Source organism: Glycomyces tarimensis (assembly GCF_054776215.1).
This window is the reverse complement of record NZ_BAAHCB010000005.1, coordinates 294,848-351,989: the sequence shown is the minus strand read 5'-3', so window position 1 is coordinate 351,989 and position 57,142 is coordinate 294,848. Positions and strand designations below refer to the sequence as shown.

Below are 57,142 nucleotides of genomic sequence, written 5' to 3'. Positions count from 1 at the left end.
GATCGAACTGGTCACCGACTACACCGGACTGACACCCGCCTTCCCCGCTCCGATCGACGTCGTCGACCGCGTCCGGTGGAGCCACATCAACATCTCGGGCCTGCGGCGCCTGCTCACCGAGCTCGGCGCCGCCGAGCCCGAGGACCCCGAACGGCAGGCGGGCCCGGCCGCCAAGGTCACCGGTGTCCAAGCCGGAGCCGTCCTCGCCTTCCTGTCGTCGCGCGTGCTCGGCCAGTTCGAGACGTTCTCCACCGACTCCGGGCGCCTGCTGTTCATCGCCCCGAACATCGTCGACGTCGAACGGCGGCTGCGCCTGCCCTCGCGCGAATTCCGGCTGTGGATCGCCGTCCACGAGGCCGCGCACCTCGTCCAGTTCACCGCCGTCCCATGGATGCGGGACTACTTCCGCGGGCTCCTGAGCACCTTCTTCGACGCCGCCGAGCCCGACGACTCCACCGCCTCTCAGTTCGGCCGGGCCGTGCGCCGCGCACTGGGCGCCGCCCGCGACGACGCCTCGGGCGAGCCGCCCGTCAGCGACCTCTCGAACGCCGACGTCGTCGCGGCCATGACCAGCCCCGAGCAGCGCGAGGTCATCACGCAGATCCAAGCGCTCATGACCCTGCTCGAAGGCCACGCCGAGTCCGTCATGGACGGCGTCGGCGCCACGCACATCGACCACGTCGAACTGCTGCGCCGCCGCTTCGACCGGCGTCGGGCACACCCCGGCGCGCTGCAACGGTTCCTGCGGCAGCTGCTCGGCCTCGACGCCAAGATGCGGCAGTACGCGGCCGGCCGGCGCTTCGTCGACCAGGTCGTCGCCGCCGAGGGCATCACCGCCTTCAACCGGGTCTGGGAAGCCCCGCGGAACCTCCCGACCGAGGCCGAGATCGAGCGGCCGGAGGCCTGGATCGCGCGAGTCCTGTCAAGCCCTGGCGCGAAAGTCGGACATGGCTAGGCTGCCGGAGGCGCTCGCGCGCATGCGCGTCGCCGTCCGCGACGCCCTCGACGACCTGCCCCGCGGCTCGCTCGTGCTCGCCGCGTGCTCCGGCGGGCCCGACTCGCTCGCGCTGGCCGACACACTCGCGTTCGTCGCACCCCGCGCGGGCCTGCGCGCCGGACTGGTGACCGTCGACCACGGACTCCAGGACGGCTCGGCCGAACGCGCCGCCGACGTCGCCGAATGGGGCCGCGAGATCGGACTCGACCCGTCCGAGGCGGCGACGGTGCAGGTCCTCGGCTCGGGCGGCCCCGAGGCCGCGGCCAGGCAGGCCCGGTACGCGGCCCTCGACTGGGCCGCCGAACGCCACGGCGCTCGGGCCATCCTGCTCGGGCACACCAGGGACGACCAGGCCGAGACCGTGCTGCTCGCGCTCACCCGCGGGGCCGGACCTCGCGGGATCGCCGGTATGCGCGCGGTGCGCGGACGCTACCGGCGCCCGCTCCTCGACATCGGCAGGGACGACACGCACGCGGTCTGCGAGGAGCGCGGCCTCAAGCCGTGGACCGACCCGCACAACTCCGACCCCAGGTTCAAGCGCTCGGCACTGCGCGGGGCGATGGCGGTCCTGACCGACACGCTCGGGGACGACATCGTCGCGAACCTCGCGCGCACCGCCACACTCGTCGCGGCCGACACCGACCTCCTCGACGCCCAGGCCGACGAGGCGTACGCCGCGTGCCTCGACGGCGAGGGCTCGCCGAGCGTCGACCGGCTCGCCGCGCTCGCCTCGCCGATCCGCCGGCGGGTGCTGCGCACGTGGATTTTTCAGCTGGGAGTGAACGGCGCGGAACTGAACCACCGCCACCTCGACGCGCTCGACGCGCTCGTGTCGGCGTGGCACGGCCAAGGGCCGACGTTCCTGCCCGGCGGCGTGGAGGTGCGCCGCAGCGGCCGGACGCTCACGGCTCGAGCGGGCTTACGGCTCGCGGGCCGAGCCTTGCGCTAGGACTTCTGGTACACCGCGGGCTTGAGCACCCCGATGAACGGCAGCTCCCGGTAGCGCTCGGCGTAGTCCAGGCCGTAGCCGACGACGAACTCGTTCGGGATGTCGAAACCGAGGTAGGAGACCGGGATGTCGGCCCGCTGCATGCCCGGCTTGCGGAGCATCGCGACGACGCTCACCGAGGCCGGGTTCAGGCCCTTGAGGTACTTGAGCAGCCACGACAGCGTCAGTCCGGAGTCGATGATGTCCTCGACCACGACGATGTGCTTGCCGGTGACATCCGAGTCGATGTCCTTGAGGATCCGCACCGTCCCGGAGGAACTGGTCGAGTTCCCGTACGAGGACAGGGCCATGAACTCCATCTTCACCGGGACGCTCAAGGCCCGGGCGAAGTCGGCCATGAACATGATCGCACCCTTGAACACGCCCACGAGCAGCAGCTCGTCCGTGTCGGCGAAGTCCTTCGAGACCTGGTCGGCGAGTTCGGCGACCTTCGAATGGATCTCATCCTCGGTGATGATGGTGCGCTCGATCTCCTCGGCGTACCACGAATCCGGGTCGAACACCGCGGCCTCGGCGGCTTTCGACGGCACTGATGCTGGGCTGGCTAGCTCCGACGTCATGTAACAAGGGTGCCACCCCCTCGCGCACGCCGCTGGCTTGGGTGGGCGAGGTCAACCCGACCGTGGTAGGAATTACTGATCACAATGCGCGGCAGTCCAGCGCCTCTCGAAGGACGTTCCAGGCTCGTGCCGTGTACTTTCGAATGATCGGCACGAAGTGGTCGAGTCCGCGAATTCGCGACGAACGCAGGAGGAAACGAGTGGTCGACGCCGGGAAGCCAACACCTGAGCGGAAGCGGTTTTTCCGGAGGCCGTTGGTCTGGATCCTGCTCATAGCGGTGATCGCCGTGCTCATCGGCACCTTCTTCTCCGGCGGCTCCGACTACGAGGAGGCCACCACCTCCGAAGTCCTCGACGCGATCAACTCCGGCGAGGTCACCGACGCCACCATCCTCGACAAGGAGCAGTTGGTCCAGGTCGAACTGACCAACGGCGACCAGGTCGAGGCCTACGTGCCCTCCGGCATGACCGAGACCGTCGCCCAGAGCCTCGAAGAGGGCAACGTCAACTTCGACACCGAGGTCAACGAGACCTCCGTGTTCGTGTCGTTCCTGCTCAGCCTCCTGCCGATCGTCCTCATCGTCCTCCTGCTGCTGTTCTTCATGTCACAGATGCAGGGCGGCGGCTCGCGCGTCCTCAACTTCGGCAAGTCCAAGGCCAAGATGGTCTCCAAGGACACCCCGAAGACCACATTCGAAGACGTCGCCGGCTCCGACGAGGCCGTCGAGGAACTCCGCGAGATCAAGGACTTCCTCGAGGACCCGAAGAAGTACCAGGAACTGGGGGCGAAGATCCCCAAGGGCGTGCTGCTGTTCGGCCCGCCCGGCACCGGCAAGACGCTCCTGGCCCGCGCCGTCGCCGGCGAGGCCGGCGTGCCGTTCTACTCCATCTCCGGCTCCGACTTCGTCGAGATGTTCGTCGGCGTCGGCGCCAGCCGCGTCCGCGACCTGTTCACCCAGGCCAAGGAGAACGCCCCCGCGATCGTGTTCGTCGACGAGATCGACGCCGTCGGCCGCCACAGGGGCGCCGGCATGGGCGGCGGCCACGACGAGCGCGAGCAGACCCTCAACCAGCTGCTGGTCGAGATGGACGGCTTCGACACCCGCGGCGGGGTCATCCTCATCGCCGCCACGAACCGCCCCGACATCCTCGACCCGGCGCTGCTGCGCCCGGGCCGCTTCGACCGCCAGATCCCCGTCGACGCCCCCGACAAGGAAGGGCGCCAAGCGATCCTGTCGGTGCACGCCAAGGGCAAGCCGTTCGTTCCCGACGTCGAGTTCGACACGATCGCGCGACGCACCCCCGGCTTCTCCGGCGCCGACCTCGAGAACGTCATCAACGAGGCCGCGCTCCTGACAGCCCGGCGCAACGAGCACGCCATCTCCAACTACGCGCTCGAAGAGGCCATCGACCGGGTCATCGCCGGCCCCGAGCGCAAGGGCCGGGTCATGGGCGAAGAAGAGAAGAAGATGACCGCCTACCACGAGGGCGGGCACGCCCTGGTGGCGTGGGCGCTGCCGCACGCGGCACCGGTCCACAAGCTCACGATCCTCCCGCGCGGGCGCAGCCTCGGCCACACCCTGGTGCTGCCGACCGAGGACAAGTACTCGCAGTCGCGCTCGGAGATGATCGACACGCTCGCGTACGCGCTGGGCGGGCGCGCCGCCGAGGAGCTGGTCTACCACGACCCGACCACGGGCGCGCAGAACGACATCGAGAAGGCCTCGAAGGTCGCCCGCGCGATGGTCACCGAGTACGGCATGTCCGCCAAGCTCGGCGCCGTCAAGTACGGCGCCTCCGACTCCGAGCCGTTCCTCGGCAAGGAGTACGGCCACCAGCGCGACTACTCCGACGAGATCGCCGCGACGATCGACTCCGAGGTCAGGGCCCTGATCGAGATCGCCCACGACGAGGCCTACGCGATCCTCAACGAGTACCGCGACGTGCTCGACCAGATGGTCGTCGAGCTGCTCGAGAAGGAGACGCTCACGCAGGAGGACCTGGCGAGGATCGCCGAGCGCGTCGAGAAGCGCCCGCCGATGTCGCCGTACAACGGCACCTCCAGCCGCAGGCCCTCGGGCAAGCCGCCGGTGTCGACCTCGAACGGCTCGAAGCCCACAACCGTGACCGAGCCTTCCGAGGAGATCGAGCAGTCGTCGTAGGCTTGTGCGATGGCTGAACTGGACAACCTGGCCGCACGCCTGCTCGACGGCCGGATCAACGGCAGCGCGGTCGAGCAGGCCGTGGACCTGCCCCGCATCGAGGCGGCTGTCCGCGAGATCCTCACCGCGGTCGGCGAGGACCCCGAGCGGGAGGGGCTCCGGGAGACCCCGAGGCGCGTCGCCCGCGCCTACGCCGAGCTGTTCGCTGGACTGAGGGTCGACCCGGACGAGGTCCTGAAGACCTCGTTCGACGAGGACCACAACGAGCTGATCCTCGTGCGCGACATCGAGGTGCAGTCGTTCTGCGAGCACCACCTGCTGCCGTTCACCGGCGTCGCGCACGTCGGCTACATCCCCGGCGCGGCCGGGCGGGTGGCCGGGCTCTCGAAGCTGGCGCGGCTGGTCGAGGTGTACTCGCGCCGCCCCCAGGTCCAAGAGCGCCTGACCAGCCAGATCGCCGACCAGTTGTACAAGTCCCTCGAGGCCGGCGGCGTCATCGTCGTCGTCGAGTGCGAGCACACGTGCATGTCGATGCGCGGCATCCGCAAGCCGGGCGCCACCACGATCACCTCCGCGGTGCGCGGCATCCTCCAGTCCGACGCCAGGACCCGCGCCGAGGCGATGTCGCTCCTGCGCGGCACCAGCTGAGCCGGGCGAACCGAAAGGCCGGATGCGGTTCGCATCCGGCCTTATCGCTCTTCGATGGTGCGACGAGTCCCTGGGGTTCTCGGTTCCCTTGCCACGAGGAGCCGGTGTTACAGCACCTCGCCGGTGGACGACTGGAAGTTGCCCTCGGTGCCGGAGGTGGCGCCCTCGGTGCCCGGGTTCGGGTTGTACGCCTCGGGGGTGGTCTCCACCTGGTCGAGGTAGCCGTCGCCGTCGGTGTCGGTCATGACGGTGTTGGCGTAGCCGTCGGCGTCCGAGTCGATGCTCACCTCGTCGACGAAGCCGTCGGCGTTGGAGTCGGTGATGACCGTGTCGGCGTAGCCGTCGCCGGTGGTGTCGGAGGCGACCGTGTCGATCCAGCCGTCGGCGTTGGTGTCCATGCTGACCTGGTCGACGACGCCGTCGCCAGAGGTGTCGGAAGCGATGGTGTCGATGTAGGTGTCGCCGTCGGTGTCCATGGCCTCGGACTCGAAGGTGCCGTTGGCGTCCATGTCGAGGTGCAGCTCGTCCGAGACGCCGTCGCCGTCCGTGTCGACGGCCACGCCGTCGGCCACACCGTCGTAGTCGGCGTCGACGTAGGTCTGGCCGTCAGCCGAGAAGGTGTCGTCCTCGACGCCGTCGCCGTTGATGTCGAAGACCTCGGTGGTGGTGGTGTCGTCCTCGACCGCGTACTCGTCGGTCGCGACGTCCTCTTCAACGCTGGTGTCGTCGTACTCGCTCATCGTTCCATCCTCTTTCGTCGAGTGTTCAGCAGCTGTGTTCCGTGCTTGTGGATAAGACTGTATGGCAGGCGACAGGGCCGTGAATCCCCAGAGTGTGCCAACCGCTTATCCTTGTTCCAGCCCGCTTCCGAGCGGAGTTATACGCGCGCTTGTCTGATTTGCCGGGAGTAATGGTGGGCCTAGCCGACAACGCCTTCGAAGTCCCCGATCCGCCGCCCGTGCTGATGCCGGTGCCGGCGGTGCGAGCCTTCGATATGCATTCGGCCAGGGTGGTCGCGGGATCGGCCGGCTGCGGCTGGCAGTTCGACCTGCGAGCCGATGATCCCGTGACGCGGGACGGGATGCTGCTGGTGCCTGTGATCACCGAGGCCGACTATTACAGGGCCGTAGACGGAGACGGGGACGCCTACGCGTCGCTGGTGCCGGCCGAGGACGTGTGGGTGCAGCGGCCGGATCCGAACCCCGAGACGTCGACACCGCCGCCGGGCTACCTCATAGACAGGCTGACCGATCCGGACGCGCCGCCGGTGCGCAAGCCGCTGCCGGCCTCGGATGTGCCCGGGCTGGTGGGGAGGCGGGTCTGGTATTGGAGGGCCGGGGAGTTCCGTGACGACTTCCGGTGCGTGTCAGAGCCGTTCGAGATCGACGGGGACTTCTGTGTGCGGGTGGTGGAGGAGGCCGCCTGGTATCGGTGGCGGCGCAGCGGGCAGCCGCCGAAGGCGCACGATGCGTTCATTCACCACCTGTGGACCCAGTGAGCGCGCTGGAGGGGCCCGGACTTCGGTTGGCTTCGGTTCGATTCGGTTCGATTCGGTTCGATTCGGTTCGCTTCGGTTCGGTTCGGTTGGATTTCAATTGGAGCGTGCGCGCAGGTAGGACTTCAGGCGCAGCGATGACGAGGTAGGAACCTGTGGGGGGTCTGACGCTAGGTGCGGGTCCGTTTGGGTGCGGCTTCAAGCGGGCGGCGACGAAGAGGTCCGTGCTTTATGGAGGTCGGGTCGGCGGGCGTGCCGGTGGGTGTAGGCGCGGGCCGCTTCGCGGGCGGGCCGTGTGGTGTCCGGTTTGTCTTGCGGGGCAAGGCTTCTCGTGGTTCCGGGCGGCGGAAACGTGAGTGTTTTCCCACCCTAATGGGTGATGGCAGAAGCCTTGTGACCTGGGAGAATAGAGGTATAGCACGAACCGGCGGAAACAGCAGGTTCGTACGAGACCTCAATGACCGAGGGGGTGTCAGATGGCCAAAGCGAGCATGAAGCCCAGCAGGACCGAGCGGACCGAGCGGGCAGCGGCCATCCACACCAACCTTGACGAAGCTGCGGCCATGATCAACCAGGCCCACGCCAAAGTGCTCGCCGATGTCATCGAGGCGAAAGCGTGGAACATCCACCGCAACTGCGGCGGATTCTCGGCGCTGCGGGAGTGGCTGGTGACGACCTTCGACTTCCACCTCCGCGTCGCCGCCGACCTCGCCGCCATCGCCCGCACGGCAGGGAAGTTCACCGTCCTGGCCGAGACCGCGACCTCTGCTGCGGCGCGGATTGACCGGGTCGCGGCAGCTGTGCGGCGCCTGGACGCCACCAAAGCCCTGCGCGTGTACGCCCGCACCCCCTACCGCGAGCCGGTCCCCTCCCCCTTCGACGCGGACACCCGCTGCCCGACGCCGGAGCATTTGATCGCGCAGTACTGCATCCACGCGACGGTGAAGGACGTGCACGCCCAGCTCGACGAGCTCCAAGCCGCCCTCGACTCGGGTGAGGAGCTGTTGGACGGGCTCGGGCAGCAGTCGTTGCAGCGGCTCGACCTGGTGGAGACCGAGAACGGCATGTTCGTGCTCTCGGGCCTGCTGTCGGCCGACACCGGGAAGCTGTTCGCGAAGCTGTTGACCACCGCCGTGCCGCCTCCGCGTCAGGACGAGGTCGACCAGGACGGGTGCCTGCCGCCTGCGGCGAACCGCCGGGCCGAGGCGTTCCACCAGGTGCTCGCGGCCCACGGGGCCGACCCGAACGCGGCGAAGCGGCACGGGCACACCGCCATCCTGCACCTGTCGGTCGACATCGAAACGTTGGCCGGGGAAGACACCGGCCGGGTCCCGACGCTGGAAGGCGACCCGATCAGCCTGGGCAAGGCCCGCCTGCTCGCCTGCGAGGGCCTGGTCATCCCCAACGTGTTCAACTACCGCACCGGCGAAGCGATCGAACTCGGCCGCGCGCTCCGCCTGCCCAACAGCGCCCTTCGGCGGAAGCTGGAACTCGAGCAGCCCGGCGGGTGCGCTTGGACCGGCTGTCTCGCACCGGTGCAGTGGACCGAGGCCCACCACATCCGCCACTGGGCGAATGGTGGACCGACAGTGGCCGAGAACCTGATCCTGCTGTGCCGGTTCCACCACGGCCGCGTCCACACCCCCGGCTGGACGATTCAGAAGACCGGACCGGGTAAGGCGTTGATCGTCCACCATGAGGGGCACGAGGACACCGACCCCGACCTCACATGCGGGTGCGCCGACTGGCGCACCGACACCGACCTGGATCTGGGCTTCGCCGACGACATCGCGAACGCCTTCCCCACCGGCCTATATCCCGAGGAATGGTCGGAGACCCTGAAACCCGACCTCGAAGCGGCTGCCGAACAGGCCGAGACCGAGCAGGTCATGGCCGCCGCGAAAGCCGCCCGCGCCAAACTGCGAGCACGCTTCACCACACCGACACCCCAACCCGAGACCGCACCCGAACCGGAGACCGGAACGGGAACCGAGAGCAGCACCAGGATCGGACCTGAGCCTTCCACACCACTAACGGAACCGAAGTGGACTCATAGCCTGGTAAGTGCCGCACCGGCACCCGACTACGGACCGCCCCCGTTTTTAGGGTGCCCGCTACGGGATGCCGTGGCGGGGAAGGCACCTCATAGGCCGCCAGCTCGAAACCGGCAACGGCTTCGAGCACATTCCCATGCCCAGGCCCCGAACCGGACCACCAGCCACCCCGTATCCGCTGCCAGGCCAGCCCCAGCCCGACCCTGCACGGCACCACCGACCACCTCCGCGCCGACCAACCAACACCAGCCCAACTGCCACAGCTTTTATTGCTGCCATAGCGCAGCCGGGCCATTCACGACACCGACCCCGCCAGCGGACCGGTGACCATTGCCGGTCTCAACAGGCACCCACGCAGAGCCACATCGGCGCCCCACCCCAGCCAGCGACCCCGACCGTCCCGCCACCTCACCATCGCTGCCTCAGCGCAGGGCGACCATCACTCACGCCCGTTCCCGCCAGCGCATCGGCGGCCAATGCCGGTCTCGACAGGTCACGGAGCCTCCCCATCACGGGGGCTCACGGGGGCTCACGGGGGCTCACGGGGGCTCACGGGGGCTCCGCTATCCCGACGAGTTCATGCCGATGGCCAACAGCGCTCAGGCCTGCCAGAGCTTCGTCATCATGGCCTCTACCGCGATGCGGGGCCGTACGTTCGCCTCGATGGCCCTACGGCAATCCAGGATCGCGTCGATGCGGCGCAACAGCGACTCGGCGCTGAACTTGCCCGCGGCGGCGCGGGTCGTGTCGGCCATGTCGGGGTGGATGGGCGGGACCCGCGCACCGAACCCGGCGGCGAGCGCGTCGCGGTAGAAGGCGGCCAGGTCGACCAGCGCCCGGTCGAGCGAGTCGCGCTGGGCGCGCGTGTCCCGAGTCTTCTGGCGCTTCTCGAGCTCCTTCAAGGCGGCGGCCGATCCGCGGGCGGCCTTCGAGGCGCCCTTACCGGTGCCGCCCTTGCCGAGCGCGGTCTCCAGTGCCTCGCGTTCGGCCGTGGACCGCTCGGTGTAGGTGCCGGCCGCTTCGGCCTCGGCGGCCTCGATGAGCTCGATGGCGGCGGTGAAGCACGCGCCCAGACCGGTCAGGCGCCTGGGGATCTGGAGGACGTCATGGCGTTTGGCGCGCGCGTCGGGGTCGGAGGCGAGACGCCTGGCGCGGCCGACGTGCCCTTGGGCAGCCGCGGCGTACAGCTCGGCCTCGTGCCGGTCGAGGCCGTCGCGGGCGACCAGGAGGTCGGCGATGGCCCCGGCGGGCGGCTGCCGCAGCACCAGGACGCGGCAGCGCGAGCGGATCGTCACCGATATCTCGGCGGGGTTGGTCGAGGGCGCGCACAGCAGGAACGCCGTCCGCGAGGGCGGCTCTTCGACGGCCTTGAGCAGGGCGTTCGCGGCGGCCTCGGTGAGTCGGTCGGCGTCCTCGATGATGAGGACCTGCCAGCGCCCCGACGTGGGCGTGCGTCCGGCATCGAGGATGAGCGTGCGGACCTGATCGACGCCGAGGGAGAGGCCTTCGGGGATGACGCGGGTGACGTCGGGGTGGGTGCCGCCCATGACGGTGCGGCAGGCGTGGCATTCGCCGCAGCCGCCGCTCTCGCATTGGAGGGCGGCGGCGAAGGCCACGGCGGCGGTGGAGCGGCCCGACCCCGGCGGGCCGGTGAACAGCCAGGCGTGGGTCATGCCGAGGCCGCGCGCGGCCTCGGCGAGGATGCGCTGGGCCTCGTCCTGGCCGACGAGTTCGTCGAAGACGCTGCCTGCCGCTGTCGTCATGGCCTTCCGGCCTCCTCGGCGACGCTGCCCCAGGCGTTGTCGGTCTTGTCGTGGTCGAGGCCCGGCCAGCGGGTCTCGGTGCGGGTGGCGTCGGCGCGGATGTCCAGGCGCGAGGCGACGGCGTCGCGGACGGTGGCGGCGATCTCGTCTGGGCTGCCGCCCTCGCTGATGACGAGGTACCGCTTGGGGTCCTTGTCGGCGAGTTCGAGGAAGGTCTGGCGGACACGCTCGTGGAAGTCGACGTCTTCTCGTTCGAGGCGGTCGCCGTCGCCGCCGGCCTTGGCGCGGCGCAGGCCGTCTTCGGGTTCGACGTCGAGCACGACGGTCAGGTCGGGCTTGAGCCCGCCGGTGGCCCAGGAGGAGAGCCAGGCGATCTCCTTCTTGCCGAGGCTGCGCCCGGAGCCCTGGTAGGCGATGGAGGAGTCGATGTAGCGGTCGGAGACGACGACGGCGCCGCGTTCGAGGGCGGGCCGGATGACCTTGTCGACGTGCTGGGCGCGGTCGGCGGCGTAGAGGAGGGCCTCGGCGCGGGGGGCGGGCGAGGATTCGCCGCCGGAGTCGAGCAGGAGCGTGCGGATGCGCATGCCGATGTCGGTCGCGCCGGGCTCGCGGGTGAGGACGGCCTCGTAGCCGCGGAGCTTAAGCCACGCGGAGAGTTTGACGGCCTGAGTGGACTTGCCGGCGCCTTCGCCGCCTTCGAAGACGACGAAGAAGCCCTTGCTGTCGGTTGGGACGGCGAGGCTGATGGGCCGTCCGCGCAGGGAGGACCACAGGTCGGCGAGGACCGGGACGCCGGGCTTGTCGTCCATGCGGCGGAACGCGGCGACGCCGAGCCAGATGACGAGGACGGCCGCGGCGAAGAGCAACACTCGGGCCATGGAGATCTGGACGGTGGTGAAGCCGAGGTCGAGCTGGCGGGCGGCGTGCCAGCCGGCGAGGGGCGCGGCGGCGGTCATGGAGACCATGAGGATGACGCGGGCACTGACGGCGATGAAGGCGAACATGCGGCCGCGGATCACGTCTTCGACCTCGCGTTGGAGGAGCGTGATGCCGGCGAGGAACGCCATGCCGGCGCCGAGCCCGATGGTGACCGAGCCGATCAGGGAGACCCACAGCCAGGGGGCGAGGGCGTCGATGGCGAGTCCGGTGCCGGCGAGGACGATGCTCATGCCGAACCAGCGCAGGCGCGAGAGCTCCCGGATCATCTTCGGCCCGAGCGCGATGCCGAGACCGAGGCCGAGGAACAGGAAGACGGCGAGGATGTAGAAGGCGGCGTCGCCGGCGCCGATGTTGGCGGCGTAGAAGGTGCCGACGCCGATGAGGACGCCGGCGCCGCTGAAGGCGCCGAGCATGCCGAGGATGAGTCCGCGGACGCTGTCGCGGTCGCGCAGGTAGGTCCAGCTTTCGACGAAGTCGGCCCACATGGTGGTGCCGGATTTGATCTTGGAAGTGCCGTCGCGTCCGGAGATCTGCGGGATGAAGAAGTAGACGGTGATGGCGAGGATGCCGAACATGGCCGCGTCGATGTAGAGGGCCAGGACCATCGGTTGGGCCCAGGAGCCGAGGTTGGACCAGACGTTCGCGCCGCGTTCGAGGATGGCCAGGACGCCGAAGGCCAGCGGCGGAGCGAGGCCGTAGGTGGTGACGAGGCTGAGCTGATTGGCGGCCTCGTACTGCTGGGTCGGCAGCAGGTTCGGGACGGCGGCTTCCTTGGCGGGCGACCAGATGAGGACGGCGCCTTCGATGAGGAGCTGGCTGATCGCGAGCCAGGTGACGGTGATGGCGGTCGAGTTGGTGACGAGGTAGACGGTGGGGACCGAGGCGATGAGGACGAAGCGGGCGGTGTCGCAGGCGGCCATGGTCTTGCGGCGGTCGAAGCGGTCGGCGAAGACGCCGGCGACCGGTCCGAGGACGAGCGAAGGGAGGAGGCGCAGGACGATGGTGCCGGAGAAGGCCGCGCCCTTGGCGGCGGGGTTGTCGAACAGGGACTGGGCGAAGCCGGCGGTGGCGAACAGGGCGAGCCAGTCGCCGAAGGAGGCGAGGCCGAGCACGGTCCACAGGCGTCTGAACGGCCGGATCTTGAGCACCGTCTTCAGATCGGCTGTCGTGTTCGCCATGCCACTCCTCAAGTTCCGAAAGGCCGCGGGGTCGACTCTACGAGTCGCCCGGATGCGCTGGGGCCGCGCTGGGCCGACTCTTCAAGAAGGCCAGACGCCCCAAGGCCGCGCCGGGCCGACTCCTACAGAAGACCAGACGCCCTAAGACCGCGCTGGGCCGACTCTTCAAGAAGAGTAGTCGGCCCGGCGCGGTCTTGGGTTTCGGCGCATGCGTTCGAGAGTTCTACGACAGGCGGCGCGCCACGTAGTCGCAGACCACCCGCGTCGCCTCGGTGATGGCCGAGGGATCGCCTTCCGGGTCGCGCCGGAACGCCAGGCGGACCAGTGCCTGGCCGGTCTCGACGGCGACGGTGACGGTCTCGGACAGCAGTTGGTCGCCGCCGAGCCCGAAGCGCTTTTCCAGTCCGGTGAGCATTTGGCGGGCGATGTGGTCCCCGCCGGTGGTGACGGCGTCGGCGCGGCCCGGGTCGATGGCGTCGGCCAGGTGCAGGACCCGGAAACCGGGCGCGGTGCGGTACATGTGGACGTATTCGGCGACGGCGGCCTCGACGCCGACTCGCCAGTTTGCGGGCGGCTCGGCGTCGAACCGGGCCGAGAGGCGCTCGAAGTACAGGTCGATGTAGCGCTGGCTGAGCGCCTCGGCAAGTGAACGCTTGTCGCCGAAGAACTGATAGACCGATCCGATGGCGACGTCGGCGCGCTGGGCGATGGCCGTGGTCGACAGGCGGTCGTAGCCGACTTCCTCGATCAGGTCTGCGGCGGCGTCGAGCATCCTGCGGACGCGAGCGGCGCTGCGCTCCTGAACCGGCAGGCGCCTCAACGAGTGCGCGGCGCCGAATTTCGGCGTCGGCGACATCGTGGGCTGCCTTGCGGCTGGCACGGTAGCCGTGCTCATAGTGTTGTCTCCCCCCTCGTGATGACAAGTATCCCCATCATGGACGACTTGCCCGGATTTGAGGCACATTCCAGCCCGTGTCGCGAACAAATTTCTGGCTTGTCGTCACTTGCTGTGACCGTTCCAGCCGCCCTGGTGTCACTGACGGCTTGGTCACTAACGGGGGGATGGCGGTTGCCGCTCGGGTACCACCGACGGAAGGATTACGAGGGTTTTGCGCGTTGTGCGAGAGAGCGACCCGCAGAGAGGACGAGCCATTGAAGAACAGGCGAACCCCGGCATTCCGGGCCCGGTGCCGAAAGCCTCGCGTCACACGCGTCGCCATGGTCTCGGTCCACACCTCCCCGCTCGCCCAGCCGGGGACCGGCGACGCCGGAGGGATGAACGTCTACGTCCTCAACACCGCGCGCGAACTCGCCCGCGCCGGGATCGAGGTCGAGATCTTCACGCGCGCCACCAGCTCCGAGGAGCCGCCCACCGCCGAGGCGGCGCCCGGAGTGCTCGTCCACCACCTCCCGGCCGGCCCGTTCGAGGGCCTGTCGAAGAACGACCTGCCGACGCAGCTGTGCGCCTTCACGAACGGACTGCTCCGAGCGGAGGCACGCAACCCGGCCGGCCACTACGACCTCATCCACGCCCACTACTGGCTCTCCGGCCAGGCCGCGTGGGTCGCCTCCGAGCGGTGGGGCGTGCCGCTGGTGCAGACGTTCCACACGCTCGCGAAAGTGAAGAACGCGCAACTCGCCGACGGCGACAAGCCCGAGCCGCACACCCGCGTCATCGGCGAGGAGCAGGTCGCCTCCGAGGCCGACCTCATGATCGCCAACACCATGGCCGAGGCCACCGAGCTGCGCGACTACTACCAGGCCGACACGCGCCGCGTCGACGTCGTGCATCCGGGCGTGGACCTGGACGTCTTCTCCCCCGGCGACACCGACGCCGCGCGGCAGGCGCTGAACCTGCCGCGGAACGCCCTCGTGGTGGCGTTCGTCGGCCGCATCCAGCCGGCCAAAGCCCCCGACGTGCTGCTGCGAGGCATCGCGCGGCTGCGCCGGACCGACCCCGAGCTGGCCGATCGGATCGTCCCGGTGTTCGTCGGCGGCCCGTCGAACACCGACCTCTACTGGCTGCCGAAACTCGCCTGGGAGCTGGGCCTGGGCGAGCAGGTGCAGTGGCGGACTCCGCGCTCGGGCGAGGCCCTCGCGCAGGTCTACCGGGCCGCCGACGTGGTGGCCGTGCCGAGCTACAACGAGTCGTTCGGGCTGGTGGCCCTCGAGGCGCAGGCGAGCGGCACGCCGGTCCTGGCCGCACGCGTCGGCGGGCTGCCGACCGCGGTGGCCGAAGGGAAGTCGGGCCTGCTCGTCGGCAGCCACTCGCCCGACGACTGGGCCGGGGTGCTCAAGAAGATCCTGGGCGATGACGGCCTGCGCGCGAGCCTCGCCGCCGGCACGCGTCCGCACGCGGCCGCGTTCTCATGGGGCAACACGGCGGCCGGCATCCGCGCGGCCTACTTCCGGGCCGCCGAGATGCGCATGCGCTCGCGCCTGCGCGCCGCCAACTAGATGTATTGCCCCTAGGCTGAGACCGTGATGGAGCAACTGAAGGCCGCCCTGGACGAGACCGGCCTGGAGTATCGGGTCGAGGGCCCGCGCTCGGTGGCGCTGGCGCTGCCGGGCCAGCGCAAACTCGCGATCCCGTGCTCGCTGGTCGTGGAGGACCACGCTCTGCGTGTGGAGGCGTTCATCGCACGCAGGCCCGAAGAGAACCACGAGGGGGTCTGGGCCGAGCTGCTGCGCCGCAACGGCAGGCTGTACGCCGTCGCGTTCGCGATCGACGAGGTGGGCGATATTCACCTGGTCGGGCGGCTGCCACTCGCCTCGATCGACGCCGAGGAGCTCGACCGGGTCCTCGGCGCGGTCCTCGAGGCCGCCGACGAATCATTCAACGCCATCCTCGAACTCGGCTTCGCCGACTCCATCAGAAAGGAATGGCGCTGGCGCCTCGCCCGCGGTGAGTCCACCAAGAACCTTGAGGCCTTCCAACACCTGAAGCCGCGCGAGTGAACGCGCGGCTCTCGATGCTCGTCGGCGGGTCTAGTCGACGGTGCGGCGGCCCAGCGCGTGGATGAACCCGCCCAGGAGCAGGTAGGCCAGCGCGGCGAGGCCGTAGTTGATCAGCGCCTGGATCTTGGGGTTCTCCACGGTGAACATGTCGTGGAACAACCATGCGAACCAGTCGGCGACCGCTCCGATGAAGTCCACCAGCGGGTTGGCCGGGTTGGCCTCGAGCAGGATCAGGACCAGATAGAACAGGATGATCACCGCGATGGCGGCGAGGATCCCGGTGATGATCCGGACGGCGAGCGGGTAATAGCGGGTTCGGTGCAAGACCATTGTCGTCTCCTCAGGCCATGCGTGCGGGGGAAGCGACCGACCGGGTGCCGATCGTCCATAATCGTCTTTTGAGAGTTTTACCCGTTTCCTCTCGCGCTAACCCTTCACCTGCGATTCGTCGCTCAGAGCGACGCCGGACACATCGCGTGGGCGAGGGGGCGGCGCCGCCTGCGGCGGCGCGGCAGGATAGGGGCATGACCGCTACTCTCGTGCTGCTTCGCCACGGCGAAAGCGAATGGAACGCCAAGAACCTGTTCACCGGCTGGGTCGACGTCAAGCTGACCGCGGTCGGCGAGGACGAGGCCCGCCGCGGCGGGCGGCTGCTGGCCGAGGCCGACCTGCTCCCCGACGTCGTCCACACCTCGGTGCTGCGCCGCGCCATCAACTCCGCCGAGCTGGCGCTCAACGAGGCCGCCCGCTCCTGGATTCCCGTCAAGCGCCACTGGCGGCTCAACGAGCGCCACTACGGCGCCCTCCAGGGCAAGAACAAGGCCGAGGTCCGCGCCGAGTTCGGCGAGGAGCAGTTCATGACCTGGCGCCGCTCCTACGACACCCCGCCGCCGCCGATCGATGCCGACTCGGAGTTCTCGCAGTTCGGCGACCCGCGTTACGCGGACCTGGCCCCGGAGATCCTGCCGCAGACCGAGTGCCTCAAGGACGTGCTCGAGCGCATGCTCCCGTACTGGTACGACGGGATCGTGCCGGATCTCAGGGCCGGAAAGACCGTGCTCGTCGCCGCCCACGGCAACTCGCTGCGCGCGCTGGTCAAGCACCTCGACGGGGTCTCGGACGAGGACATCGTCGGCCTGAACATCCCCACCGGCATGCCGCTGCGCTACGAGCTCGACGACGAGACGCTCAAGCCGCTCGTCGCCGGCGGCGAGTACCTCGACCCGGAGGCGGCCGCCGCGGCCGCCGCGGCCGTCGCCGCCCAGGGGAAGAAGCAGTAACCCGCCGTTTCCCTTCGAGGAGGGTGAACGGAAGGTGACATGCACGACCGGCCCGGCGCCCAGCGTCGGGCCGGCGTCGTCAACGGACCGGAACGGCCCTGCGAGTGGATAAGCTGGAAACGTGCCGCACCATGATTCGAATCCACGGCCCCCGAAGCCGCGCAGGACCGCCGGCGGAGCGCTGGCGGGCCTCGCCGCCGGCGTCGCGTTCGGCGCCGCTTCGACCGCGTTCGCGCTCTCGAAGATCCGCAGGGCGGCAGGTCCGCGCCGCTCGGGCGCGAGCGTGTCGAGGGACCGCCGGCCGTGGGCCGCGGCCATCGACCTGCTGCGCACCGGCGTGTGCCTGGTCGACGAGACCAACCGCGTCCTGTACGCCAACAGCGCCGCGCGCGACGTGGGCCTGGTCGACGACGTCGAGATCACCTCGCTGACGCTGCGGGCGCTGCTGGCGCAGGCGAGGCGCTCGGGCCGATTCCGGGACGCCGAGCTGGACGTCCCCTCACCGGGCATGGGCGAGCCGTCGGCGGTGCGCGCGCGCATCACCCCGCTCGCCGAGGGCATGGCCGTGGTCGAGCTCCAGGACATCTCCGAGCTGCACCGCGTCGAGCGGGTGCGGCGCGACTTCGTGGCGAACATCAGCCACGAGCTGAAGACGCCGGTCGGGGCGATGCAGATCCTCTCGGAGGCGCTCAAGGACGCCTCGGAGGATCCCGACGCGGCGGCCCGCTTCGCCGACCGCATCCAGGCCGAGTCGGCGCGCATGAGCCATCTCATCAGCGATCTGTTGGAGCTCTCGCGCCTCCAGGGCGCCGAGAAGCTGCCCGATCCCGAGCCGGTGTCGGTCGACCGGATCGTCGCCGAGGCGTTCGACCAGACACGGATCGCGGCCGAGAAGAAGGGCATCGAGCTCAAGGTGAACGGCGTCTGCGGGCTCGAGGTGCTCGGCTCGGAGTCGCAGCTGGTGATGGCGATGAAGAATCTCGTGGACAACGCCATCGCGTATTCACCTGAGGAGACCAACGTCGAGGTGACCACCTCGCTGTGCCGTCCGAGCGGTTCGGTGGCCAAGTCGCAGACCGTGTGCATCGGGGTGCGCGACGAGGGAATCGGCATTCCCCCAGAGGAACTGGACCGGATCTTCGAGCGGTTCTACCGGGTCGACGCGGCGCGCTCCAGGGCCACCGGCGGCACGGGCCTCGGATTGGCCATTGTCAAACACGTCGCGGTGAATCACGGTGGTCGTGTCGAGGTGTCCAGCATGCCTGAATCTGGTTCAATGTTTACCTTGATGTTGCCTGCTCGTTCCCTTCCGGCCGACGTCAAGGCACCGGGCTCGGATGAAATCGACAGATCAGACAATGTTTGCTAGGGAAGGTTGACCCGTGACCCGCGTGCTCGTAGTTGAAGACGAGGAATCGTTCTCCGACGCCCTGTCCTACATGCTCCGCAAGGAGGGCTTCGAGGTGTCCGTCGCCGCCGACGGCGACGCCGCCATCAAGGAGTACGAGCGCACCGGCGCCGACGTGGTCCTGCTCGACCTCATGCTGCCGGAGAAGTCCGGCACCGAAGTGTGCCGCGAGCTGCGGGCGAACTCGAACGTCCCGATCATCATGGTCACCGCCCGCGATTCCGAGGTGGACAAGGTGGTGGGTCTGGAGCTGGGAGCGGACGACTACATCACCAAGCCGTACTCCTCGCGCGAGCTGGTGGCCCGCATCCGCGCGGTCCTGCGCCGCTCGGCCGAGCCCGACGACCCGATCGTCACGGTCCTGGAGGCCGGGCCGGTGCGCATGGACGTCGACCGCCACACCGTCTCGGTCGGCGGCGACGACGTGCAACTGCCGCTCAAGGAGTTCGAGCTGCTGGAGATGCTCCTGCGCAACGCCGGGCGGGTCCTCACCCGCGGCCAGCTCATCGACCGCGTCTGGGGCGCCAACTACGTCGGCGACACCAAGACCCTCGACGTGCACGTCAAGCGCCTGCGCTCCAAGATCGAGCCCGAGCCGGGCAAGCCGCGGCACCTGGTGACGGTCCGGGGCCTGGGCTACAAGTTCGACCCGCACGCCTGACAGGGCCTGGGCCACGAGTTCGATCCCCACGCACCATGCACAGGGGGCCCGGGCCATCAGTCCGACCCGCATGCCTAGCGCTCACTGGTGCGCAACCGTCACGGTGGCATAGGCTCACGGCGTGACTTTCGCTCCCTCGGACGCCCGATACGAATCCATGCCGTACCGCCGCAGCGGGCGCGGCGGCCTCAAGCTGCCCGCCATCTCGCTCGGCCTGTGGCACAACTTCGGTGACACCCGGCCGCACGAGACGCAGCGCGACATCCTGCGCCGCGCCTTCGACCTCGGCGTGACGCACTTCGACCTGGCCAACAATTACGGGCCGCCCGCCGGCTCCGCCGAGGAGCACTTCGGCCGGCACCTGTCCGCGGACTTCCGGCCGTACCGCGACGAGCTGGTGATCTCCTCGAAGGCCGGCTACAGGATGTGGCCGGGCCCGTACGGCGACTTCGGCTCGCGCAAGTACCTCATCGCCTCACTCGACCAGTCGCTGGCGCGGATGGGCCTGGACTACGTCGACATCTTCTACCACCACCGGCCCGACCCCGACACGCCGCTGGAGGAGACCATGGGCGCGCTCGACGCGATCGTGCGCTCGGGCAAGGCGCTGTACGTCGGCGTCTCGAACTACAACGCCGAACAGGTCAGGGCCGCCGCGGCGCTGTTGCGCGAGCTCGGCACGCCGCTGCTCATCGACCAGCCGTCGTACTCGATGTTCAACCGCTGGACCGAGCGCGACGGCCTGCTCGACGCGCTCGAGGAGGTCGGCGCGGGCTGCATCGCGTTCAGCCCGCTCGCCCAGGGCCTCTTGACGAACCGCTACCTCGACGGCATCCCCGCGGACTCGCGGGTGCGCACCAGCCAGTTCCTCGGCGAGGACGCGCTCGACGACGCCACCATGGAGCGCGTCAAGGGCCTCAACGCCATCGCCGCCGAACGCGGCCAGTCGCTGGCGCAGATGGCGCTGGCCTGGGCGCTGCGCGACGAGCGCATGACGAGCCTCATCATCGGCGCGAGCAGCGTCGCTCAGTTGGAGGACAATGTCGCCGCGGTCGGCGGGCTCGAGTTCAGCGACGACGAGCTGGCCGCGATCGAGCGCTACGCCGTCGGATAGGCACGACGCCGACCCCGCACCGGTGCCACCGCACCGCGACACTGTACGCATGACACTGCGCCTCCGAGGCGAGTACTTCTCGGGGAGGAGGCCGCTGTGCAGTGAATCCTTCGGACGGGGGACGTGGCGAACGGCCCGCCACTTTAGTGTGAAGGCATGCTCGAAATCAAGAACCTCAAGAAGAGGTTCGGCGACACGATCGCCCTCGACGGGGTGTCGCTGTCGGCCGAACCGGGCGAGGTGGTGGGCTTCGTCGGCGCCAACGGCGCCGGCAAGACCACCACCATGCGCATCGCAATGGGCGTGCTCGCCCCCGACTCCGGGGAGATCGCCTACAACGGCGCGCCGCTCGGAGCCGAACACCGCCGCCGCTTCGGCTACATGCCCTCCGAACGCGGCCTCTACCCCAAGATGAAGACCGCCGACCAGGTCGCCTACTTCGGTGAGCTGCACGGCATGAGCCGCGCCGACGCCAAGCGGTCCACCGGCGAACTGCTCGAGCAGCTCAACCTCACCGACCGCGCCGGAGACAACGTCCAAGACCTCTCGACGGGCAACCAGCAGCGCGTCCAGCTCGCCGTCTCGCTCGTCCACGAACCCGAGCTGCTCATCCTCGACGAGCCGTTCTCCGGGCTCGACCCGATCGCCGTGGACGTCATGGGCACCACGCTCAAGGAGCGCGCCGCCGCAGGCGCCCCCGTCATCTTCTCCAGCCACCAGCTCGACCTGATCGAGCGGCTGTGCGACTCGGTCGTCATCATCGGTTCGGGCAGGATCATCGCCGCCGGGACCGTCGAAGAGCTCAAGGCCCGCGAGGTCCGGTACCTGCGCGTCCACGTCGAGACCGCCGAGGACCTGACCGCCTCGCTGCCGGGCACCGTCACCCGAGACGGCGACGACTACCTCGTCGAGGACGCCGACGATCAGGAGGTGCTGCGGATCGCCGCCGCCGCCGGCCGCGTCACGCACTTCGCCTACGACCAGCCCACCATCGCCGAGATCTTCCGAGAGGCCGTGTTGAAATGAGCGCCCCGAACTCCGAGATGTCCAGGATGCGCGGCCTGATGCTCGTCGCCGGCCGGGAGATCCGCGTCCGCGGCCTGTCCAAGGCCAACATCATCAGCCTCATCGTCACCGTCGTCATCGTCGGCGTCCTCGCCGCACTGCCGACGATCATCGGCGGCGACGACGAGCCCGCCGAGATCGGGCTGGCCGGTGAGAACGCCCCTGCCATGGCGGCGCAGCTCGACGCCGTCGGCGACTACGAGGTCACCGAGTACGGCAGCGCCGAGGAGGCCGAGGACGCGGTCCTCGACGGCGAGGTCGAGGCCGCCGTCGCCGACGGCACGCTCTACAGCGAGGACGGCGTCAACGCCGAGCTCCAGGCCGTGCTCGACTCGGCCTGGCAGGCCGCGACCGTCCAGACCAGACTCTCCGATGCCGGGCTCTCGCCCGAGCAGATTCAGCAGGCGCTCGCGGCCGAGCCGCTCGAGGAGGTCTCGCTGTCCGAGGACGGCGTCACCGGCACGCTCGACTACTTCACCGGCCTGATCATCTCCATCGTCATGTTCATGATGCTCATGACGCCGGTCCAGTACATCGCCATGGGCGTCGTCGAGGAGAAGTCCAGCCGCATCGTCGAGATCCTGCTGACGAGCCTCAAGCCGTGGCAGCTCTTGGGCGGCAAGGTGATCGGTCTCGGCGTCATCTCACTGGTCAACCTCGTCGCCATCGTCGCCGTCGGTCTCGGCGTCGCGGCCGGCACCGGAATGCTCGACAACCTGCCCGAAGGCACGGCCTCGGCCGCGCTCTCGTCGATCGGCTGGTGGCTCATCGCCTTCGCGCTCTTCGGCACCCTCGCCGGCGGCGTCGGCTCGCTCGTCTCCCGCCAGGAGGACGCCGGCTCGGTGCTGACCCCGCTCATCATGTCGCTGACCCTCAGCTACGTCGGCGCGATCTTCCTGCTGAACGCGCCGACCAGCACGTTCGCGCAGGCGCTGTCGATCGTGCCGCCGTTCTCGGCCATCGCGATGCCGACCCGCATGGCGATCGCCACGGTCCCGGCCTGGGAGATCGCGCTGTCGATCGGCCTGCTCGCCCTCGCCGCGGTCGGCGCGCTCGCGATGGGCGCGCAGCTGTACAAGCGCAGCGTGCTGTACACCGGCTCGCGCCTCAAGCTCACCGAGGCGCTCCGGCGCGCGGCCTAGGCGCGGACGAACGGCGGCCCGGCACCTGTGAGGTGCCGGGCCGCCGTCATCGTCGCTGGTCACTCGTTCGGGAAGGAGCGGGCCGCCACGCTCCGCACGGTCTACTCGTTCAGGAAGAAGAAGTACCCGAGGAAGACGATCAGCAGCGCGTACGCGATCGGGTGGATCTCGCGCCAGCGTCCCTTCGCGACCATGGTGAGCGGGTAGAACAGCAGGCCGAGCGCGATGCCGTTGGCGATCGAGTACGTCAGCGGCATGGCGACGACGGTGATGAACGCGGGTATCGCGAACTCGAGCCTGTCCCACTCGATGCCGCCGAGCTGCGTCGCCATGAGCACCCCGACGATGATGAGCGCCGGGGCCGTGACCTCGGAGTTGTTCGCCACCAGGCCGAAGATCGGGAAGGCGATGAGCGAGACCAGGAACCACGCCGCGGTCGTCACCGAGGTCAGGCCGGTGCGCCCGCCGGTCGCCACGCCCGCCGTCGACTCGATGTAGGAGGTGGTGGTGGAGGTGCCCAGGACCGCGCCGCCCATCGTGGCGATCGAGTCGGCCGCCAGCGCGCGGCCGGCGCGGGGCAGTTTGCCGTCCCGGAGCATCCCCGCCTGTCCGGCGACGGCGAACAGCGTGCCGGCGGTATCGAAGAAGTCGACGAACAGCATGGTGAGGACCACGATGACCATCTGCGTGGTGAAGGCGTCCTCGAAACCGGTGAAGGCCGCGCCGAACGCGTTCAGGTTCGGGGCGGTCGACTCGGCGAGGTTCCAGTCGATGACGCCGGTCGCCAGGCCGAGGACGAGAGTGGCGAGCATGCCGTAGAAGACGCCGCCCTTCCAGCCCAGGACGAGGCACACGACGGTGGCGGCGAGGCCGAACAGCGCCAGCAGGGTCGGCCCTGAGGTGAAGTCGCCGAGGGCGACGAGGGTGGCCTCGTCGGCGACGACGATGCCGGCGCCCTGGAGGCCGATGAAGGCGATGAACAGGCCGATGCCCGCGCCGGTGGCGAGCTTCAACTGGGCCGGGATCGCGTTGATGATCGTCTCGCGCACGCCGGTCACGGCGAGGATGAAGAACAGCACGCCCGACACGAGCGTGCCGGTGAGCGCGGTCTGCCAGGGGATGCCCATGCCGACGACGACGCTGAACGCGAAGAAGGCGTTGAGGCCCATGCCGGGCGCGAGGGCGATCGGGTAGCGGGCCCACAGGCCCATGACGAGGCAGCCGAGCGCCGAGGCGAGCGCGGTGGCCGTGAAGATCGCGCCGGGGTCGGGCGCGGCGTCGGGGCCGAGGATGTCGGCGACCCCGAAGCTGAGGATGCCGGGGTTGACGGCCAGGATGTAGGCCATCGCGAGGAATGTGGTGGTGCCCGCGAGCACTTCGCGCCGCCAGGAGGTCCGGTTCTCGCTGAGGCGGAAGTAGCGGTCGAACGCGCCCGGTCGTTCCGGGCGCGCCTGTTCTTCGGTTTCTTCAGTTGCCATTGGGCATCTCCTGGGTAAGGTGCCGGGCAGCTGGCACCTCGGGAGTGGTCGTGGACGGGATCGGCGCTGAACCTGCGGGTAATTTACCGTGTCCGGCGGCGCTTGGCGAGGCGCCGTGAGGCGCAAGGAGTGCGAGCGAGCGCCGGGATCAGACGAGAATGACGCCCCGGAACCAAGGGGGGAAGGTTCCGGGGCGTCTAGGGTCGAGCCCCCGGTGGCAGGATTCCGGGGGCTCGACAAGGACCGCACCGTCAAGCAGCGGGCGGTAGTCCTGGGAATCTCGTCCCTGAGACAGTTGCTAAACGCGGGAGCGCTTCACTCGGTTGCATAACGTTTAGATAACGGACTCGGAGGTTCGCGAGACCCTCGGCTACCAGTCCTGCGCGGCCTGACGACGACGCATCATGAGGAACAGCACGGCACCGCCGGCGGCCAGCGCGGCGGCCGAGACCAGGGCGATGGTCAGCGGGGCGCCGGTGGTCGGCAGAACGCCGCCGGCCGGGGTCGTCGACTCCTCGCCGGGAACCGTGGTGGAGGCATCGCCGGGAACCGAGGTGGTGGCATCGCCGCCGGGGGAGGTCACGTCGTCACTGGGGGACGGAGTCTCGCTCGGGGGCGTGGTGGTCGAGCCGTCGTCCGGAACCTCGCCGGCGCAGGTGTGCGTGACGTGGAAGGTGTCGCCCTTGTCGCCGCCGATCACCTCGGCGACGGCGTCGACGAGGATCGAACCGGCGGGCGCCTCGACATAGGCGTGCTTGAACTGCGTGCCGTTGGCGGTCGACATGATCTCGGCGTCGACGTCGAAGCGGTTGCCGTCGCCGTCCTCGAAGGTGGCGGTCACCGACACGAAGGCCTCACCGGACCTGCTCGGCAGGATGAACACCCAGCCGTCGGCGTCGTCGGGCTTGTCAGCGGGGATCTGGTCGCCCGTGCCGCACTTGCCGGTCTCCCAGTCGCCCTCGTTGACGCTCAGACCCTTGTGCGTCTCCTTGAGGTGCTCGGTCGTAGTGCTCTGTGCCTGCGCGGGCGCGGCCGCGGTCAGGGCGAGTGCGATGCCGGCCGCTCCTGCAGCGGCCAGCGTTCCGAGCTTCTTGATGGGCTGCTTGAATTTCACGTTTCGGTTCTCCGTAATCGATCTGCCGTGGGATCAAACGTGCCGGGTTCGATGTGGGCAATTGGTCAACGCGCGTGTGGCACGTGAGGTTGCATTGCTTTTGCGTAACGACCCGTTCGGCCGATCCGGGCTGGGCCGCCCGGTGCGACCGGGCGGCCACGCAGTGAAATCCTAGATGCATGTCGGATGACTTGAAACTGACCTACGATGGCGCGTCGGAGGTCTGGCACGAGGGCCTCGCGATCGGGAACGGCCGGCTCGGCGCGATGCTCGTCGGCGAGCGGATCACCCTCAACGAGGACGGATTCTGGTCGGGGACCGGCGGTTGGGCCGTCCCCGAGGGCGTCGAGGGTATCGCGGCCGAGGCCGCCGAGGCGGTGCGGCGCGGCGAGCTGCACGCTGCCGACCAGTTGCTCACCCGGCTTCAGGGCGAGAGCACGCAGGCCTATCAGCCCGCCGGGGCGCTGCGCGTCACCCACTCCGACGAGAGCGAAGGCGAACGGCGCGAGCTCGATCTGCGCGACGGCGTCGCGACCGTCACGCGCGGGCGGGTGCGGTGCGAGGCGCTGGCGTCGGCCGGGTTCGGCGTGCTGGCGCTGCGGTGGAGCGCGGAGGAGGCGTTCGACCTCGAACTCGACTTCGAATGGCCGCACCAGGGCGGCTCGACGCTCGTCGACTTCGACGAGCTGACCTTCACCGGGCGCGCGCCGCGCAGTGTCGCGGGCGGCGAGGCGGACTACTCCGATCCATCCGGGACCCTGGGCGTCTGCCTGAACGCGCAGTTGCGCTGCGACGGCGATCTGGCGCCGCGCGGCGGCGGCTTCCGCTTCACCGGCTGCCGCGAGGCCGTGGTATTCCTGGCGATGCGCTCGGCCGCCGACCCGAACGAGCTGCTGCCGCAGGTCCAGCGGGAGTCGCGCCACGCCGCGGCGAACGGGTGGAAGACGGTCTACGACGACCACGTCGCCGAGCACCGGGCGATCATGGACCGCGTGCGGTTCGCCGTCGGCGCCAACGCCCCCGAGGCGACCACCGACGAGCGGCTGCGCCGAAGCGCCGGCGGGGAGCGCGACGAGGCGCTCGCGGTGCTGGCCTTCCAGTTCGGGCGGTACCTGCTGGCGGCCTCGTCGCGGCCGGGCACGCAGGCCGCGAACCTTCAGGGGATCTGGAACGACGAGATCACCCCGCCGTGGAACTGCGACTACACGACCAACATCAATGTCGAGATGAACTACTGGCCGGCCGAGACGTGCGGTATGCCGGAGTTCCACGAGCCGCTGTTCGACCTCGTCGACGACCTGGCGCGCACCGGCCGGGAGACGGCCGAGCGGCTCTATGACGCCCGCGGCTGGTGCTGCCACCACAACACCGACTTCTGGCGGCTGACCACGCCGTGCGACGGGCGCGCCTGCTGGCAGAACTGGCCGATGGCCGGGCTGTGGCTGTGCATGCACATCGCCGAGCACTGGCGGTTCACGCTCGACGAGGAGTTCCTCGCCGACCGGCTCGGCGTCGTGCTGGGGGCGGCGCGGTTTGCGCTCGACCGGCTCAGCGAGGGTTCGAACGGCACGCTCGTCACCAATCCGGCATCGAGCCCGGAGAACGAGTTCGTCACGCCCGAGGGCAATGCGGCGATCGACGAGACGACGGCGATGGACGCGACGCTGGTGCGCGAGCTGTTCGAGTTCGTGCTCGAGGCCGCAGACGTCGTCGCCGAGACCGTCCACGGCGAGAGCCTCGCCGTGGTCACCGAGGTCAGGCGGGCGCTGCCGCGCCTGGCCGGGGTCACGATCGGCTCCGACGGCCGCATCCTGGAGTGGGCCGCCGAGCGCGAGGAGGCCGAGGCGCACCACCGGCACGTCTCGCACCTGTACGGGGCCTATCCCGGTTCGTCGTTCACCGAGTCACCGGAACTGATGGACGCGGCGAGGCGGAGTCTGGAAGCGCGCGGCGACGCCGGGACGGGCTGGTCACTGGCGTGGAAGACCGCTTTGTGGGCCAGGCTCGGTGACGGGGACCGTGCGCATGCGCTGCTCGGGGAGTTCCTCACGCCGGTCGGCCACCGCAAGTCCGATGCGGAGTACGCGGACGGCGGGGTCTACTCGTCGCTGCTGTGCGCGCATCCGCCGTTCCAGATCGACGGGAACTTCGGGACCACGGCGGCGATCGCCGAGATGCTGGTGCAGTCGCACCGCGCCAAGGACGGCCTGCCATTGATCGAGGTGCTCCCGGCGCTGCCGAGCGCCTGGCCGGACGGGGAGGTCGCGGGGCTGCGGGCGCGGGGCGCGGTGACGCTGAGCCGGCTGCGCTGGGCCGGCGGCGAGGTCGCCGAGCTGGAGTTGGAGGCCACGGCGCAGACGCGGGTGTGGGTGGCCGTGCCGGGCGCCGAGGCGATCGAGGTGCGGCTGCAGGCCGGTGAGCGCTGGCGCCGGTAACGACGGGCAAGGGGGCGGCCGGGCTCCCCTGTAGGAGGGCCCGGCCGCTGGGTATGAACAGGTATGCAGGTGTGCTCTCGGGTCAGCAGTTGAACGAGGACGTCTCACCGAACAGCGTGATGCCGCAGACGCTCCAGTTGAACGCGCCGGTGGCGTCGGCGTTCAGCAGCGCGACGCCGTTGTCGGAGCCCACGGGCTCCTCCTCGGCGGCGATCGCGTTCTCACATTCGACGCCTTCGGTGGTCGAAGCCGCGGCGACACCGCAGACTTCCCATCGTGCGGCGTTCCGCAGGTCGACGTTGGCCACTGCCGGAAGGTCCTCGTAGCCTTCCGGCGCATCGGGAACGGCGACGCCATACGACTCGGCGTCGTAGTTCCCCGTGCCGAACAGGCCCTGGCAGGCCGGGTCCACGAACGTCCCCGTGGGCTGCTCGCCGCAGAGCACGGGCAGCATCGATGCTTGGTCGGTCTCCAGGGAGACCAGGGTCAACCAGTCCGGTGTCGAGGCCGCGGCCGTCCCGCACGGGATGGCCGCTGCGGCGGCGGCCGCGGCGGAGGCCGCGACAATGGTCTTGTATCGCATCTCTTCTTTCGACCTAACCGTCGGGTTTGCTGTGGAACCTTGCCGGGTCCTCGGCGGTGCGGCTTAGTAGTCGCCCTGGTCGTGGCCCTTGGACCGGTCGTCGTCGTCGTAGTCGTGATCGTGGTCGTGATCGTGGTCGTCGTCCTCGTGGCCCCAGCTGTCGATGTGGTCGTAGTTGAGGCACTGCTGCTCGAGCGACGGCGAGACGGCGATGTTCTGGCCGCAGATCTGCCAGTGCAGCGCGCTCGAGGCGTCGGCGTTCACCAGCGAGGTGTCGCCGGCGTCGACCTGCGACTGCGGGCCCTCGCCGATGTGGTCGCGGTTGTCGCAGACCTGGCCGATCGACTGGGCGAAGACGTTCTGCCCGCAGATCTGCCAGTGGGCCAGGCTCGAGGCGTCCAGGTTGACCAGGCTCGTGTCACCGGCGTTGACGCCGGAGTTCTGGGCCATGGCCGGAGCGGCGGCGCCGAGTGCCGCGATGCCCGCTGCGGCGAATGCCGCCGTGGTGATGGCTGTACGCATGATGTTGAAATTCCCCGTTCTTGGATCGGAAGAGGCGGGCCGGACGGCCCGCCCCTCGGGACGTGGCTACTGTGCCCAGGCCGGCATGTGGTCGTAGTTGAGGCACTGCTGGTCGAGCGACGGCGAGACGCCGATGTTCTGGCCGCAGATCTGCCAGTGGGCCAGGTCCGAAAGGTCGACGTTGCCGACCGAGCTGTCGCCGGCGTTGACCTGCGACTGCGGGCCGTGGCCGATGTGGTCGCGGTTGTCGCAGACCTGGCCGATCGACTGGGTGAAGATGTTCTGCCCGCAGATCTGCCAGTGCAGCGCGCTCGAAGCGTCCAGGTTCAGGACGCTGTGGTCACCGGCGTTGACGCCGGAGTTCTGGGCCATCGCCGGAGCGGCGGCGGCGGACGCCGCGGCGAGGCCGGCGACCGTGGCGATGACGAATGTGGACTTGCGCATTGATGTTCCCCCGGTTGATTGCTGAGATTCGTTCGGTCCGAAACCGGGGCGGGCGGCCAGACCCGCCCCGCTTTCAGGTCTTATTGAGCGTGGGCGTCGATGTGGTCGTAGTTGAGGCACTGCTGCTCGAGCGAGGGTGCCACGACGATGTTCTGGCCGCAGATCTGCCAGTGCAGCGCGCTCGAGGCGTCGGCGTTCACCAGCGAGCTGTCGCCGGCGTTGACCTGCGACTGCGGGCCCTCGCCGATGTGGTCGCGGTTGTCGCAGACCTGGCCGAAGGAGTTGGCGAGAACGTTCTGGCCGCAGATCTGCCAGTGGGCCAGGCTCGAAGCGTCCAGGTTGACCAGGCTCATGTCACCGGCGTTGACGCCGGAGTTCTGAGCCATGACGGGGGCGGCAGCACCGAAGGCGGCGACTCCGGCGGCGGCTGCGGCGATGGTAAGAACCTTGCGCATGATGCTTTTCGTTTCCTTCTTGGTTGTGCGCCCGAGCATTCGGACGTCTTCCTTTGGATTCGGCCGGACTTCATGTGAAGGCAGCCGGTGTGGGCCTGACGCGCGCCGGCGCGCCGGTACCGCCGAGGCGGTGGCCCCGGGCGATGCGACCGGTGGGATCGAAGAGCACTTCGAGTGCGCTGCGGACTCCCCGCGCCGACGCGCGGAGGCGCTAGTCCGGGGCGACGGACAGCTCGGCGGCGCGGTCCATTGGCCGCCCCAATTCCCCGACCACCGCTCGAGCGAACGACACCTGTTCGCCGTGGGTGGCCGAGGAGACTTCGACGGCGGACTGACCGCCGTCCACACTGATACCGGCGGTCGAGCCAGTGGCTCCACCGGGGATGATCTTCAGGCCGGGCTGCGTGGGGCCGTGATCGTTCCACGGCGTTGCGTTCCACGGCTTGCCGGCGTCCGCGTCCGGGACGCGCTGCGATCCGTCGTTCGGATCCGTCTGCTGCTCGCCCACAGGGGCGGCAGCGCACTCGAGGCCGGCGGCCGACCGGTCGTTCGACACTCCTTGGAGTGCCGCCGCCACCTCGGTGGAGCCGTCGCCATGCTGAAGTGTGGTGAAGCTCGGCTGTCCTTGTCCGAAGGCGCCGACGCTCCCGGGAAGCGTCGAGTCGCTCAACGGCACAAGGCCATCGGTCACCAGTCGCGCCAACGCTTTGACCTCGTCGGTCGCGGGCGCGACAGTCTTGTAGACACCGGACACCGCGTCATCGGGACCCTCCGTGATGGAGGCCGTCCCCTCGGCCAGGGTTCCCAGCAGCGGTGTCACCACTTCAGCGGCGCTGTCTCCTACGGACTTGCCGTTCGACTGATTCGTTCGCGCGTCGTCGTGCAATGCGGTGCGCACGGATTCCACCGGCTCATCCACCAACGACCCCACCGGTGCCGCCAGACCCGACACCAGCCCCGGTGACGTCCCCTCGTCCGCCGGTGCCCGAGATCCCTGCTGGTTGTGCGGGACCAGTCGCGCGGCCAGGCGCGACATTTCGGACACCTCTGCGGAGAGCGGATCAGTCACCGCGGCAAGGCCTGTAACCTCGGTGGTTTCGTCCGATGCCCAAGCGGTGGTCGCCATGCCCAGGGCCCCCAAGAGAAGGGAACCGAATGCTCCGAGCGCGGCACCAAGGAGGAGCCGGGGCACGCCAAGGCGGCGAGCGATCTCGCAGCCCCGCCTGATGCTTCCCATGATCTCCCCCGTCGTCCTGAACCTGAACGCGAGCGGCGCAACCGCTCGCATCTAGAAGAACGAAACTGGCCGAATCGGGGATACGGGGTGAGGGATATTTTCTGCTCCGAATTTGGATGAAAAGGACTCACGAATGGCCCCGTGTCCCACCGAGCACTGGTTAACAGATTGTTTACACGGCTTCAACGCAGGAGAAATTGCAGCTTGGGAGCGTGACAGCGTCGCACGCATCCAGAGTGAAGGGCTCCTACCTCATGGCTATCAAGGCCGAGTACATCTGGCTCGACGGCACCGAGCCGACCGCCAAGCTGCGTTCCAAGACCAAGATCCTCACCGACGGCGCCGAGCCGCCGATCTGGGGCTTCGACGGCTCCTCGACGAACCAGGCCGAAGGCAACTCCTCCGACTGCGTCCTCAAGCCGGTCAAGGTCGTCCCCGACCCCATCCGCGGCGGCGACAACATCCTGGTGCTGTGCGAGGTGCTCGACACCGACTTCACGCCGCACCCCACGAACACCCGAGCCGCCACCGCCGAGACGGCCGAGAAGTACGCCGCCCAGGAGTCCTGGTTCGGCATCGAGCAGGAGTACACCTTCATGGTCGGCTCGCGGCCGCTGGGCTTCCCTGAGGGCGGCTACCCGGCCCCGCAGGGCGGCTACTACTGCGGGGTGGGCGCCGACGAGATCTTCGGGCGCCAGATCGTCGAGAAGCACCTCGACAACTGCCTGGCCGCCGGACTGCCGATCTCGGGCATCAACGCCGAGGTCATGCCGGGCCAGTGGGAGTTCCAGGTCGGTCCGGCCTCCGCACTGGACGTCTCGGACTCGCTGTGGTTGGCGCGCTGGCTGCTGTACCGCACCGCCGAGGAGTTCGGCGTGTCGGCGACGATCGACCCGAAGCCGGCCAAGGGCGACTGGAACGGCGCCGGGTGCCACACCAACTTCTCCACCAAGGCGATGCGCGAGGACTACGAGCCGATCATCGCGGCCTGCGAGGCCCTGGGCTCGAAGGCCGAGGAGCATGTGGAGCACTACGGCCACGGCATCGACGAGCGCCTGACCGGCCAGCACGAGACGGCGCACTGGAGCCAGTTCTCCTACGGCGTCTCCGACCGCGGGGCCTCGATCCGCATCCCGTGGCAGGTCGAGAAGGACAAGAAGGGCTACCTGGAGGACCGCCGCCCGAACGCCAACATGGACCCGTACACCGTCACCCGCATGATGGTCGACACGGTCTGCAGCGCCCTCGAAAAGAAGGGCCTCGTCTGAGCGACCGACAGGACGAGCCTCGGGCCGGGAGCCGCTCGGCGGCTCTCGGCCAGTTCGTCACTTGCTCGACAACGGTCAGCGGCCGGGAAGCGTGACCCCCAGCGAGGCCACCCGGCGCAGCAGCGCCTCGTGCGAGAAGCGCTCCTCGACGACGGCGAAGGCGCGGTCGCGCTGCTCCTCGTAGGCACCGCGGTCGCGCACGAGCGACCGGACCGTGTCGGCGACCTCGCCGGGTTCGCAGTAGATCGCGCCCGGGCCGAACAGATGCTGGAAGCGGCGGTCCATCACCACGGGCACCCCGGCGGCCATCGCCTCGAGCGGGGCGATGCCGAAGGCCTCGCGCCCTTCGGCGGCGATGAAGTACACCATCACGTCGAGGCCGTGAAGGAAATCCCTGGCGTCCATCGACCCGAACGGGTGAACCGTCCAGTTCGTAGGGAGACGTCCGAGGCGCTGCTCGACGGTCGCGGCGCCGCCGAGGACGCGCACCTCGAAGTCCTCGTCACCGGGGTAGCACGCCCGCAGGTCCTCGGCAGTCTCCGGCCATTTGAGCGCGTGGTCCCTCGAGTGGCGCCCGATACGGATCGGGCCGCCGGTCGCGGGTCGGCCCTCGCGCCGCCACAGAGCCGGGTCGAGGCATTCGTGCCAGTCCTCGGGAGCGAGGTCGACGTCGGTGATCTCGTCCGCGTGGTGCTCGACGAGCGCGCGGCGGACCATCGGCCCTACGGGATGCCAAGAGCAATCGCCGACCCACTCGTCGAGGCTCTCCTTGACCCGGCGGACGTCCCAGGCCTCCTCTTGACCGCCTTCGGAGCCGTAGAACTTGAACGGGGTCTGGTTGACGACGAGGACCGTCCTCGCCGCGGTGATCCGCGGCATGTCGTCGCGGCGCCGCAGGACGACGGTCGGCAGGCGGACGATCATGAGGTCGCAGGCGACGGTGTCCCAAGGAGTCAGCATGCGCACCAGCTCGCCGTCGACGAGCGAGGCGACCTTCTCGTGGACGGGGCGTGCCACGTCCCAGTGGAAGACTGGGTGGTGGAGCAGGCCGACGCGCAGTCCAGCGTCGCGGTAGGCCCGAATCTCCTCGGCGTTGGCGGTCGTGTTGCCGCCGGGGAGCGCGAAGTGCGAGACGATGACGATGTCCAGCTCGAGGCGGATGTCGGCAGCTTTCGCACGCCGCCGGCGTTCCTGCCAGTCGATCAGGGCCGCGCCGGCCTCGAGCCGCACCGCCGCGGTCTCGTCGGTGTCGCTCAGCAGTCGGCGCAGGTCCGGCGCGGCGGCCGTCGAGAAGCCGTGCTCGAGTCGGCCAGTGAGCTTGCGGAGCATCTTGCGCCGGCTCGTGGTGACCGTGCCGATCGGCGGAATGGGCTCGGGCTTCTCGGATCGCCGTTCCATCATCGTCCCTTCACCACGGTCGCTTCAACGCCGACGCCGAGCGCGGCGGCCCGGCGCAGCAGCGCCTGGTAGGAGAAGTCCCGTTCGACCTTGCCCACGGCCCGCTCGGCCTGCTCGGCGTACAGCTCGGGGTGGTCCATGAGCTCGCGGACGCGGGCCTGGACCTCCCACGGTTCGCAGTAGACAGCTCCGTCACCGAACAGCGGCTCGAAGCTGCGAGGCAACACGCAAGGCAGGCCGACCGCCATGGCTTCGAGCGGTGTCCGGCCGAAGGCCTCGTCGCCGGATTCGGCGATGAAGAAGACGACGACGTCCAAGCCGTGGAGGAACTCCTTCGGTTGCATCGAGCCGAACGGCAGCACCGTCCAGTTCTCGGGCAGGCGGCGCAGGATGCGCCTGGCAGCCTTGGCTCCGCCGAGCACGTGGATCTCGAAGTCCTCCGAGGCCGGGTAGCAGGCGAGGATCTCCTCGGCCGACTCGGGCCATTTGCGGACGTGGTCGCGGGCGTGGCGGCCGATCCGGATCGTGCCGGTGTCGGCACGGCGCCGCTCGCGTCGCCATTCCTCGACGTCGAGGACGCCGTACCAGTAGTCGTCGGCCAGATCGATGCCGTCCATCTCGGCGGCGTGCTCGCCTTCCAGGAGACCGCGCACCACCGGGCCCTGCGGATACCAGGTGTGCTCGCCGAGCCAATTGCGCAAGTTCTTGTGGACGGTGCGGATGTCCCAGGTCAGGCGCCGACCATCAGTGGGGCCGTAATACTCGTACGGCGGCTGGTTGACCACGAGGATCGTCCGACGCGCGTTCATCTCGGGCAAGTCGTCCATGGGCCGCATCATGATCCTGGGGAATCGCACGATCGCCAGATCGCACCTCACCGTGTCCCGCGCGGAGATCCAGACGACGCCGTCATCGGCGAGCAGATCCCTGATCTTGTGGTTCAGCGGCCGGTCCAACGGCCAGTCGTAAACGGGGTGGTGCACGAGTCCCACTCGCAGGCCCGCCTGGCGGAAGGCGCGGATCTCCTCCGCGCTGGACGAGGAGCTGCCGCCGGGGAGCATGAAGTTCGATACGACGACGACGTCGAGTTCCAGGACACGACGCTCCGCGGCGGCATCGAGGTCATACCAGTCGGCCAGGACTTCCATCGCGGCGAGCCGGTGCGCCGGCGCCTGCCGGGCGTCGTTCGCGATCTCGGTCAAGTGCCTGATCGCCTCCTCGGACCAGCCTTCGTGGAGCCGACTCGTCCACAACCGCAGTTCCTCGGCCTGCCACTCGGGCATGGCGAGGACGGTGTCGCCGGAGGGGCGGCGCCTGTGCAGCGCGCGACGCACCTTCGCAAGCGTCCGGCCGGCGAAGCGCCGCAGCGCGGCGCGCTTGCCGCGCAGCATTCGTCGCGGCAGGCGCGCAAGCGGGCGCAAGCCGGAGCGTACGCGCACGCGACGGGTGCGCTTCGGCGCGGCGGCGAGCGTCTCCGTGTCGGCGCCGGAAGCCGGGGCCATGACGCGGACGGCACGGAGCGAAGGGAAGTCGACCTCGATCGCGGCGGCGAGGGATTCATCGGCGGCGACGACTTCGGCGGATTCGACGGCACCGAGATCGGCCCATTCGACGCCGAGCGCGGCGGCTCGGTGCAACGGCGTGCGCGCGATCGGGATGTAGCGGTCCTCCAGCGAGCACCAGCTCTGGTAGTGCGCGATCGCCACGGACCGGCCGGCGCTCGCCTCGGATTCGAGTTCGGCGAGCATCGCTCGTTGCTGGGGTCCCTCGTATCGCCAGTCGGCCAGGTAGATCCGGTCTATCGCTGCGTGCTGGGGTGCCTCGCCGAGCAGCGGCGCAGGCGCGGGGAAGGGCCGACGTGGCGCCGAGGCCTCCAGGAAGGGTTTGGACTTCTTCTGCTGGATCTCGCGGTGCCAGTGGTGGAACGAGGCTTCGTAGACGGCGCGCAGCGGGTGCATCCAGCCGTCGCCGACCTCCCCTCCGGACAGCGACCCGCGCTGCTGACGAACGATCGTGTGATTGGCTTCCAGGCGGCGCCACCGCCGCGAGCCGAAAGCCTTCTGGATGCGAAGGCGGAACTCAGAGTCGGCGCCCTTGCGCGAGACGTCGAAGAAGCCGATCCGCGAGCGGACCGGTTCGGCGCGGAACATGATCGACGTCGACCGGGCCTCGCTGAGTCTTCGGCCCGGGAAGGTGAACAACCGCAGGTCCTCGGTGGCCCTGACGCCGTTGCTCATGGTCATCACCAGGTCAGCGGCCTCGAGCAGCGGAGCCGCCTGCTCCTCGAGCCAGCGCGGGCTTGCCCAGTCGTCGGAGTCCAGGCCGGTGACGAACTCGCCGCGGGCGCGGGCGAGGGCCAGATTGCGGGCCCGGTAGGTGCCTCCGTTGGTCGGCCGGCGCAGGAGCTCGATCCGCGGATCGAGGGCCGCGGCCTGCTCCAGTACCGTCTCGTGACCGGGGCCCGAGGCATCGTCGATGAGCAGCAGCTCCCAGCGCTGCCAGGTCTGGGCGGCGACCGAGCGCACGGCAGTGAGCAGTTCAGGTCCCGGCCGGTGGCAGGTCATGATGATCGAGACGAGCGGGCCCTGTTCGACAGGATCGGGTGCGGCGGCGTGAAGCCGGTCGAGCATCGGCCGACCGTCGTCGCCGTCGAGCCCAAGGCCGTCCCAGCCGGCGAAGCGCCCGAAGCGCCGGATGAAGTCGGTCTCGTCTCCGCCGGAGGCCGGGTGCGCCAGTTCGGCTCCGACGGCCGCCACCAACTCGTCCGGGACTCCGCTCAGGGGCTCCAGCAGCCGCTCGATGCGGGCACGATCGCCGTTCCGGACCGCCAGACGCAGGTAGGTCTCGCGGTGGCGGCTCTCAAGCGGCCCCGGCGCGAGCGCCGCGGCCCGGTCATAGAGCTTCAGTGCGCGCTCGGGATCGGACGCGTCGATCGGACGGACGGTCAGGACCCAGGCGAGCTCGCACAGCGCCGCGGGATCGAGCGCCTCGTCGGGCAGCACGAGGAGCTCCTCCACGGCACGAGGGCGGGAGGTCCCCGTGGAGGCATGCGCCATCAGCAGCCGTCTGCCGAGGGCCGAGCGGTTCCTGACGACGCTGGATCCGATCGCGTGCACTGACCCGGAGGCGAGCTCGGAACCGTAACATTCGAGGAACCGATCGGCCGCGTCGTACGGGCTGGAGTCTGTAGTCATTGGTCCTAGTGAGTCGTATCAGCGAGGGGAATCGGGGGCGCCGACCAATCCACTGGGCACAGCTTCGGGACGGCGTCATTGGGTGTAGCGCCATTGTCGCAAAGGTTCGCAACCAGTGCACACCACGTCGGCCTCCGACGCACTTCTCCGTCACATGCGAAACTGCGGGTAGGGCCTCTGGTGAGGCGCGCACCAGCGCCATCGCGAATATCACAATGTAAGCTCGAGCCTCGATGGAATCCCCGCTCTCACAGACGTCGGCCGGCCTTCGGGTGCCCCGGAACGACAGCGCTGTCATCACTCCGGCCCCACTCGGGGAATGGCGCCCCACGCATCGAGTGTCGGTCGTCATTCCAGCTTACGGCGAGCAGGCCGCCCTCGACCTGACACTCGCCGCGCTCGCCGCCCAGACCTACCCCGCGGAACTCCTTGAGACGGTCGTGGTCGACGACGGCAGCGTACCGCCGCTGCGCCTGCCCGAGCTCCGGCCGGCGGGCACCCGCATCATCCCGAACGACTCGGGCGAGTGGGGCATCGCTTCGGCGGTGCGCACCGCGATCACCGCCTCGTCGGGCGCGGTGATCCTGCGACTCGATTCGGACGTGATCCCTGGACCGACCCATGTGGAGGCGCATGCGCGCTGGCACGAGCGGGCCGACTACTTCACGGTCGTCGGCAAGCTGGCGTTCGTCGACGCCGAAGCCGAGTCCTTCGGTCCCGCCGAGGTGCGTGATGCCGTCGCGGCGGCGGACCAGCTGAAGCTTTTCGGCGATGCGGTCGTGAGCGACGACTGGGAGATCGCTCTGGTCAAACGGTCGGGCGGGGTCGTCGAGGACGCGGTGCGCGGCTTCACCGTGGCCAACGGCGCCACCATCTCGTTCACCAGGGCCATGTACGAGGCATGTGGCGGGCTCGACACCTCGATGCGTCTGGGCAGCGACACCGAGCTCGGATACCGCCTTGCCCAGCATGGGGCGCTGTTCATCGCGGACACCGAGGCGGAGGCGTGGCATCTGGGCTTGTCGCAGATGAAGTCGCGCCGGAACGAAGGGAAGCGGTTCCGGCATCCGTTCCTCGCCAATCGGGTGCCGCTGCTGCGGCACCTGCGGGCGCAGCCGGGACGTGACTGGGAGGTGCCCTACGTCAGGGTGGTGGTGGATGCGGCGCGAGCACGCCTGGAACCGATCCGCGCCACCGTGAATTCGGCGCTCTCGGGCTCGGTGGCCGACGTCGAGGTCGTGCTGACCGGCCCTTGGGAAGGGCTCTCTGACGAGCGAGTCGCTCCGCTGGCCGACCCGCAGCTGGATCTGCGACTCATCTCCGAGACCTTCCGCGGCGAGCGGCGAGTTCGATTCCTGGATCACCCCCCAGAACGGGCGGCGCCGGTCCCATTCCAACTGTTCCTCGATCCTGGGGTCGTTCTGCGCTGGGACGGCCTGGAGCATCTGATCTCCTACGCCGACGAGCATCGTCTCGGTCGAGTCGAGTCGAGCGTGCCGAGCCGCCGCGGCCCGTTGTCGGTTCGGCTGGACCGTACGGCGGCGCTGGCCCGGGCCGGAAGGCTGCGCGGACCGGGTGAGACGGCCGAGGAGGTACTCGAAGAGCTGTGGGGTGTCGCCCGGACGGAGCCGGACGAGTGGTTCGAAGACCTGTTCTCCGAGCGGCCCGGCCGGCAGCGCCAGATCGAAGCGCTCAGGGCACTCCTGGCGCGGCTCGAGGCCGCCGAGACGAAACCGCCTTCGCTGCCCCGGCGACTGGCCCTGCGCGTCCGCCGCGCGTTCGGCCGAGCGCGCTGAAAGCATTGCGCGGCAACGGCCGCGTCTGCATCCAACGATTCGAACTCCCATACGGCCGCAGGTGGGCATTGTGGGAGGATGAAGCCATGACCAACGTATTCGTGCTCTGCACTGGACGCTGCGGATCGCTGACCTTCGCAAGGTCGTGCGGGCATCTCGACAATTACACGGTCGGGCACGAATCCAGGGCCAAAGTCGTCGGCTCCGAACGGCTCGACTACCCGCCCAAGCACATTGAAGTGGACAATCGACTCTCCTGGCACCTGGGGCGACTGGCTCAGGCCTATGACGGCAGTGATGTGAAGTACATCCATCTCGTCCGTGACCCCGAGGCGGTCGCCCGGAGCCATCTCGCCCGGTGGGAGTCGCCTTACCGGGCTTCGATGATCCGCGCCTACGGGCACGGCCTCGTCATGCGAATGCACGACTGGCCGGAAGAAGAGCGCATCGAAGTCTGCCGTGATTTCGTCGCTACCGTGACCGCGAATATCGAAGAATTTCTGCGCGATAAGGAGTCGATGACCGTCCGCATGGAAGAGGGCCCGCATCTCATGCCGAAGGTCTTCGAGTGGATAGGAGCAGAGGGCGACTTTGGCGCGGCAGTGGCCGAATGGGATACAAAGTACAATCCGACGACCCAATACGATCGCGGCGTTTCCGGCGAGTAATTGCCGAGGCCACTGAGGCTCGTTACTGTGTTCGACCCCGAGACGACATGAGATAGCATGCTGACTGGCTGCGGAACGGTGTGCCCGACCGTGCGAAGCCGAATCTGCTCGATCGCCCCCTAGGACGGATACCGGCTCCCAATGATCTCCCAGCATCTGCGGCGCCTTCTGGGAGACCAGACGGCTTTCATCGGCCTCACCGGCTTCACACCGGACTTCGAGCGCGCGATCACGGAGCTCGAGGCCGACACTTCGGTCGTGAACCTGGACCAGGTCGATGAACTGCCCGACCTCCCCTCCCGTGCCGGCTCGATCGTCCTGCTCGCCCGAACCACGACCGACCTCCACCGCGCCGCGGGATTTCACCACCGCCTTCCTTCGGGCAAGCACCTCATCATCGCGGTCACGAACATGGCACCGCAGAGCCGCCCGGTCTCGACGGCCCTGCCGACCACTCCCGCGTGGAGCTCGCTGACCGACTTCAAGATCGTCCGCGGTCCAGAATCTCACTGGAGAACCGAGGCGCGACTCGAACGCGTCGCGTCGATCGGGACCCTCCTCCAAGCCGTCATCGCCCCTCGGCGCAGGAACTTGGCGCCCCGCTCGCCGCGGCTCGGCGTGGTGGGCCCGAACGCCTCGTACTGGACGGCCGGCGCACATGCGGTGAGGGTGCCGTCGATCGCGCCCGGGACTGAGCCCTCCGCCTACCCCGAAGCCGACATCGCGCTCACCACGGCTCCCGCGGAGCGCACGCCGACGTGGGAAGGGCACACCGAGATCCACGTACGCCCCGAACCGCGTCGATTCACCGGCCGGTCCGCATACGCCGACCCGGTGCACACCGACCCCTTCGACGTCCCGATCCCGCCGGTGGACGAATGCACCGTCAACCCCATCGGATTCGTCGCCGAACCGGACGGCGAGCACGCGGAACTTCGCTACGACGGAGAGGGCTGGACGGTCGTGGAACACGACCGGGAACCCCTGGCACTCCCTGGCGACGGCACTGTCACCGACGTCGAGATCGGGGCCTTGCGTCGAGTCCGGTCCCTCCGCATCGACTGGAACTCGCACACCGGCTCCACGGCCGCGCTGCGGAGCGTGGCAGGGCTGGCCGCAGCCGGCGTTCCGCTGATCTCGCGTTCTCCGGCACCCATGTGGGCCATGTCGCTGCACAAGGAGCTGCTTGCGGAGATCGACAAGTACGGCCCCGATGACCTCGAGGATCGCCTGTTGCGCGAGATGCACAGCATCCGCGTCCGCAGAATCGCCCTGCGAGAGTATTCGACCCATGCCGAGTACCGGCGAATCCGCGGCCTCGGAGAGCAGCCGGTGTCCGCGATCCTGTGCACCAGGCGCCCGGAGTACCTCGCCTCGATCACCGACCAGATCAACCAGCAGCGGCACTCCCGGGTCGAATTGGTCATGGTCCTGCACGGCATCGACAGGAGTCTGCCCGAGGTCGAAGCGGCGCTCCGGGACCTGACGATCCCCTCGACCGTCGTCGAAGCCCCGAGCTCGACCGTGTTCGGCGAGGCGCTCAACCTCGGATTCGGAGCGGCCTCCGGCGCATACGTCGCGAAATTCGACGATGACGACTGGTACAGCCCTCACCACCTGACCGACCTGCTGCACGCCCACCGCTATTCGGGCGCCGAACTGGTCGGCGCCCAGACCGAGCTCGTCCATGTCGAAGAGTTCGACCGCACCGTGCGGAAGCGGTATCAGGACGCCGAGACCTTCACCACGCACCTGTCCGGCGGCACGCTGCTGCTGCGCCGCGACGACTTCCTGGCGGTCGGTGGATACCGGCCGCTGCCCCGCAGCGAGGATCGCGGACTGCTCCAAGACGTTCTCGACTCGGGCGGCAGCATCTACAAGATGCACGCGCTCGGCTACGTGCTCACGCGCCGCGCCTCAGGGCACACTTGGGACGAGGAGTCGTCGTACTTCCTGCGCGACAACGTTCGCCAGTGGCCGGGCCTCAATCTCGGACGAGCCGTCGTCGCGGACGACCTCGAACCATGCGTCCTGCACCAATGAAAGGCACTACACCTGTGACGAGCATGCCCACGCACGGCACCGACGGCACCCCGCGGATCAGGCGGAACGACTACAACACGCTCGACTGCCCCCCGCTCGCCGAATGGACGCCTACCGAGCAAGTCTCCGTGGTCATCCCGGCACACCAGGACCAGGCCAAGCTCGATCTGACCCTCGCGGCGCTCGCGGCGCAAAGCTATCCCGAGGAGCTGATGGAGGTCGTCGTCGTCGACGACGGCAGCACCCCGCCGCTCGAATTGCCGGAGCGGCGTCCGCGGAACACCTCGCTGCTCCCCAATCGCCCAGGGCATTGGGCCAGCGCCAGTGCGGTGGACACCGCCATCCGCGCCTCTTCGGGACCGATCGTCCTCCGTCTCGACGCGGACGTGCTCCCCGACCGATGTCACGTCGAAGCCCACGCTCGATGGCACCATCGCGCCGAATACCTGACGGTGATGGGGAAGATCGCGTTCGTCGAAGCCGATCCCGCGGTGTTCGACCCCGGCACCGTGCAGAGTGCCGTGGCGGCCGACAAGGGAATCGCCCTGTTCGACGGCTACGACGTCGAATACAAATGGGTCATCAAGTTCGTCGAAGAGACCAACGGGCTGCGCGATGACGAGCGTCGCGCGTTCTCCGCGGCCAACGGCGCGTCGATTTCCTTCAGACGCACGCTCTACGACGCCTGCGGCGGCCTGGACATCGGGATGCGGCTAGGGGCCGACACCGAACTCGGTTACCGGCTGGCTCAGGCGGGAGCCGTGTTCGTCCCCGACGCAGCGGCGGGTGCGTGGCACATCGGCCTGTCGCAGATGCGCAGGCAGCGATCCGACGGGACCCGGTACCGCCAGCCGTTCCTGGCCCAGCGCGTGCCGACCTTCCGTTACATGCGCACTCCCCGGTCCGGCGTCAATTGGAAAGTGCCGTACGTCGAAGTGCTCCTCGATGTCGCGAACGCGACCCTGGAGGAGACACGGACCACGGTCGACTCGATCCTGGGCGGTTCGATCACCGACGTCGCCGTGACGATGGTGGGTCCTTGGGATCAGCTCGGGTCCGAACGCAACGCATTGCTGGACGATCCTCTGGTCGACCTCAGGCTGATCCATGAGAGTTTCAGCGCCGATCCGCGGGTGCGGTTCGAGGCGCGGCGGTCCGAGGACCCCGCTCCGGTGCCGTTCCGGCTCGTGATGCCCGTCGGTCTCGAAATCGCCCGCCGAGGCATCGAAGCACTGACCGATCTCGCCGAGAAGCGACGGGCCGGTCTGGTGCGGCTCGCGGTGTCCGATGGCGAGAGCAGGGAGCGCTCGGTGGCCCTCGAACGCACGGCGGCCCTGGCACGAGCCCGGTTGGTCCGACGAGAGGGGGAGTCGCTGGAGTCGGCGGTCACCTCCATCTGGGGCGTTCATCGAGAGGACGGCTCGTCTTGGTTCCTCGCCACCCGGGACGGTCGCGATCACCAGCAGATCAGCCAGACCGAGCGCCGCGTCCAAGGGCTCCGGGATTCCGAACGGGAGTTGCTGGCCCGCGTGGACCGCTGGAGGAAGGCGGGCAATCGGGCGCGGACCGAAGCCAAGGAGTGGGAGCAGGTCGCCAGGGAATGGAGCCGGGCCGCCGAGTGGTGGGAGGGACGATCCAAGTCGGCCCAGCAGTCCGGCGGGCGGCTGCGGCGCGCGGCCAGACGGGTCAAGCGGCGGCTTTTGGGCTGACGACCGCAGGCGAATTTCAGGCTTGCGGCTCCCAGGCGGTCGGCACGGGGAACTCCTGCTCCAGGGCTCCGCAGGCCGCCATCACCGCGTCATAGCCGTCGCTCCACTGGCAGGTGATCTGGATCAGATGCGACCCCTGTCCGATGTAGTGCGTGTACTCCTTGGCCGCGGTGCCGTCGACTTCGATTTCCAGATAGCGGTGCACGCCCGGGACTCGATTGACGAGAGCGTGGCGGTAGAGCTCGGGGTCGGCGCCGAATCCGCGGGATTCGTCGTATGCGGCGATGATGGGCAGCAACGTGTCGAAGTCGGACGAGGCGATTTCCTGGTCGACCACATAACTGGTGACCAGGATGCGGTTGCCCACCGTGCCTCCGTCGAGCGTGAAGACGTAGCTGAGATGGTTCTCAGCCAACAGCTCCTCACGGTCCTCGCCGTCGACGAGCGTGAAGCCCTCTGGGACGGGCAGGTCGAACTCGATCGGCTGACCCTCGAGCACCTCGGGCGCCGCGGATGCCTCGGCCGGATCGGTGGTCGCTCCCCCCTCGCCTGCGCCATTCTCAGTGGAGCAGCCGGCCAGGACCGCGATCGCGATCGCGGGGATGACGGCCAGCGGCTTCGTTCTCATCGGGGGTTCCTCCATGTCTCCGGTGGGTTGTGTTCAGGATACCGGGCGGTCCCCAGAGCTCGAGTGCGACGTGAACCGGGCCTCCGGCGGTCACAGCGGCGGGAGCGCCTCGTTCAGCACAGTGGCGAGTGATTTGGCATAGGGGGTGGTGATGTGATGGGCGTCGCGGTAGACGAGGAGATCGTCGACGATCAGCGGACACCCGGTGTCGACACAGAACCAGTCGACGGTGTCGATGACGGTGGCGCCCGCCGCCTGTTGGGCCGCGATGCCCGCCTCCCGTCGCGTGCCGTTGCTGACGGCGTACCCTTCGTCGTCGACGCAGTTCTGCACCGAGTCCATGTGCCTCGATACGCAGTCGGGGGCGTTCTCGCCGGTGGCGCGGGGGGTGTCGGTGAGCGTCACCACGGTACGAGCCGCGTCCGTCACTCGGTCGAGCGTCTCGGTCCAGCCCGATTCCCATTGATCGATTCCCCCTTCCTTACCCGCACCCGAGACCGATGTGGCGTCTTCGCTGCCAATGATCACGAGCGCCGGATTGATCCGGTCGAGTTCATCGAACACATTCTGCTTCCACTCCCAGCATTCAGCGTATTCACCGTCGTGCTGGGTGCTGTCGACGCGGACCGAGACCGGCGTGCAGGCGCTCTTGGTTCGGTTCAGCAGACTCCAGCCGTTCTTCTCGGCAACGGCATGGAACGCGGGGAACCACTGGGCGGCATGGGAGTCGCCGAACAGAACGATCTCGATATCCGAGTCCCGGTCGCCGTAGACGCAGTCGTCGGGCAGTTCGGTGACCTCGAAGTCAAGATGGCAGTCGTCCGAATAAGTGATCGGCGAGTCGCCCTCGACGCTCGCCAGCGAGGGCGCGAGGTCTTCCGGTACGCGCTCGGTTCCGAGTCCGCTCAAGAGGCGCTGCTCCAATTCCCTGACGCTCTGCACCTCCTCCACTTGGGCGAGGTCGATCGGGCCGTCGTCTTCGGGCACCTTGGAGAAACCGAGGGTGAGGATGAGGATCAGGGCGATGCCGAGGATGGAGCACAGGACACCGGAGGCCAGGCCCGCGATGTTGCCCTTGAGGAGCTTCACGGTGCGGAATGGCGTCTCGATGTACTCGTAGGAGAACTGGGCGACCGCGAAGGTGCCCGCGAGGAGGACCATGCTCAGCAGCAGGGAGGGCTCGACGCCGAGGGCGAGGGGCCCGAGGATCAGGATCGGCCAGTGCCACAGGTAGAGGCTGTAGGAGATCTTCCCGACGAACTGGAACGGGCCGGTCGACAGCAGCGAGGACACGGCGTTCTCGCCTCGCGCGGTGCCGGCGACGATCACGAGCATCGTGCCGAGGACCGGCAGCAGCGCGGTGTAGCCGGGGAAGGCGGTCTCGTCGGTGTAGAGCGCGCCTGCGGCCGCGATCGCGGCCAGGCCGATCACACCGAAGGCGAGGGCGACGAGACTCGGCAGCCGCTTCCAGGTCTGGAGCGTCAACGCGAGGAACGCGCCGCCGGCCAGCTCCCATGCGCGCGTGTGCGCCGCGTAGTACGCGGTCGGCTGGGAGGACTCGGTGATGAGCACCGACGCGATCAGCGACAGCACGACGATGACGAGGCAGGCGGCGATGGCCGCGTGCAGGAACTTGCGGGGCATGCGCTTGGCCAGGAGCAGCAGGCCGAGCAGCAATAGCGGCCAGACGACGTAGAACTGCTCCTCCACCGCGAGCGACCAGTACTGCTGGAACGGCGAGGGCATCTGGTCGGCGTTGAGGTACTCGGTGCTCTCGGCGACGAAGCGGTAGTTGACGACGTAGACGATGACGGTGAACGCATCCTGCATCACCGCCTCGAAGCGGGTCACGGGGAACCACATCCACGCTCCCACCACGGTCGCGATCGTGACCACGGTCGAGGCGGGCAGGATGCGGCGGGCGCGCCGGGCGTAGAACCCGGCGATGGAGATCTTGCCGGTGTCGAAGACCTCTTTGATCAGCAGCGAGGTGATCAGGAAGCCCGAGACGACGAAGAACACGTCGACGCCGATGTAACCGCCTTCGGCGAACGCGAAGCCCGCGTGGGACAACAGCACCAGGACGACGGCGATGGCCCGCAGGCCCTGGATGTCGCCGCGAAAGCCCGTTCCCTCCCAGCGATCGGGCTTCGGCCGCTGGAGCGGCGGCGCATCGGCAGGCGCCGGCGCGGGCTGGAACGGCGGCCGGTGCGGATACGGGCTCGGCGCGGTCGGCCGCGACGCGGCGACCGGCCCCCGGGTCGTCAGGGGAAGGTGCATCGTCTCCTCGTCGAGAGCCGCCCCCGCACTGACGCTCTGATGGGGCCTCGGGGGCTGGGGCGAGGTCATGTTGCAACAGTCTCCATCTCGGGGGGAACCGCACGATCCACCGGAGCGCCCATGCACCGGGCGTCCCGGGCCGACTGCCGACGCCGCTCGCGGCGACGGGGCTTGCGCCGCAAGTCGGATCGTATTCAATCATCGTACAAAGAAAACATGAGCTGAACAGCTCACGGTCCGCTCCCTTAGAGCGCCTTGAGCACTTGCGGCTCCAGTTTGTAGAAGATCCAGCGGCCGAAGAACAGCAGGAACGTCGAGACGCCGACCATGCTGCCGATCTGGTACCAGTCCGGGGCGAGCCCGGGGATCCACACCGCACGGTGCATCTGAAAGATGCCGACGAGCGGGTTGAGCGTGAAGACGCGGTAGGCCCATTCCAGGTCGTGGCTTGCGAGCGCGTCCTCGACGCGGACCAGCGGGTAGATGATCGCCGAGGTGTAGAACAGCACCCTCATGAACAGGGACATGAAGCGCTGGACGTCGCGGTAGAGCACGTTGATCGCCGCGAGGATGAAGACGATGCCGGTCAGGAACATCGCCTGGACCAGGATCGCGGGGATCAGCCACAGCAGGTTGAGTCCGAACGTGCCGTTGAAGAAGATCGCCATCGCGATGAGGATGGGGAAGCCGACGACGTACTCGGCGAACCGCGCGAAGACCTTCGAGACCGGGAAGACCTCTCTGGGCACCTTCATGACGGTGATGAGGCTCGATTGACCGCCGAGCGACTTCGTGCCCTCGTTCACCGCCGAGCTGAACCACATCCAGGCGAAGATGCCCGAGACGATGAACAGCGGATAGCCGGCGTTGTTGGGCAGGTCGCGGCCGCTGTTGAAGACGACGCCGAAGATGAGCCAGTAGATCAGCGCCAGGCCCATCGGCTCGATGAGCGACCACACGTAGCCCATGACCGTCGACTGGTACTTCACCGCGAGGTCGCGGCGGACCAGGACCGACAGCGCGTGCCGGTGGCGCAGCAGCGCGGTGAAGCCGGTCGTCAGCGGGAACTTGCGCACCAGCGGCCTGGTCCGGGCCTCGGGCGAGCCGTCCGATTTGGGTCGCGGGCTCTCGTCGCTGCGCGCCGAGTCCAGGAAGGCTGGGAGTTCGGCGGTGTCGTCGATGTTGCGCCGGATCGGCGAGGCGCCGGCCATCGGCATGTCGCGGTTCGGCTCGGGCCGCGTCGCATACGGAGCCTGGGGCATCGGCGCGCCCGGAGGGGTCGGCGGCGGGGCCTGCGGCGGCCGCTGCGGCGCCTGCGGGTGCTGCGGCGGCTGGCCGTAGGGCCCGGGCTGCGGCTGACCGTACGGCGACGGGTGCTGCGGTCCGGGCGGCTGCCCGTACGGGTTCGGATTCGGGTTCGGAGGCGGGTAGCCGCCGGGCGGCGGCCCCTGCGGCTGGCCGTAGCCCTGAGGCGGGTAGCCCTGTGGCTGCGCCGGCGGCGCGCCGCTCCCGGGCGGGGTGCTCGCGAACGCCGCCGAGCCGGAGCTCGTCGCCCCCGGCAGATAACCGTTCGGGGGCGCTGAAGGCCCGGCTCCGAAGGCGCCCTGAGGAGCTGACGCGTCAGGACGGTCCCCGTCGCCACTCCCGGGGTTGCCACCGGAGACTCCGTCGGGGTGCGGGCTAATCGAGCTCATGCATCATCTCCGTGAGGTGACGGCTGATCGCCACCGAATCCAGTTCACGATGTTCGAGAATCGTATAACGACCGGGTCGGGTCCTCGGAGCGTACTCGATCGCCGCAGTGAGTTCCTCCACTGTGAGTCCGAGTTCGCTCGGCGTGCGCGCCAGACCGTGCCGTTTCATGGCCGAGGACAACTCGGCGAACAAAGCCGCGTCGCCCCGCAGCCAGGTGCAGAACAGCGCCCCGACGGCTCCCTGCTCGCCGTGCTGGGCCAGGCCCGGATGCAGCACGTCGAGCGCGTGGGAGATCTCGTGGCACCCGCCCGAGCACGGGCGCGACGAGCCGGCCATGCCCATCGCCAGACCGCCTTGGATGAGGGCGTTCGCGAGGGTGGACAGGAAGGCGTCGTCGGCGATGGTGCCGGGATGGCGCAGCACCGCTTCGGCGCCGGTGCGGGCGATCGCGAGCGCGAGCCCGTCGACCGTCTCGCCGGTCTCGCGGTGCGAGAGCTCCCAGTCGGCGCTCGCCGAGAGGTTCGTGAGCGCGTCGCCGACGCCGGAGCGAAGCTGCGCGGCGGGCGCGCGGCGGATGTAGTCGAGATCGGCGAGGACGGCGAGCGGGGTGTGCACGCCGTAGGAGATGGAAGTCTTCTCGCGTTCGAGCGACGACACCGGGGAGGCGATCCCGTCGTGGGCGAGACTGGTCGCGACGGCGACCATCGGCAGTCCGAGCTCGGTGGCGGCGTACTTGGCGGTGTCGAGCAGCTTCCCGCCGCCGATGCCGACGAGCGCGTCGACGCGGTCGCCGCGCAGGCGCGCGGCCAGGTCGTGAGCGCTGGCGAGCGTGCCGGGCTTGATGGTGTGGACGACGGCGTCGGGGAGGTCGAGGCAGGCGGCGATCTCGGCGCCGAGTCCGGGCCCGAGCGCGACGGCGACGCGGCCGCCCGAGGAGATCCGGGTGTCGACGAGCAGCTCGGGGAGCCTCTCCAGAGCGCCGGCGGCGACCTCGACGGCCAGCGGCGCCAGGACGGTGCGTGCGAGCAGCGGCACTACAGCCCCTCGGCGATGGCTTTGGCCGCCGCCCAGTCGGCGTGGTCGTCGACCTCGGTCCATGCGACCGGCCCGGTGGAGACGGTGCCGATCTGGCCGGCCTCGGCCAGGAGCTGGTAGGCGTCCTCGTAGTAGCGGGTGTGGTCGCGGGTGAAGGTGACCTCCAGGGCCTTGGTGAGGTCGTCGGCCAGCCCGGAGGGAATGAGCGAGACGCCGATGTACTCGCCCGCGGCGGCCTCGATCGGCTGCTGCTTGTGGATGAGCTCGACGCCGGCGGGACCGATGCGGACCTTCATGGCCTCCTCGGTGAGGGTCTTGTGGTCGTCGAGGGCGAGCAGGAGCTGCGGGTTGTCCTCCGCGGCGCTCAGGAGGCGCTCTTCGATGCTGTGGGGGTGGACGGTGTCGCCGTTGACCAGGATCGCGCCGCCGCTGTAGCGCTCGCGCGCGGTCCACAGCGAGTAGGCGTTGTTCCAGTGCGGGCGGTCGTTGTCGACGAGGGTGACCCGGGCGCCGTAGCGGCGCTCGAGGGCGGGGGCGTGTTCGCGGATCCGCTCGGCGGCGTGGCCGACGGTGATGGCGATGTCGCGGATGCCGACGGCGGTGAGTCCGGCGACGATGGTGTCGAGGATCGTCTCGGTCTCGGTGAGCGGTAGCAGGGTTTTGGGCAGGTCGTCCGTATCGGGGCGCAGGCGCTGCCCTTGTCCGGCGGCGAGGATGACGCCTCTCACAGATGTATGCCTTCCGCTCGTGCTCCAGTGGCTGATCCAGTTTACAAGTCGGAAAAGGGGGGAGGCCCCGGCCAAGCGTGCGCTGGCGCACGTTCGGTGGGGCCTCCAACTGGGAAGGGACGATCCGCTCGCGCGGACCGCACCCTGCTCAACGATCCTGGGCTCGCGAGGTTACGGCCCTCCTCGGCGAAGCTTGCGAGCCGTCAGTTGGCGCTGCCGGCCGCGACCTTCTTGGCGAGGTTCTCCGAGAGCGTGTCGAGGAACTGGTCGGTGGTCTGCCATTCCTGTTCGGTGCCCACGAGCAGTGCCAGGTCCTTGGTCATCTTGCCGCCCTGGACGGTGTCGATGATGACCTGCTCAAGGGACTCGGCGAACGCGGTGACCTCGGGGGTGCCGTCGAGCTTGCCGCGGTGGGCCAGGCCTCGGGTCCACGCGAAGATCGAGGCGATCGGGTTGGTCGAGGTGGGCTTGCCGGCCTGGTGCTGGCGGTAGTGGCGGGTGACGGTGCCGTGCGCGGCCTCGGCCTCGACGGTGCGGCCGTCGGGGGTCATGAGGACCGAGGTCATGAGGCCGAGCGAGCCGAAGCCCTGGGCGACGGTGTCGGACTGGACGTCGCCGTCGTAGTTCTTGCAGGCCCAGACGTAGCCGCCCTCCCACTTGAGCGCGGCGGCGACCATGTCGTCGATGAGGCGGTGCTCATAGGTGAGGCCCTTGGCCTCGAACTCGGCCTTGAACTCGGCGTCGAAGACCTCCTGGAAGCAGTCCTTGAACATGCCGTCGTAGGCCTTGAGGATGGTGTTCTTGGTGGACATGTACACCGGGTAGTTGCGCGCCAGTCCGTAGCGGAAGGACGCGCGGGCGAAGTCCTCGATGGACTTCCTGTAGTTGTACATGCTCATGGCCACGCCGCCGCCCTCCGGGTAGCGGGCGACCTCGAACTCCATCGGCTCGGTGCCGTCGTCGGGGGTGAAGGTGACGGTCAGGGTGCCGGGGCGGTCGACCTTGAAGTCGGTGGCCTTGTACTGGTCGCCGTGGGCGTGGCGGCCGATGATGATCGGCTTGGTCCAGCCGGGCACGAGGCGGGGGACGTTGTTCATGATGATCGGCTCGCGGAAGACCACACCGCCGAGGATGTTGCGGATGGTGCCGTTGGGGCTGCGCCACATCTTCTTGAGGCCGAACTCTTCGACGCGGGCCTCGTCGGGGGTGATGGTGGCGCACTTGACGCCGACGTGGTGCTCGGCGATCGCGTTGGCGGCGTCGACGGTGACCTGGTCGTCCGTGGCGTCGCGGTGCTCGATGGAGAGGTCGAAATAGCGCAGGTCCACGTCCAGGTAGGGGTGGATGAGCTGGTCTTTGATCTTGCTCCAGATGATGCGGGTCATCTCGTCGCCGTCGAGTTCGACGACCGGGCCCGCGACTTTGATCTTGGCCATGAGTTCGGTACCTCTCTTAGAGCCCGTCAATCGGGCGCTCGCGCTTAGCACGCTTCGTCACTAACAGTACGAGCGTACTGGCTGCTTCACCGGGGCGGCAGCCAGGCCCCGGAGGCGATCGTCACACCGCCGTGCGACCGCGGGCGCGCGACCGCTTGGTCCGGGCGAGCCCCGCGGGCGGCTAATGTCGATGCTTACCGGTCGATGAGACCAGGGGAAACGCTATCCGAAGTCCTTCGTAACGATTCCGTCTCAGCGCTGGCGTGCGGCACGTCACCACAGGTACCTTCATTAACTAGAAACATTCTTTCCAGTTTGTTTGTCCCACCATCGACCACGGCGAAGCTCGCGAGCCTCCCCCGAGTTCAGCACGAAGGAGTGCAGGTGACAGCACCTACCGCACCCCCGCCGACGGCTGCGGAGCGCACCGGCCCGGAGCGGACCGGCGCCTACCGCCTCCTCCGGCGCGTATGGACCTCCTACGCCTTCCGGCGCATCTGCCAGTCCGTCTTCGTGATCTGGCTGGTCTCCACCGTCACCTTCCTGCTCATGCAGTTCATGCCCGGCGACCCCATCGAGATCATGGCCGGGCGCATGAACAGCGCCGGCATGTCGCACGAACAGGCGCTGGCGACCGCCCAGAACATCGTCAACTACGACCCCGACGCCTCCATCTGGCAGCGCTACGCCGAGTTCCTCCAGGGACTGGTGACGTTCGACCTCGGCAACTCCGTCACCCACCCGAGCACCTCGGTCACCGACTACGTCATGCAGTACCTGCCGTGGACCCTCTTCGCCGTCGGCGCCGGCATCGTCATCGCGGTCGTGCTCGGCCTGAGCATCGGCATGATCATGGCCTACCGGCGCGGCTCGGCCTTCGACCACGTCATGACCGCGGTCGGCTCGTTCCTGACCGGCGTTCCGAACTACATCCTCATCGCCGCGGTCGTCGTCGTCGGGTACACGGTCCTGGGCATCCTGCCGTTCCTCGATATGCGCGGGCGCATCACCGCCGGCGTCGAGCCGGGATTCAACGCCGTCTTCATCGGCGACGCGATCTACCACGCGCTGCTGCCGATCCTGGCGTTCTCCTTCACCGCCACCGGGTCCTTCCTGCTCAACATGAAGGCCGCCACCACCGAGGTCCTCACCGAGGACTACGTGACCGTCGCGCGGGCACGCGGCCTCAAGCCCGGGCGCATCAGCCGCTCCTACGTCGGGCGCAACGCGCTGCTGCCGATCATTCCCCAGATCGGCCTCCAGCTCGGCACGCTCGTCGGCGGCTCGATCGTCATCGAGCAGATCCTCGACTACCCGGGCGTCGGCAAGATGCTCATCAGCGCGATCGGCGACCGCGACTACCCGGTCGTCCAGGCCGCCGTGATCATCCTGGCGACCTCGGTCGTCATCGCCAGCCTCATCGTCGACCTCGTCCTCACCAAGGTCGACCCCCGCATCAAGACCGAGGAGGCCTGAGCATGCCCGACACCGCAACGCCCCAGGGCGCCGAGCTCGGACGGCAGTCGGCCCTCAAGCAGATCTGGACGGGCCTGACCCGCTCCCCCGCCGGATTCGCCGGCAGCTGCCTGGTCCTCGCGATCGTCCTGTTCTCGTTCGTCGGGCCGCTCCTGATCGACCAGCACAACCCCGTCGACACGAGCAGGATCTGGACGCCGCCCTCGGCCGAGCACTGGCTCGGCACCCAGTTCGAGGGCAAGGACACCTTCAAGATCCTGGTCAACTCGGGGGCCGAGCCGATCTGGGTCGGCGCGCTCGCCGCCACGATGGCCGTCATCGTCGCCGTGACCTTCGGGTCGGCCGCGGGCTACTTCCGCGGGCGCCTCGACTCGGTGCTGCTCCAGCTCACCGACGTCACGGTCACCATCCCGCAGTTCCTGCTCATGCTCGCGGTCGTGGCGTTCTTCGAGAACATCCCGCCGTGGGGGATCGCGCTCGTCGTCGGCTCCACCATGTGGGCCTTCCTGTTCCGCTCGATCAGGGCGCAGGTCATGTCCCTCAAGGAGCGGGAGTTCGTCGAGGCCGCCAAGCTCCAGGACCTCGGGGCCGCCCGGATCGTGTTCAGGGAGATCCTGCCGAACATGGCGGGGTTCATCTTCATCAACTTCGTGATCTCGGTGAACCAGGCGATCTACGCCATCGTCGGCCTCTACGTGCTGGGCCTGATGCCCTCGGGCACGCCGAACTGGGGCCTGATGATCCACACCTCGTGGGCGAACAACTTCTACCTCAACCCGACCGCGCTGCCCTTCGTCATCGCCCCGCTCATCATGATCGTGCTGTTCACGATCGGGCTGGTCACCATGGGCCGCGGCCTCGACCAGGCCCTGAACCCGCGCCTGAGAGAAAGGTGAGACCGTGACAGAACCGATGCTCAGCGTCCGCGACCTGGAGATCGCCTACCGCACCGGGCGGAAGGAATCCGTCACCGCCGTCACCGGCGTCGACCTCGACCTGTACGAGGGCCAGTCGCTCGCACTGGTCGGCGAGTCCGGCTGCGGCAAGACCACCCTCGGACTGGGGCTGCTGCGCCTGCTCCCGGCGCTCGGCGAGATCACCTCGGGGTCCCTGGTGTACCGGCTCAAGGACGGCAGCCGCGCCGACCTGCTCCAGATGGGCAAGGAGCGGTTGCGGCGCTTCCGCTGGAACGAGGCCGCGATGGTCTTCCAGGGCGCCATGAACGCCTTCAACCCCGTCGCCCGGATCTACGACCACTTCGCCGACACCCTCCGCGACCACGCCGACGGCAAGCGCTGGACCAAGCGCGAGGTCGAGTCCCGGGCCGGGGAGCTGCTGGAGACCGTCAGGCTCGACCCCGACCGGGTCCTGCCGTCCTTCCCGCACGAGCTGTCCGGCGGCATGAAGCAGCGCGCCCTCATCGCCCTCGCGATCGCCCTCGACCCGAAGATGCTCGTCCTCGACGAGCCCACGACCGCCCTGGACCTGCTGACCCAGCGCCAGATAGTGCAGCAGCTCCACGAGCTGCGCTCCAAGTTCGGCTTCACGATGGTGTTCATCACCCATGACCTCGGGCTCGCCGCGGAACTGGCCGACCGGGTCGCCACCATGTACGCCGGCCGGATCATCGAGACCGGTTCGGCTCGCGACATCTTCTACGCGCCGGGGCATCCCTACACGGCCGGGCTGATCAACGCGGTCATGCCGGTCAAGGGCGCCAGGCCGGCGCTCGAGTCGATCCGGGGCTACCCGCCGAGCCTCAAGGCCATGCCGAGCGGCTGCGCGTTCCACCCCAGGTGCGCCTTCGCCACCGAGGAGTGCAAGGCCGCGCCGGTAGCGCTCGACGTCCTCGCCCGGCGGCCCGACGGCATGACACACGCCGCGGCCTGCCTCCACCACGACCGGGTCAACTTGGAGCGGAAGGTGCCCTCGAATGTCTGAACCGCTACTGAAGCTCTCCGGGCTCGAACAGGTCTTCGACACCAAGAAGGGCAAGGTCCCCGCCGTCGGCGGCGTCGACCTCGAAGTGCGAGCCGGCAAGGTGCTGTGCCTGGTCGGCGAATCGGGCTGCGGCAAGACGACCACCGCTCGCGCCGCCGCAGGCCTGACCCGGCCCACCGCCGGCACCGTCGCCTTCCGCGGCCAGGACATCGCCGGGATGGACGCGGGCGAGCGACTCGCGTTCCGCCGGGCCGTCCAGTACATCCACCAGGACCCGTACGCCGCGCTCAACCCGACGCGCACGGTCTTCTCGACGCTCACGGCCGGCCTGCGCCGCCACGGGCTCGCGAAGTCCAAGGCCCAGGCCCGCGAGAAGGCCGGCGAGCTGCTGCGGCTCGTCGACCTCACCCCGGCGGAGTCCTACATGGACTCCTACCCGCACCAGCTCTCGGGCGGCCAGCGCCAGCGGGTCAACGTCGCCCGTTCGCTGGCCTTGAACCCCGAACTGCTCATCTGCGACGAGTCGACGTCCATGCTCGACGTATCGATCCGTGTGAGCCTGCTGAACACCCTCGGCAAGCTCCGCGATGAGCTCGACGTCGGGTTCCTGTTCATCACCCACGACCTCGCGGTCGCCAAGTACTTCGCATGGGACGGCGAGATCGCGGTCATGTACCTGGGGAAGGTCGTCGAGCACGGCCCGACCCCGGAGGTGATCGGCGACCCGCAGCACCCGTACACGAAGGCGCTCATCGGCGCGGTCTGCGAGCCCGACCCGGACCTGGCGCGCGCCAACCGCTCGGCTTCGGAGCTGCGCTCGGCCGACATCCCGAGCCTGACCGACCTCCCGACCGGCTGCACCTTCCATCCGCGCTGCCCGGCCTTCGAGCCGGGCCTGTGCGACGCCACTGTTCCGCCGCTCGAGCCCGTGAACGGCCGGCGGCTGGCCTGCCACGTGGTCGCCCGCGGCCATCGGCGGACCCCTTCAGGCGGCCCGGAGCCCGCTTTGGACTCCCCCGCTCCGCGAGGAGCGGCATGGTCGGCCTGATCGCCAGATTCGGGTTCGGGTTCGGGGTCTTTCTGACGCTGAGCTCGCTTCTGATCCTGCTCTACCTACCCGCGGGGACAGCGGAGTTCACCGTCAGCGCGCTGACGGTCGGCCTCGGGGTGTTCCTCATCCTCATCTCCATATTCGCCCTTTACACGGAAAGGAAGAGGCGATGACCTCTCAGAATCTCGAGCTCTCACGGCGCCGACTCATGCAGACGGTGGGTCTCGGCGCCGGCGGCGTCGCGGCGGCCAGTGTCCTCGGCGCCTGCCAGGCCGACGGCGGCGACTCCGAAGGCGCTGATGGGAAGTTCATTTACGTCTACCCCTTCGACGTCACCACGCAGCACTTCAACGCCGCGATCAACAACGCGTCCCTGCTGACCTCTTCGCCCGCCGCCGAGCTGTTCATCCCCCGTCCGGCCGTTCTGGACTGGGACTCGAACGAGTGGATCCCGCAGTTGGCCGAGTCGGTGACGCTGGAGGGCACGACGCTCACCATCAAGCTGCGCGACGGCATCAAGTGGACCGACGGCAACGACTTCACCGCCAAGGACGTCGTGGGCACGATCTACCTGCAGAAGCTGAACGCCGCCCAGGGCACCATCGGCTGGGACCAGTTGACCGCGGCCACGGCCGACGACGATCTGACCGTGACCGTCACCTATTCCACGGCGTTCCCCGGGGTCGAGCACGGCGCGCTCAAGTCGCAGGTGCTGCCGCACGCCCGGTACGGCGAGTGGATGGACGAGGCCGCCGAGCTGGTCGCGGCCGGGGTGGTGCAGGGCGACGCCGAGCAGTCGGCGCTGTCGGAGAAGATCGCCGCCGAGGACTTCCTCGACACCGAGGAGTTCATCACCTGCGGCGCTTACAAGTTCGACCAGATCGGCGAGACCGTCGTGACCCTGGCGGTCCACGAGGACGGCCTGTTCGCCGACCAGGTCAAGTTCGACACCATCGAGATCCAGAAGGGCGACAACGCCGCCGCGGTGCAGATGCTCCTGAGCCGCGAGATCGACTACGCCACGCAGGTCCTCGGCGCCACCGACCGGCAGACGATCTCCTCGGTCGACGGCCTCAAGGAGATCTCGACGCCGGGCTTCGACGGCATCGGGCTCATGCTCAACGAGGGCCGCCACGCCGAGTTCGCCGACGTGCGGGTCCGCAAGGCGCTCATGTACGTCTTCGACACCGAGGTGATCGGCGAGATCGCCAAGGGCGCCGGCGGCTACTACATTCCGGCGACCTACTCGGGCCTGCCCGACCCGCACGCCGAGGGCCTGTTCGACGACGTCGAGCTCGAGTACTACGCCACCGACCACGACAAGGCGGTGTCGCTGCTGGAGGAGGCCGGCTGGACGAAGGAGGACGACGGCTGGCACAAGCCGAACGGCGACCTGGCCGAGTACACGATCATCGGCGTCGAGGGCTGGACGGACTTCACCCTGACCGGTGAGCAGGCCGCCTCGCAGCTGAGCGAGTTCGGCATCAACGTCGGATACCAGAACGTCCCCGAGGACAACCCGTGGGGCATCTGGGGCGCGGGCGACTTCGACATCGCGGTGCGCCAGTGGGCGAACCCGTTCGTGCCGTACGTGTACGGCTCCTGGCAGATGGCGTGGTTCACCGACAACTCGAACACGGCCGACGCCCCCGGCATGGGCGTGCCGACCGCCGAGGTGGAGACGGAGACGCTCGGCGAGGTCAGCGTCGACGACCTGTACCTGCAGTCGCAGCAGGGCTCGCTCGAGGAGCAGGCCGAGGCGAACAAGCAGCTGGGCATCGTGTTCAACGAGACGCTGCCGCGGCTGCCGCTGTTCCTGAACCAGCGCGTGTCGTACGCCATCGAGGGCGTGCGGGTGAAGGAGATCTCGGCGGGCGACTACGAGCTCAACGACGTCTACTTCGACAACCCGGTCATGGTGCGGATCCTCGAAGGCGAGATCGAACCCGCCTAGCGCCGCCACGAGCAAGAACCTCCATAAAGGAAGCTTCCTGAGAGGATCGAGGACCGGGCGGGGATCGGTACAGCGATTCCCGCCCGTCCGTGCTGCGCATGGACCGAGGCGGGTCGGCGCGGCTCGGACGGAACGCGGCCC

47 protein-coding genes (1 of these 47 only partly in view) are annotated in these 57,142 nt (G+C 68.8%); 26 read left to right on the top strand and 21 right to left on the bottom strand.

Annotated features, from left to right (window positions below; translation table 11 throughout):
- A protein-coding gene (locus ACYVK3_RS07190; RefSeq protein WP_460496600.1) for a zinc-dependent metalloprotease crosses the window boundary here: on the top strand, positions 1 to 955 show its 3' portion. Its footprint begins 152 nt before the window's first position; 955 of the gene's 1,107 nt are visible here — the last part of the coding sequence; its start codon lies beyond the left edge, outside the window; it ends in the stop codon at positions 953 to 955.
- Positions 948 to 1,946, top strand: a complete 999-nt coding sequence (gene tilS, locus ACYVK3_RS07185) for a tRNA lysidine(34) synthetase (protein ID WP_460496599.1) — start codon at positions 948 to 950, stop codon at positions 1,944 to 1,946. The genes ACYVK3_RS07190 and tilS overlap by 8 nt, the downstream gene beginning before the upstream one ends.
- Here tilS and hpt read toward each other — a convergent pair.
- Complete coding sequence (hpt, locus tag ACYVK3_RS07180; RefSeq protein ID WP_460496598.1) at positions 1,943 to 2,566, bottom strand: hypoxanthine phosphoribosyltransferase; 624 nt, start codon at positions 2,564 to 2,566, stop codon at positions 1,943 to 1,945. The two genes, tilS and hpt, sit on opposite strands and share 4 nt — an antisense overlap.
- A 254-nt stretch (positions 2,567 to 2,820) precedes the next feature.
- On the opposite strand from hpt, the gene ftsH reads away from it, so the two are divergent.
- Both ftsH and folE read left to right on the top strand, forming a co-directional pair.
- Positions 2,821 to 4,728 carry an ATP-dependent metallopeptidase FtsH/Yme1/Tma family protein gene (gene ftsH, locus ACYVK3_RS07175; protein WP_460496597.1) on the top strand — a complete coding sequence of 636 codons (1,908 nt, stop codon included), beginning with the start codon at positions 2,821 to 2,823 and terminating at the stop codon, positions 4,726 to 4,728.
- Positions 4,729 to 4,737: 9 nt separating this feature from the next.
- Positions 4,738 to 5,376, top strand: coding sequence for a GTP cyclohydrolase I (folE, locus tag ACYVK3_RS07170; protein WP_460496596.1), 639 nt, complete (start codon positions 4,738 to 4,740; stop codon positions 5,374 to 5,376).
- A gap of 107 nt (positions 5,377 to 5,483) precedes the next feature.
- On the opposite strand, the gene ACYVK3_RS07165 is transcribed toward folE, so the two are convergent.
- Positions 5,484 to 6,116 carry a hypothetical protein gene (locus ACYVK3_RS07165; RefSeq protein ID WP_460496595.1) on the bottom strand — a complete coding sequence of 211 codons (633 nt, stop codon included), beginning with the start codon at positions 6,114 to 6,116 and terminating at the stop codon, positions 5,484 to 5,486.
- Positions 6,117 to 6,286: 170 nt separating this feature from the next.
- On the opposite strand from ACYVK3_RS07165, the gene ACYVK3_RS07160 reads away from it, so the two are divergent.
- Together ACYVK3_RS07160 and ACYVK3_RS07155 are read left to right on the top strand one after the other, a co-directional pair.
- A complete protein-coding gene (locus tag ACYVK3_RS07160) occupies positions 6,287 to 6,874 on the top strand; it encodes a hypothetical protein (RefSeq protein ID WP_460496594.1) in 588 nt (195 codons plus the stop codon).
- Between the two features lie 473 nt (positions 6,875 to 7,347).
- Entirely contained in the window at positions 7,348 to 9,252 is a 1,905-nt protein-coding gene (locus ACYVK3_RS07155; RefSeq protein WP_460496593.1) for an HNH endonuclease signature motif containing protein, read from the top strand.
- A gap of 272 nt (positions 9,253 to 9,524) precedes the next feature.
- On the opposite strand, the gene ACYVK3_RS07150 is transcribed toward ACYVK3_RS07155, so the two are convergent.
- The 3 genes from ACYVK3_RS07150 to ACYVK3_RS07140 all read right to left on the bottom strand — a co-directional run bounded on the left by ACYVK3_RS07150 (position 9,525) and on the right by ACYVK3_RS07140 (position 13,661).
- Positions 9,525 to 10,688 carry a DNA polymerase III subunit delta' gene (locus ACYVK3_RS07150; RefSeq protein WP_460496592.1) on the bottom strand — a complete coding sequence of 388 codons (1,164 nt, stop codon included), beginning with the start codon at positions 10,686 to 10,688 and terminating at the stop codon, positions 9,525 to 9,527.
- Positions 10,685 to 12,805 carry a bifunctional MFS transporter/dTMP kinase gene (gene tmk / locus ACYVK3_RS07145; RefSeq protein WP_460496591.1) on the bottom strand — a complete coding sequence of 707 codons (2,121 nt, stop codon included), beginning with the start codon at positions 12,803 to 12,805 and terminating at the stop codon, positions 10,685 to 10,687. Before tmk ends, ACYVK3_RS07150 begins: the two co-directional genes overlap by 4 nt.
- Positions 12,806 to 13,028: 223 nt before the next feature.
- A complete protein-coding gene (locus ACYVK3_RS07140; RefSeq protein ID WP_460496590.1) occupies positions 13,029 to 13,661 on the bottom strand; it encodes a TetR/AcrR family transcriptional regulator in 633 nt (210 codons plus the stop codon).
- 362 nt (positions 13,662 to 14,023) lie between these two features.
- On the opposite strand from ACYVK3_RS07140, the gene mshA reads away from it, so the two are divergent.
- Together mshA and ACYVK3_RS07130 are read left to right on the top strand one after the other, a co-directional pair.
- Positions 14,024 to 15,262, top strand: coding sequence for a D-inositol-3-phosphate glycosyltransferase (gene mshA, locus ACYVK3_RS07135; RefSeq protein WP_460496589.1), 1,239 nt, complete (start codon positions 14,024 to 14,026; stop codon positions 15,260 to 15,262).
- Positions 15,263 to 15,289: 27 nt separating this feature from the next.
- Positions 15,290 to 15,763 (top strand): type III secretion system chaperone family protein, encoded by a 474-nt coding sequence (locus tag ACYVK3_RS07130; RefSeq protein ID WP_460496976.1) that lies wholly within the window; start codon positions 15,290 to 15,292, stop codon positions 15,761 to 15,763.
- Positions 15,764 to 15,793: 30 nt separating this feature from the next.
- Here ACYVK3_RS07130 and ACYVK3_RS07125 read toward each other — a convergent pair whose 3' ends face one another.
- Positions 15,794 to 16,093 carry a hypothetical protein gene (locus tag ACYVK3_RS07125; protein ID WP_460496588.1) on the bottom strand — a complete coding sequence of 100 codons (300 nt, stop codon included), beginning with the start codon at positions 16,091 to 16,093 and terminating at the stop codon, positions 15,794 to 15,796.
- Positions 16,094 to 16,287: 194 nt separating this feature from the next.
- Here ACYVK3_RS07125 and ACYVK3_RS07120 point away from each other — a divergent pair, with 194 nt between their 5' ends.
- The 6 genes from ACYVK3_RS07120 to ACYVK3_RS07095 all read left to right on the top strand — a co-directional run bounded on the left by ACYVK3_RS07120 (position 16,288) and on the right by ACYVK3_RS07095 (position 22,433).
- Positions 16,288 to 17,043 carry a 2,3-diphosphoglycerate-dependent phosphoglycerate mutase gene (locus tag ACYVK3_RS07120; protein WP_460496587.1) on the top strand — a complete coding sequence of 252 codons (756 nt, stop codon included), beginning with the start codon at positions 16,288 to 16,290 and terminating at the stop codon, positions 17,041 to 17,043.
- A 121-nt stretch (positions 17,044 to 17,164) separates the two neighbouring features.
- Entirely contained in the window at positions 17,165 to 18,412 is a 1,248-nt protein-coding gene (locus tag ACYVK3_RS07115) for a sensor histidine kinase (RefSeq protein WP_460496586.1), read from the top strand.
- 13 nt (positions 18,413 to 18,425) lie between these two features.
- Positions 18,426 to 19,112, top strand: coding sequence for a response regulator (locus tag ACYVK3_RS07110; protein ID WP_460496585.1), 687 nt, complete (start codon positions 18,426 to 18,428; stop codon positions 19,110 to 19,112).
- Positions 19,113 to 19,233: 121 nt separating this feature from the next.
- Entirely contained in the window at positions 19,234 to 20,226 is a 993-nt protein-coding gene (gene mgrA, locus ACYVK3_RS07105; RefSeq protein WP_460496584.1) for an aldo-keto reductase family protein, read from the top strand.
- Positions 20,227 to 20,382: 156 nt separating this feature from the next.
- Complete coding sequence (locus ACYVK3_RS07100) at positions 20,383 to 21,252, top strand: ABC transporter ATP-binding protein (RefSeq protein WP_460496583.1); 870 nt, start codon at positions 20,383 to 20,385, stop codon at positions 21,250 to 21,252.
- Positions 21,249 to 22,433, top strand: coding sequence for an ABC transporter permease (locus ACYVK3_RS07095; RefSeq protein ID WP_460496582.1), 1,185 nt, complete (start codon positions 21,249 to 21,251; stop codon positions 22,431 to 22,433). Before ACYVK3_RS07100 ends, ACYVK3_RS07095 begins: the two co-directional genes overlap by 4 nt.
- Positions 22,434 to 22,534: 101 nt before the next feature.
- Here ACYVK3_RS07095 and ACYVK3_RS07090 read toward each other — a convergent pair whose 3' ends face one another.
- Both ACYVK3_RS07090 and ACYVK3_RS07085 read right to left on the bottom strand, forming a co-directional pair.
- Positions 22,535 to 23,911, bottom strand: coding sequence for an NCS2 family permease (locus ACYVK3_RS07090; protein WP_460496581.1), 1,377 nt, complete (start codon positions 23,909 to 23,911; stop codon positions 22,535 to 22,537).
- Between the two features lie 370 nt (positions 23,912 to 24,281).
- A complete protein-coding gene (locus tag ACYVK3_RS07085) occupies positions 24,282 to 25,025 on the bottom strand; it encodes a hypothetical protein (RefSeq protein WP_460496580.1) in 744 nt (247 codons plus the stop codon).
- A 179-nt stretch (positions 25,026 to 25,204) separates the two neighbouring features.
- Between ACYVK3_RS07085 and ACYVK3_RS07080 the strand changes: the two genes are divergently transcribed.
- Positions 25,205 to 27,460: a glycosyl hydrolase family 95 catalytic domain-containing protein gene (locus ACYVK3_RS07080; protein WP_460496579.1), complete on the top strand. Its 2,256-nt coding sequence runs from the start codon at positions 25,205 to 25,207 to the stop codon at positions 27,458 to 27,460.
- Positions 27,461 to 27,542: 82 nt separating this feature from the next.
- Here ACYVK3_RS07080 and ACYVK3_RS07075 read toward each other — a convergent pair whose 3' ends face one another.
- The 5 genes from ACYVK3_RS07075 to ACYVK3_RS07055 form a co-directional block, all read right to left on the bottom strand.
- Complete coding sequence (locus ACYVK3_RS07075) at positions 27,543 to 28,043, bottom strand: hypothetical protein (protein ID WP_460496578.1); 501 nt, start codon at positions 28,041 to 28,043, stop codon at positions 27,543 to 27,545.
- A gap of 63 nt (positions 28,044 to 28,106) precedes the next feature.
- Positions 28,107 to 28,565 (bottom strand): hypothetical protein, encoded by a 459-nt coding sequence (locus ACYVK3_RS07070; RefSeq protein WP_460496577.1) that lies wholly within the window; start codon positions 28,563 to 28,565, stop codon positions 28,107 to 28,109.
- Between the two features lie 66 nt (positions 28,566 to 28,631).
- Complete coding sequence (locus ACYVK3_RS07065) at positions 28,632 to 29,009, bottom strand: hypothetical protein (protein ID WP_460496576.1); 378 nt, start codon at positions 29,007 to 29,009, stop codon at positions 28,632 to 28,634.
- 80 nt (positions 29,010 to 29,089) lie between these two features.
- A complete protein-coding gene (locus tag ACYVK3_RS07060; RefSeq protein WP_460496575.1) occupies positions 29,090 to 29,464 on the bottom strand; it encodes a hypothetical protein in 375 nt (124 codons plus the stop codon).
- A 211-nt stretch (positions 29,465 to 29,675) separates the two neighbouring features.
- The gene (locus ACYVK3_RS07055; protein WP_460496574.1) at positions 29,676 to 30,590 is read right to left on the bottom strand and encodes a hypothetical protein; all 915 of its coding nucleotides are present in this window, start codon (positions 30,588 to 30,590) and stop codon (positions 29,676 to 29,678) included.
- 365 nt (positions 30,591 to 30,955) lie between these two features.
- Between ACYVK3_RS07055 and glnII the strand changes: the two genes are divergently transcribed.
- Positions 30,956 to 31,969 (top strand): glutamine synthetase, encoded by a 1,014-nt coding sequence (gene glnII / locus ACYVK3_RS07050; protein WP_460496975.1) that lies wholly within the window; start codon positions 30,956 to 30,958, stop codon positions 31,967 to 31,969.
- Between the two features lie 75 nt (positions 31,970 to 32,044).
- Here glnII and ACYVK3_RS07045 read toward each other — a convergent pair whose 3' ends face one another.
- On the bottom strand, positions 32,045 to 33,370 hold the full coding sequence (locus ACYVK3_RS07045; protein ID WP_460496573.1) for a glycosyltransferase: 1,326 nt from the start codon (positions 33,368 to 33,370) through the stop codon (positions 32,045 to 32,047).
- Positions 33,367 to 36,561, bottom strand: a complete 3,195-nt coding sequence (locus tag ACYVK3_RS07040; RefSeq protein WP_460496572.1) for a glycosyltransferase — start codon at positions 36,559 to 36,561, stop codon at positions 33,367 to 33,369. The genes ACYVK3_RS07045 and ACYVK3_RS07040 overlap by 4 nt, the downstream gene beginning before the upstream one ends.
- Before the next feature lie 338 nt (positions 36,562 to 36,899).
- Between ACYVK3_RS07040 and ACYVK3_RS07035 the strand changes: the two genes are divergently transcribed.
- The 4 genes from ACYVK3_RS07035 to ACYVK3_RS07020 all read left to right on the top strand — a co-directional run bounded on the left by ACYVK3_RS07035 (position 36,900) and on the right by ACYVK3_RS07020 (position 42,777).
- Positions 36,900 to 38,357 carry a glycosyltransferase family 2 protein gene (locus ACYVK3_RS07035; RefSeq protein ID WP_460496571.1) on the top strand — a complete coding sequence of 486 codons (1,458 nt, stop codon included), beginning with the start codon at positions 36,900 to 36,902 and terminating at the stop codon, positions 38,355 to 38,357.
- Between the two features lie 86 nt (positions 38,358 to 38,443).
- Positions 38,444 to 39,025 carry a hypothetical protein gene (locus ACYVK3_RS07030; protein WP_460496570.1) on the top strand — a complete coding sequence of 194 codons (582 nt, stop codon included), beginning with the start codon at positions 38,444 to 38,446 and terminating at the stop codon, positions 39,023 to 39,025.
- 141 nt (positions 39,026 to 39,166) lie between these two features.
- Positions 39,167 to 41,068 (top strand): glycosyltransferase family 2 protein, encoded by a 1,902-nt coding sequence (locus tag ACYVK3_RS07025; protein ID WP_460496569.1) that lies wholly within the window; start codon positions 39,167 to 39,169, stop codon positions 41,066 to 41,068.
- Positions 41,069 to 41,091: 23 nt separating this feature from the next.
- Positions 41,092 to 42,777, top strand: a complete 1,686-nt coding sequence (locus ACYVK3_RS07020; RefSeq protein ID WP_460496974.1) for a glycosyltransferase family 2 protein — start codon at positions 41,092 to 41,094, stop codon at positions 42,775 to 42,777.
- A gap of 16 nt (positions 42,778 to 42,793) precedes the next feature.
- On the opposite strand, the gene ACYVK3_RS07015 is transcribed toward ACYVK3_RS07020, so the two are convergent.
- The 6 genes from ACYVK3_RS07015 to ACYVK3_RS06990 form a co-directional block, all read right to left on the bottom strand.
- Complete coding sequence (locus tag ACYVK3_RS07015) at positions 42,794 to 43,405, bottom strand: hypothetical protein (protein ID WP_460496568.1); 612 nt, start codon at positions 43,403 to 43,405, stop codon at positions 42,794 to 42,796.
- A 90-nt stretch (positions 43,406 to 43,495) separates the two neighbouring features.
- Positions 43,496 to 45,754 (bottom strand): acyltransferase family protein, encoded by a 2,259-nt coding sequence (locus tag ACYVK3_RS07010; protein WP_460496567.1) that lies wholly within the window; start codon positions 45,752 to 45,754, stop codon positions 43,496 to 43,498.
- A gap of 176 nt (positions 45,755 to 45,930) precedes the next feature.
- The gene (locus ACYVK3_RS07005) at positions 45,931 to 47,379 is read right to left on the bottom strand and encodes an ABC transporter permease (protein ID WP_460496566.1); all 1,449 of its coding nucleotides are present in this window, start codon (positions 47,377 to 47,379) and stop codon (positions 45,931 to 45,933) included.
- Positions 47,366 to 48,415, bottom strand: coding sequence for an iron-containing alcohol dehydrogenase family protein (locus ACYVK3_RS07000; protein WP_460496565.1), 1,050 nt, complete (start codon positions 48,413 to 48,415; stop codon positions 47,366 to 47,368). Before ACYVK3_RS07000 ends, ACYVK3_RS07005 begins: the two co-directional genes overlap by 14 nt.
- Positions 48,415 to 49,143 (bottom strand): phosphocholine cytidylyltransferase family protein, encoded by a 729-nt coding sequence (locus ACYVK3_RS06995; RefSeq protein ID WP_460496564.1) that lies wholly within the window; start codon positions 49,141 to 49,143, stop codon positions 48,415 to 48,417. Before ACYVK3_RS06995 ends, ACYVK3_RS07000 begins: the two co-directional genes overlap by 1 nt.
- Before the next feature lie 203 nt (positions 49,144 to 49,346).
- Positions 49,347 to 50,579, bottom strand: a complete 1,233-nt coding sequence (locus ACYVK3_RS06990; protein WP_460496563.1) for an NADP-dependent isocitrate dehydrogenase — start codon at positions 50,577 to 50,579, stop codon at positions 49,347 to 49,349.
- Positions 50,580 to 50,963: 384 nt separating this feature from the next.
- Between ACYVK3_RS06990 and ACYVK3_RS06985 the strand changes: the two genes are divergently transcribed.
- The 6 genes from ACYVK3_RS06985 to ACYVK3_RS06960 are packed head-to-tail and all read left to right on the top strand — an operon-like array spanning position 50,964 to position 57,001.
- Positions 50,964 to 52,055 carry an ABC transporter permease gene (locus ACYVK3_RS06985; RefSeq protein ID WP_460496562.1) on the top strand — a complete coding sequence of 364 codons (1,092 nt, stop codon included), beginning with the start codon at positions 50,964 to 50,966 and terminating at the stop codon, positions 52,053 to 52,055.
- 2 nt (positions 52,056 to 52,057) lie between these two features.
- On the top strand, positions 52,058 to 52,951 hold the full coding sequence (locus ACYVK3_RS06980; RefSeq protein WP_460496561.1) for an ABC transporter permease: 894 nt from the start codon (positions 52,058 to 52,060) through the stop codon (positions 52,949 to 52,951).
- A 16-nt stretch (positions 52,952 to 52,967) separates the two neighbouring features.
- Positions 52,968 to 53,996: an ABC transporter ATP-binding protein gene (locus ACYVK3_RS06975; RefSeq protein WP_460496973.1), complete on the top strand. Its 1,029-nt coding sequence runs from the start codon at positions 52,968 to 52,970 to the stop codon at positions 53,994 to 53,996.
- Complete coding sequence (locus tag ACYVK3_RS06970; protein WP_460496560.1) at positions 53,989 to 55,044, top strand: ABC transporter ATP-binding protein; 1,056 nt, start codon at positions 53,989 to 53,991, stop codon at positions 55,042 to 55,044. Before ACYVK3_RS06975 ends, ACYVK3_RS06970 begins: the two co-directional genes overlap by 8 nt.
- Positions 55,032 to 55,220: a hypothetical protein gene (locus ACYVK3_RS06965; protein ID WP_460496559.1), complete on the top strand. Its 189-nt coding sequence runs from the start codon at positions 55,032 to 55,034 to the stop codon at positions 55,218 to 55,220. The genes ACYVK3_RS06970 and ACYVK3_RS06965 overlap by 13 nt, the downstream gene beginning before the upstream one ends.
- A complete protein-coding gene (locus ACYVK3_RS06960) occupies positions 55,217 to 57,001 on the top strand; it encodes a periplasmic substrate-binding domain-containing protein (protein WP_460496558.1) in 1,785 nt (594 codons plus the stop codon). The genes ACYVK3_RS06965 and ACYVK3_RS06960 overlap by 4 nt, the downstream gene beginning before the upstream one ends.
- Positions 57,002 to 57,142: the final 141 nt, after the last annotated feature.

What these genes read in the sequence shown, in the direction of transcription:
- tilS (WP_460496599.1), top strand. Translation starts at nt 948, where the DNA reads ATGGCTAGGCTGCCGGAGGCGCTCGCGCGCATGCGCGTCGCCGTCCGC.
- hpt (WP_460496598.1), bottom strand. Translation starts at nt 2,566, where the DNA reads ATGACGTCGGAGCTAGCCAGCCCAGCATCAGTGCCGTCGAAAGCCGCC.
- folE (WP_460496596.1), top strand. Translation starts at nt 4,738, where the DNA reads ATGGCTGAACTGGACAACCTGGCCGCACGCCTGCTCGACGGCCGGATC.
- ACYVK3_RS07165 (WP_460496595.1), bottom strand. Translation starts at nt 6,116, where the DNA reads ATGAGCGAGTACGACGACACCAGCGTTGAAGAGGACGTCGCGACCGAC.
- ACYVK3_RS07160 (WP_460496594.1), top strand. Translation starts at nt 6,287, where the DNA reads ATGGTGGGCCTAGCCGACAACGCCTTCGAAGTCCCCGATCCGCCGCCC.
- ACYVK3_RS07155 (WP_460496593.1), top strand. Translation starts at nt 7,348, where the DNA reads ATGGCCAAAGCGAGCATGAAGCCCAGCAGGACCGAGCGGACCGAGCGG.
- ACYVK3_RS07150 (WP_460496592.1), bottom strand. Translation starts at nt 10,688, where the DNA reads ATGACGACAGCGGCAGGCAGCGTCTTCGACGAACTCGTCGGCCAGGAC.
- tmk (WP_460496591.1), bottom strand. Translation starts at nt 12,805, where the DNA reads ATGGCGAACACGACAGCCGATCTGAAGACGGTGCTCAAGATCCGGCCG.
- ACYVK3_RS07140 (WP_460496590.1), bottom strand. Translation starts at nt 13,661, where the DNA reads ATGTCGCCGACGCCGAAATTCGGCGCCGCGCACTCGTTGAGGCGCCTG.
- mshA (WP_460496589.1), top strand. Translation starts at nt 14,024, where the DNA reads ATGGTCTCGGTCCACACCTCCCCGCTCGCCCAGCCGGGGACCGGCGAC.
- ACYVK3_RS07130 (WP_460496976.1), top strand. Translation starts at nt 15,290, where the DNA reads ATGGAGCAACTGAAGGCCGCCCTGGACGAGACCGGCCTGGAGTATCGG.
- ACYVK3_RS07125 (WP_460496588.1), bottom strand. Translation starts at nt 16,093, where the DNA reads ATGGTCTTGCACCGAACCCGCTATTACCCGCTCGCCGTCCGGATCATC.
- ACYVK3_RS07120 (WP_460496587.1), top strand. Translation starts at nt 16,288, where the DNA reads ATGACCGCTACTCTCGTGCTGCTTCGCCACGGCGAAAGCGAATGGAAC.
- ACYVK3_RS07100 (WP_460496583.1), top strand. Translation starts at nt 20,383, where the DNA reads ATGCTCGAAATCAAGAACCTCAAGAAGAGGTTCGGCGACACGATCGCC.
- ACYVK3_RS07095 (WP_460496582.1), top strand. Translation starts at nt 21,249, where the DNA reads ATGAGCGCCCCGAACTCCGAGATGTCCAGGATGCGCGGCCTGATGCTC.
- ACYVK3_RS07090 (WP_460496581.1), bottom strand. Translation starts at nt 23,911, where the DNA reads ATGGCAACTGAAGAAACCGAAGAACAGGCGCGCCCGGAACGACCGGGC.
- ACYVK3_RS07080 (WP_460496579.1), top strand. Translation starts at nt 25,205, where the DNA reads ATGTCGGATGACTTGAAACTGACCTACGATGGCGCGTCGGAGGTCTGG.
- ACYVK3_RS07075 (WP_460496578.1), bottom strand. Translation starts at nt 28,043, where the DNA reads ATGCGATACAAGACCATTGTCGCGGCCTCCGCCGCGGCCGCCGCCGCA.
- ACYVK3_RS07070 (WP_460496577.1), bottom strand. Translation starts at nt 28,565, where the DNA reads ATGCGTACAGCCATCACCACGGCGGCATTCGCCGCAGCGGGCATCGCG.
- ACYVK3_RS07065 (WP_460496576.1), bottom strand. Translation starts at nt 29,009, where the DNA reads ATGCGCAAGTCCACATTCGTCATCGCCACGGTCGCCGGCCTCGCCGCG.
- ACYVK3_RS07060 (WP_460496575.1), bottom strand. Translation starts at nt 29,464, where the DNA reads ATGCGCAAGGTTCTTACCATCGCCGCAGCCGCCGCCGGAGTCGCCGCC.
- ACYVK3_RS07055 (WP_460496574.1), bottom strand. Translation starts at nt 30,590, where the DNA reads ATGGCGACCACCGCTTGGGCATCGGACGAAACCACCGAGGTTACAGGC.
- glnII (WP_460496975.1), top strand. Translation starts at nt 30,956, where the DNA reads ATGGCTATCAAGGCCGAGTACATCTGGCTCGACGGCACCGAGCCGACC.
- ACYVK3_RS07045 (WP_460496573.1), bottom strand. Translation starts at nt 33,370, where the DNA reads ATGATGGAACGGCGATCCGAGAAGCCCGAGCCCATTCCGCCGATCGGC.
- ACYVK3_RS07040 (WP_460496572.1), bottom strand. Translation starts at nt 36,561, where the DNA reads ATGACTACAGACTCCAGCCCGTACGACGCGGCCGATCGGTTCCTCGAA.
- ACYVK3_RS07030 (WP_460496570.1), top strand. Translation starts at nt 38,444, where the DNA reads ATGACCAACGTATTCGTGCTCTGCACTGGACGCTGCGGATCGCTGACC.
- ACYVK3_RS07025 (WP_460496569.1), top strand. Translation starts at nt 39,167, where the DNA reads ATGATCTCCCAGCATCTGCGGCGCCTTCTGGGAGACCAGACGGCTTTC.
- ACYVK3_RS07020 (WP_460496974.1), top strand. Translation starts at nt 41,092, where the DNA reads ATGCCCACGCACGGCACCGACGGCACCCCGCGGATCAGGCGGAACGAC.
- ACYVK3_RS07015 (WP_460496568.1), bottom strand. Translation starts at nt 43,405, where the DNA reads ATGAGAACGAAGCCGCTGGCCGTCATCCCCGCGATCGCGATCGCGGTC.
- ACYVK3_RS07010 (WP_460496567.1), bottom strand. Translation starts at nt 45,754, where the DNA reads ATGACCTCGCCCCAGCCCCCGAGGCCCCATCAGAGCGTCAGTGCGGGG.
- ACYVK3_RS07005 (WP_460496566.1), bottom strand. Translation starts at nt 47,379, where the DNA reads ATGAGCTCGATTAGCCCGCACCCCGACGGAGTCTCCGGTGGCAACCCC.
- ACYVK3_RS06990 (WP_460496563.1), bottom strand. Translation starts at nt 50,579, where the DNA reads ATGGCCAAGATCAAAGTCGCGGGCCCGGTCGTCGAACTCGACGGCGAC.
- ACYVK3_RS06980 (WP_460496561.1), top strand. Translation starts at nt 52,058, where the DNA reads ATGCCCGACACCGCAACGCCCCAGGGCGCCGAGCTCGGACGGCAGTCG.
- ACYVK3_RS06975 (WP_460496973.1), top strand. Translation starts at nt 52,968, where the DNA reads ATGCTCAGCGTCCGCGACCTGGAGATCGCCTACCGCACCGGGCGGAAG.
- ACYVK3_RS06970 (WP_460496560.1), top strand. Translation starts at nt 53,989, where the DNA reads ATGTCTGAACCGCTACTGAAGCTCTCCGGGCTCGAACAGGTCTTCGAC.
- ACYVK3_RS06965 (WP_460496559.1), top strand. Translation starts at nt 55,032, where the DNA reads ATGGTCGGCCTGATCGCCAGATTCGGGTTCGGGTTCGGGGTCTTTCTG.
- ACYVK3_RS06960 (WP_460496558.1), top strand. Translation starts at nt 55,217, where the DNA reads ATGACCTCTCAGAATCTCGAGCTCTCACGGCGCCGACTCATGCAGACG.